Genomic DNA, 57671 nt, shown 5'->3' on the forward strand with positions numbered 1-57671 from the left:
CGCAACCGAGCCTTCCCCGCTGAAGGCAGCTTCCGCGGTCTGCACGAAGAAGGCCTGTTCCGCGCCCTGAAATACTACGGCCATGAAGGCGCCGCCATCGTCGTTTCCAAACGCGGCCACTACTCCCTGCGCAAAGCCGCCGACGTACTCGGTCTTGGCCGGGACGCCCTGGTGCCAGTGGAAACCGACGAATTCAACCGCATCCAGACCGACGCCCTGCGCGACAAATGCCTGGAGCTGCAGAAGCAGAAGATCAAGATCATGGCCATCTGCGGCGTGGCCGGCACCACCGAAACCGGCAACGTCGACCCACTGGACGCCATGGCCGACATCGCCCGGGAATTCGGCGCCCACTTCCACGTCGACGCCGCCTGGGGCGGGCCAACCCTGTTCTCACGCACACACCGGCACCTGCTGCGCGGCATCGAAAAGGCCGACTCGGTCACCTTCGACGCCCACAAACAGCTTTACGTACCCATGGGTGCCGGCCTGGTGGTCTTCAAAGACCCCAGCCTCGCCAGCGCGGTAGAGCACCACGCCCAGTACATCATCCGGAAAGGTTCCCGGGACCTCGGCAGCACCACCCTGGAGGGCTCACGGCCGGGCATGTCCATGCTGATCCACTCAGGCCTGAAAATCCTCGCCAGAGAAGGCTACGAAATTCTCATCGACCAGGGCATCGACAAAGCCAAAACCTTTGCCAACATGATCGATGAACAACCGGATTTCGAACTGGTCACCCGCCCGGAACTGAACATCCTGACCTACCGCTATTGCCCGGAAGATGTACGCCAGGCACTGGCCATGGCCGATGAGCTGCAGGCAGAAAAGATGAATACCTGCCTGAACCGCATCACCAAATTCATCCAGAAAACCCAGCGGGAACGCGGCAAAGCCTTCGTCTCCCGAACCCGGCTGGAGCCGGCCCGTTACTATCACTTCCCGTGCATTGTGTTCCGGGTGGTTCTGGCCAACCCGTTAACAACGCCGGATATTCTGGAAGATATTCTCAGGGAGCAGAGGGAACTGTCGAAGGAAGATGGGATTGCCGATGAAATGGCCATCCTGCACCAGATGGCTGCGGCGGTTTTGAAGCAGAACCAGAAAGAGGCCAGGCAGGCCTAGTGCTTCCGGAATACAGCTCCGCGGCGTGGGGCGGGGCGGGGCTTGTGGGAGCCCCAACCTGCTCCAAAGCCAGAATCAGTAAAGCGCCTCTTCGTCATCCAGCACCTCGTGCAGGATTTCCAGAAACATCTTGTCGGCCTCACTCCAGCTCTCCGGAATCCGGATCGTGGTATTGGCACTGATCTCACGAGCCATCAGCTCATCGGCATTGGCCTCGCCCTTGTACTTGCGGGCAATCTCCATGGATTTCACGGCAATCGTCGGATCGCTCATCACTTTCTTGATGAACACCCGCAACTCTTCAATCATCCGCGCCTGACGGCTCTCGACAGATGAACTCATGTTGTACTCCCCGAATATGGATAGCGACAGGCCACGCCTGCCGGATGCATTACCTATAGTATGGACAAAGCGCGGGGCCATCACCAGCCCCGCACAACGGTCAGACCATCAGGCCACGCAGAGTGAAGAACAGGAACGCCGCCATAATCGCTGACGCCGGCACGGTAATGATCCAGGCCGCGGCAATCTTTACCAGATGGGAGCGCTTGACCATCTCCTCGCGGTAAATCTTCTTCAGGCGCTTGCGCTCCGACTTGGACAAAGGCACCTGCTGCTTTTTCTTCTTCGCCTGCTTCAGCAGCTTCTCCATTTCCTCCACAGAGGCATTACGGAAATCATCCAGGAACGGCTTGAGGCGCTCCTGATCGGTCGGGTCATGCTGTTCGATGATCTTGTGCAACTGGGTCGCGTAGTTGGATTTCAGGTACTCACGCAGGAAGCCGACACCGAAAACGCCGCCAATGGCAATGTGGGTGGAACTGACCGGCAGGCCAAGCTGGGAAGCCAGAATCACCGTCAGTGCCGCAGACAGTGCAATACAGAAAGCCCGGGTCTTATCCAGCTCGGTAATCTCGGAACCCACGGTTTTAATCAGGCGCGGGCCGAACAGCATGAGCCCGACCGCCAGCCCCAATGCGCCTACCAGCATCACCCAAAGCGGGATCTTCGCTGAGGTAACCACACCACCACCGGCCTGAATGGCATCATTGATGGCCGCCAAAGGGCCAATGGCATTGGCCACGTCGTTGGCGCCGTGGGCAAAGCTCAGCAGGGCCGCGGCGAAGATCAACGGCCAGGTGAACAGGGTATTCACCCCCTGCGCACTGTTTTCCATGGTCGAGGCTTTGCGGCCCACCAGGGTCCGCATCACGAAAAACACTACCCCCGCCACAATCAGGCCGATCACCGAGGCTTCCACCATATCCACTTTGACGATCTTCTTGACGCCCTTGATCATCAGATAGGTGGCAAAGGCCCAAGCCATAATCGCCACCAGCCAGGGCACAAAGGTACGGGCAGAAGACACCAGATTCTGGCGGTACAGTACGGTTTTCTTGATTGCGAACAGGAACAACGCCGCCAGGGCACCGCCCAGCACCGGTGAGATCACCCAGCTTGCAGCAATTTTGCCCATCACCGCCCAATCGGCAATGGTCCAGCCACCAGCCGCAATACCGGCCCCCAGGACACCGCCAACGATTGAGTGGGTGGTTGAAACCGGCGCGCCCATCCAGGTGGCCAGGTTCAGCCACAAGGCGCCCGCCAGCAGGGCCGCCGTCATTAGCCAGACAAAAGCGCGCGGATCTTCCAGGCTAGTCGGATCAATAATTCCGCCCTTGATGGTCGACACGACATCGCCACCGGCGATCAACGCGCCGGCCGCCTCGAATACCGCGGCAAGAAGAACGGCTGCCCCCAGTGACAAGGCGCCGGAGCCCACCGCCGGACCGACATTGTTGGCCACATCGTTGGCCCCGATATTGATCGCCATGTAGCCCCCGATAACGGCGGCGGCCATCAATAACATGGCGTTAGGCAAGCCCTGGCTGAAGGAGCCAACCACAAGCCAGACACAAAGAAGGAAAAGTACGCTAAGTCCGACCCTGTACCGTTCCGTGGAGGGGCTGGTGAGAAGGTTATCCAGAAAGCTGCTGGAACGGGCCATACCAATTGATTCTCTTGTCTTGTGGACAGAAGGGGTTTCGGCAGTATTCGCCGGGGGCAAACTATAAATTTTTTGCCATCAAATTGAAACAAATCCCGGTTGATGGCCCCCTTCACAATCCTGATAGTTAATGCTGCAATTCAGATGGTTTTTGACGCATAATTCCGGAAAATATGTCAAAAAGAACAACAGTTAATGACGAATACCAGCCAAATCCAGTCCAGCGAGCATGAAGAGCTGCAGATCTCCCGGCTGCTCAATGGCCTGTCAGCCATGGCGGTCCTGTTCCTGGCCGGGATCGGGGCCAAGGCGTGGTATGCCGAGCATCATCTGCACGCATGGGTGCTCTGGGCATTTGTTGTTCCAATTGTCGCCAATATAGGCTGGTACGCCTGGCGCCGGGATCGAACGGTACAGAAAAGGGGCCTGCTGGTCATTGTCGGCCTGCTGTTTACCTACCTGATTGCCTCCGGCGGCGAGGGCAACACGGGCCCACTCTGGTTCTATGTGTTCCCACCGTTGCTGTTCTACCTGACCAGCCTCAAGGGTGGCACCGCCATCCTGCTGTTCTGCTACCTGCTGGCCGTCCTGGTTTTTCAGTTTCCCGATATGCCCGGCGTCAGTGCCGAATACAGCACTGACTTCAAGATCCGTTTCTTCGCCACACTTACCTTTGAGTCGATCTTCTGTTTCGTGCTGGAGGCCGGACGTTTACGAGCCCGCAACAAACTGGTGGCACTGGCCCAGGCCCACGAACACGCTGCCCGCACCGACGAACTGACCGGGCTGGCCAACCGGCGGGACATGCAGGGCCGGCTAAACACCGAATTCTCGCGGTTCGAGCGCTCCGGCCACCATTTTTCCGTTGTGCTGATCGATCTGGATCTGTTCAAACGCATTAACGATGATTTCGGCCATGATGCCGGCGACGAGGTCTTGCGCCAGTTCGCCGATCTGGTCCGGCAAATGGTCCGCCAGTCGGATGTGGCTGCCCGCTGGGGCGGCGAAGAGTTTCTGCTGCTACTGCCCGACACCACCTTGCTGCAGGCCCTCACACTGGCTGAGCGCCTGCGCGCCGAAGTGGCGGCCACCCGTTTTCACCACCGGGAACAGACCCTGCCGGTCACCATCAGTGCCGGGGTATGCTCGATTTCCAAATCCGGATCGATCAACGAATTACTCAAGCAAGCAGATGTGCAGCTCTACAACGCCAAGGAGAGCGGCCGGAATCGAATTTCACCCCGGGTAAGGAGCCAGGACGCCGGGCCCAGCCCACAGACGCCGGCTTGAGCCGAACCCGCCACGCCATTACTATCTGCTCCCGAATATTCCACCCCACCAACACAGGCAGTGGTCATGGCAGCAATCCGCATTCTAACCGGCAGCGTTTACGGGGGCGCCCTGCTGACAGCGCGCCGTATCAAGCAGGAACTGGAACCCGAAGGGCATACCGTCACGGTTCTGGAGAATCCAACTCTGGCCGATATCAGCGACAACCACGATGCCTTGCTGGTATGCACCTCCACCACCGGCCAGGGAGAAGTCCCTGCCAACCTGTTACCGTTTTATCTGGATTTGCGCGAACAACTCCCCCAACAACCCGGCCGCCCCTTTGGCGTGATCGTGCTGGGCGACAGCTCCTATGGCGATACCTTTTGCGGTGCCGGAGACCTGATGGAGGAAGCGCTTTACGAAACCGGCGCCCGCAAGGTCGGCGACACCCTGCGGATTGATGCGCTGGAAACTCTGGAGCCGGAAGCCGAGGCCCTGCCCTGGGTACGGAACTGGATTAACGGCATTTGACCAATAATTACACAAGTTACCAAAAGTCTGCCGGTTACAGCTTGAGCCGCCCCAGACGACAGGCCATACTCAGGCCATAACGACAAGAACGGTAACCTGTGATTCTGATGCAACTGGCCCGACTCCTGGCAGCCCTGCTGATTCTTCTGGCGCTTTCGCTTCCGGCCATGGCTGCCAGTGATGGCTATATCCCAGTCATTGAGTACCTGAGACTGGCACCGGACGACCAACGCAGCCCGCAACAGGCCCTGGAATCCGGCGACTGGCAGATCTTGAACGAACAAACGCCTAATTTTGGTTACACCCGTGACCAGGTCTGGCTGAAATTCCCCATCACCCGGCCCCAAACCACCAATCTCCTGGAAATCACCTACCCGCACCTCGACCGGATCGATTTCTATCTGTTACGGGACGGCGAAATCCAGCTGAACTACCAGACCGGTGACCGCATGCTGTTCTCGGAGCGCCCGGTGGAGCATCCGCATTTCCTGTTTCCGTTCCAGCTTGAAGCCGGTCACGACTACCGCATCTTGCTGAGAATCGACACCGACGGTGCCATGCAAGTGCCGCTCAGGCTGTGGAACAATCGCAGTTTTTTCGAGAAGACCTCCGTAGAAAGCCAGGTTCACGCTCTGTACTACGGAATCCTGATTACCGCCATCTGCTTCAACCTGTTTGTGTTCCTGGCGCTCCGGGAGTCTATCTACCTCTATTACGTACTCTCGACTCTGGGCTACCTGATCCTGATCGGCACCCTGAACGGTATTACCTACCAGTTTATCTGGCCCGCGCTTCCTGGCCTGCAAAGCAACGCCATGGTCCTGTCCATACCACTGGCCTTGCTTTTCACACTCATGTTCGCCAGATCCTTTCTGAAACTGGAGCAATGCAGCCCCCAACTCGATCGACTCATACTCGGCACTATCCTGCTAAACGGCGCCCTGGCTCTTGCTCTTGCCACAACTGTGATTGACTATGGCACGGGTATCCGACTGGCTGTCGCTCTGGCCATGCCGAGTTGCCTGCTGTTAACGGTTGTCGGACCGATACAGTGGGCCAGAGGCAATCCACAGGCGGTTTACTACACTCTGGCCTGGGGGGCCGTCACTCTGGGCAGTGCCATTACCGCCGCCAATAAGTACGGTCTGATTGCCACCAGCTTCTTCTCTGTGTATGGCATGCAGCTGGGCTCGGCCTTCCAGGCCATACTCCTCAGCCTCGCCCTTGCCATCCGGATATATCACGAACGCCAGGAGAAAGTGCTGGCCCAGGAGGCTGAACTGAAGGCGCTTGAAGCCCGACGCGCGGCCGAACTCCGGCTGATGGACCAGGCCCTGCATCATCCGCTCACCGGCCTGCCTAACCGCAGCAGCTATGAAATGCGCCTGAACGAATTGATCCGGAGCCAGCGCGGCAAACGCTTCGGCGTGGTCATTATCCATCTGGACAACCTGTATGCGGTCACCAAGACCCTGGGCCACCGCAACACCGACCGCATACTGGAGCTGGCCTCCAAACACTACAACGCGGTGATCAAGGATGTACCTGGGGCCATCTCTCTGGAGCAGACCGACAACCGAACCTTCTTCCTGGCCAGCCTCGACCCGCAAACCTTTGCCTTTGTGGTGGATGCTGACCAGGCGCTGTCGGTACCCAGAATCGTGCTGCGCAGCATTGAAGAGATCCGCTACCCGGTAGATTTCCTTGGCATGCAGGTTCCCCTGAACCCACAGCTCGGCGTGGCTTTCTACCCGACTCACGGAAACGATGCCAACACCCTGATTCGCCGGGCGGTGATCGCCGAAGGTTCTGACCGCGCCCGAGACCGCGGAATTGCCTACTACAAATCCTCCCGGGACTCCTACAGCGCCGACCGACTGACTCTGGTCTCCGACCTGCGGCACGCCATTGATCACGACGAACTGACGCTGTTCCTGCAGCCCAAGCTGTGCCTGCGTACCCGCGCTATTACCGGATTTGAGGCACTGATTCGCTGGCCAGGACGGGAACAGCCGGTTCGGCCCGATGAAATCATCGCAGTGGCCGAACAGACCGGCCTAATCAAACCGCTGACACGCTGGGTACTGAAAGAGGCCCTGGAAATGCGCGGGCGGCTGCTGGAGATCGGCTGGGATGCCGGAATCGCCGTCAACATCTCGCCCAACAATCTACGGGAACCGGATTTTGCCGTGTTCGTGCAACGGTTGATGCAAAGCTACCAGATCCACTCCGGGGCCATCACCTTCGAGGTCACGGAGACCTCCATGATGCAGGACCCTACCAATTCCCTGCGGGCGCTGAATGCGCTTGATGCCGCGGGCATTCCGCTCTCCATTGACGACTTCGGTTCCGGCTATTCATCCCTGTCCTACATCAAGCAATTGCCAGCTGGAGAAATCAAGATCGACCGTTCGCTGATTACCGATATCGCGGAACGGGAGCAAGACAGAGTGATCGTGCGCACCACCATCGATATGTGCCACAGCCTCGGCTACACAGTGGTGGCCGAGGGGGTGGAGGATGAGGAAACCCTGTCACTGCTGCACGACATGGGGTGCGATCTGATACAGGGCTACTTCCTAACCCGACCGCTACCCTTTAACGAAATGGTTGACTGGCTCGGCAACTACAATCCTCAGGCCTTACGTTCCCGGATCAGTGCTTCCTGAGTGGTGGAGGCCACCAAAACACCATCCCGGGTAAAGAAATTACCCCGATTGAAGCCCCTGCCCGCCGAGGCACTCGGACTGTCCTTGTCATAAAGCAGCCAGTCATCCATACGGAAATCCCGATGGAACCAGATGGCATGGTCCAGGCTGGCAACCTGCATGTTCTTGCTCATGAAGGTGCGCCCGTGAGGAGTCAGGGACGTTCCCAGAAAGGAGAAGTCAGAGGCATAAGTCAGCAGACACCGATGCAGTACCGGGTCATCCGGTAAAGGTCCGAGGGCCCGAAACCAGTTCTGGCGATGGGGCGGGCGCTTTTCCGGCTTGAATGGATTCATCGGGTCTACCGGACGGATCTCTATGGGCCGGTCACGGGTCAGCATGTCCCGCATTTTCTCCGGCACTTTATCTGCGATCAGCTTGCCCCAGTCCTGCTCCGACTTGAGCGTATCGGGGTCCGGCGCTGCCGGCATGGCAACCTGATGATCCAATCCGTCTTCTGCGACCTGGAACGACATGGAACCGGTCAGGATTTCCTTGCCGTCCTGACGGGCAATCACCCGGCGCACCGAGAACGTGCCGCCATCCCGAACCCGCTGGACTTCATAATCGATCGGCATGCTGTGATTGCCAGGGCGCAGAAAATAGGCGTGCAGGGAATGGCACAGGCGATTTTCGACGGTCCGGCTGGCCGCCATCAGGGCCTGCCCCAGAACCTGCCCCCCGAATACATGCGGAAAGCCCAGATCCTCACTGTCGCCCTGAAAATGATCGTCTCCGATCGGGGAAAGATCCAGCAACTCCACCAGTTTTCGGGTTACATCCAGCATGCGCGCTCCTGTCTTTTGTTAGCTCACGAACGGGTTTTCTACCCCAGACAGGAAAATTTCGCAACGGCTGAAACTGCCAAAGACGGCAATCGGCTACCAGCCAACCTCACTGGTAGCCGCAGGCTTCAGTCCCGGTGAATAGGAGGGACTTCCTTCGCCAGTGTCTGCTTTTCCAGAGCAAACCGGCCGGTCACCGCGAAGCCAAGCGTGTCGCCGTCCGGGCTCCGGAACAGGGCTTTGACGTCAGCCCCGTCCTGTTCCACCTGCCATTCGCCCTCGGCATCCATCGGCGGTGGGCAGACTGCGGTCGGGCAACAGGGTGTTTTTACCATCACCGGCATGGTGCCATAGCTGACTTCCGTGCGCGCACCGGCCAGTGTTTTCGCCAGCGCCCGGGCACAGGCCATCAACGGCAGCACATAAAGCAGAACGCGCCCGTCCACTTCGGCGCAATCACCCAGGGCAAAGACATCCGGTGCGGAGGTTTCCAGAGCCCGGTTCACCTGAATACCCCGGCCGGAACGGATCCCGGCTTCGCGGGCCAGTTCAGTGCGGGGGCGCAGCCCCACTGCAGACACAACAAGGTCGGCCTGGAGTTGCTCACCATTACCGAGCATCAGCTCGACGCCACTGCCCTGCGTCTCTACCCGCTCAACCACCGTCCCCAAATGAAACCGAACCCCAAGCCTCTCCAGCTCGGCCTGCACGGCACCAGCGGCTGCCTCCGGCAGCAGACTGGGCATCAGAGATGAGTCCGGGGCGATAACATCCACTTCGTAGCCACCATTGCGCAGATCATTGGCAAACTCACACCCGATCAGGCCTGCCCCCATAATCGCGACCCGCTTGCCCTCGGCGAGGGCCTTACGGAAGGCACGGTAATCCATCAGGTCGTTAATGGAATGAACCCGGTCCTGCGCGTTACCATCCAGACTCAGGCGGATGACGTCGGCGCCCCAGGCCAGAACCAGCTTGGCATAGCGTATGGACTGGTCGCCCAGCTTGAGCTCATGGGCATCGGTATCAATGCCCGTAACCGTGGACCAGGGGCGAATCTCCACCCCCAGTTGCTCGGCCATAGCCTCAGGGTTGGCCTGGGCCAGACCATCCGCGTCCTTGTCTTTGGTAAAGCCGGTCGACAACATAGGCTTGGAATAGCTGACGCCGTCGTCGGCAGTCACCATAATGACCGGGGTTTCCTTATCCAGTTTGCGAAATTCCCGTACCAGTGAGTAACCCGACAAACCGGTACCAACGATCACAATAGGTGTCTGCTCGGTCATGACTCTGTCCTGCCTTTAGCCGATTTCGATCATTTCAAAATCTTCCTTGCCCACACCGCAGTCCGGGCAAACCCAATCCTCGGGCACATCTTCCCATTTGGTGCCAGGCTCAATACCGTCCTCCGGCCAACCCTCGGCTTCATCGTAAATCAGACCACACACCACACACTGCCACTTCTTCATAACTAACTCCCACCGATTTGTCTGCGAGGATATTATTGTCGAACAATAAAGCAATCAAGCACAAAGATCACAAAATGCGACCGAGTTCCAGCCGACCACCACTCACCCGATTGGCTGCCATCATAACCGCGACACCGGCGTTGACCAATGCCACCACCGACAGCCCGGATCGGGGTTTTCTGCCAATAGCCACAATTACAGACCCGGCAATACCGCCGCGCCCCTCCCTTCGATCGCCCCACTTCGGTATAATCCGCCGTTTTGGACAGGACCCGATCGTTATGACCGATACCGTCGCTGAAATGAACCAGGTCATGGCAGACGCTGACTGCCTGGTTCCCGAAGAGCAGGTGCATGCCGCCATCGACACCATGGCCAGCGCCATCACCGATCGCCTCAAAGACAGCAACCCATTGTTGTTCTGCGTCATGAACGGCGGCCTGATCCTGACCGGTCAGCTCCTGCCACGACTGAAATTTCCGGTTCAGGCGGAGTATCTGCATGCCACCCGCTACCGCCAGGAGACCACCGGCGGCATTCTGGAATGGAAGCTGCAGCCGGAAGCCGACATGAAAGGCCGCACGGTTCTGATCGTCGACGACATCCTTGACGAGGGTACGACGCTGTGCGCCATTGCAGATTACTGCCTGGCTCATGGTGCCAGCGAGGTCCTGACTGCGGTGCTGGTAGACAAGGAGCACGATCGCAAGGCACGCCCCGGCCTGAAGGCAGACTTTACCGGCCTTTACGTTGAGGATCGATTCCTGTTAGGCTATGGCATGGATTATAAAGGCTATTGGCGCAACGCTCCGGGAATCTATGCCGTTAAAGGACTGTGACCAGCCCCCCGAGCTGAGCATACCTCCCACGTTCTGGTACCGGTCGCTGGTGGCGGCCGGCCTTTACTGTCCTGAGGTTCATGGCCCGGCCCGCTACTGGCTAACGGTGGAGGGATCGTTTACCCGGGCCCTGCAGCAAAAATGTCAGGAACGCTTTCACGTTGAGATTCTCAGGGAGGGTTTTTCGACCCCAACCCCTGCAGAGGCAAAGCGCCTGAACCTGGCACCGCGCCAGCTCGCCTGGGTACGGGAAGTTCGCCTTTGCGGTGACGGCCGCCCTTGGGTGCTGGCCCGGACAGTGATCCCACAGACCTGTCTGCATGGCCATGGCCGCCGCCTGCGCAATCTTGGCAACAAGCCCCTGGGTGCCTATCTGTTCAGCAGCCCGGAGTGGCAGCGGGGGCCTCTGGAAACAGGTCTCTGCAAAGCCCGTAGCAACGGTCACCCTCGTCTTGCCCGCAGATCCCTGTTCCACCGGGGTTCCTGCGCTCTTCTGGTGGGGGAATATCTTCTACCCCGGTTATACCAGTCGCCCAACCGGGGTTAACCCTACCGCTACAGCTGGCTATAATCGGATGCACTCTCACGCATCAACACGCGGATACCAGCTCCTATGTTGCAGATCACCCTGCCCACCCACGTTCATGCCCGCCTGGCTGACTACGCACGCCTGCTGCGCATCGACCGCCCGATCGGCACTTTGTTGCTGCTGTGGCCAACCTATTGGGCACTCTGGCTGGCGGCCGAGGGGGTCCCGTCATTTGCCAATCTGGTGATTTTTACCCTCGGCGTGTTCTTCATGCGGGCGGCAGGCTGTGCTATCAACGATTTTGCCGACCGGGACTGGGATCGCCATGTCAAACGCACCAAAGACCGCCCGCTCACCGCCGGCCGGGTCCGTGCCTGGGAAGCCGTCGCCCTGTTTGCCGGGCTATGCCTGGTGTCGTTTCTGATGGTGGTGCTGTTCGCCAACACCCTGACCCTGTATCTGTCATTCGGTGGTGCACTGCTGGCCTTTATCTACCCGTTTATGAAGCGTTACACCCATTTGCCCCAGCTGTTTCTGGGCGCCGCCTTTTCCTGGGCCATTCCCATGGCCTGGGCAGCTGAGGCCAACCAGCTCAGTCAGCTCACCTGGTTGCTGTTTACCGCCAACGTGCTCTGGACGGTCGCCTATGACACCCTCTATGCCATGGTCGACCGGGATGACGACCTGAAGGTCGGCATAAAATCGACAGCCATCCTGTTTGGTGATGCAGATCGGGCGATCATTGCTCTGCTGCAGACCATGGTGGTGGTGATTCTGGTGATGGTGGGCCAGCGGGCGGAACTGGGCTCCTTCTATTATCTCGGCGTTGTGGCCATGGCCACGCTCTTCGTCTACCACCAGTACCTGGCCAGGGAGCGGAACCGGGAAGGATGCTTCAAGGCATTTCTCAATAACAACTGGGCCGGCTTTGCAGTGTTTCTGGGTCTGGCGTTGGATCTGGCGTTCTGACTACCCGCCCATGTCATATACTTGTAACAAAGACGCGTTGTAATGACTCGGCAACATTACAAGGGAGTGTGTTCGCACCTCTGATCAGAGAACTCCCGAGGTCTGACACAGGTTGATGCATATGAGTGGAAAAACTGTCCTGATCGTCGATGACGAAGCGCCTATCCGTGAAATGATTGCGGTCGCGCTCGAAATGGCGGATTACGACTACCTGGAGGCAGCGGATGCCCGTGAAGCCCATGCCCTGATTATCGACAAGCAACCAGACCTGATCCTGCTGGACTGGATGCTGCCGGGAACCAGCGGTGTCGAACTTGCGCGCCGGCTGAAGAAAGAAGAGGCCACCGCCGATATCCCTATCATCATGCTGACCGCCAAGGTGGAAGAGGATAACAAGATTCAGGGCCTGGAAGTCGGTGCCGACGATTACATCACCAAGCCGTTCAGCCCACGTGAGCTGGTAGCCCGCCTGAAAGCGGTTCTGCGTCGTGCCACACCGCCGGGTGTCGACAGCCCCATCGAAGTGGACGGTCTGACCCTGGACCCGATCGGCCATCGTGTGACCACGGTCGACGGTGCCATTAATATGGGCCCGACCGAGTACCGCCTGCTGCAATTCTTTATGACTCACCAGGAACGGGTCTATACTCGGTCTCAACTGCTGGATCAGGTCTGGGGCGGCAACGTGTATGTCGAGGAACGCACCGTCGATGTTCACATCCGCCGCCTGCGCAAGGCGCTGGGAGACAGGTACGATCATCTGATTCAGACCGTGCGGGGAACGGGCTACCGGTTTTCCACCAAAGTGGCCTGATTTACTCCCTGACGACAGCTCCGGACCGCCCCTCATCGTCCGGCGATCACGGCATCAGCGCCGGCAACACGACAAGGCAGTAGTGGATGCAACACAACTGGTCCCGTTACCTGAGACTGATCATCACCGCGCTCGCAGGCACCACACTGGTGGGGTTCTATTTCGGCGAGCCGCTCTACGGGCTGCTGGTGGGACTTGTTGCCTATCTCTGGTGGACCCTGGTCCAGGCCCGGCGCCTTTACCAGTGGCTGGGCAACCCCAGCGCTTCCGACGAAGCGCCCCAGAGCATCGGCTTGTGGGGTGATATCTTCGACAGCCTGCACAAGCTGAACCAGAACCACCTGATGACCCAGGATCGCCTGCGGGCCCGTATCAACCGGGTTCAGGAATCCACCAACGCCATGCGCGACGGCGTTATCATGACCGATGCCCGTGGCGCCATGGAGTGGTGGAACGGCTCGGCCGAATACCTGCTGGGTTTCCGCCGCAGCACCGATCAGGGTCAGTACATCCATAACCTGATCCGCAACCCGGCATTCAAGGCCTATTTCGATACCCGGGATTACCGCGAGCCCCTGGAAATCAACTCGCCGGCCAAGCCCCACATCCATCTGCAGATCCAGATCAGCCTGTTCGGCGACGATGACCGACTGATCGTGGCCAAGGATGTCACCCGGCTGTATCAGCTTGAACAAATGCGGCGGGACTTTGTCGGCAACGTTTCCCATGAAATGCGCACACCGCTGACCGTGATCAGTGGCTACCTTGAAACCCTGGTGGATCATGGTGATGAGCTGCCTGCCAAGTGGCGCCGGGCTATCAATACCATGGCGGCACAGGCCTCACGGATGGAGGCCCTGATCACAGATCTGATTCTCTTGTCCCGTATCGAAACCGGCGAGCATACGGTGGATGACACCCTGACCGATGTCGACGCCCTGCTGAACCAGATCTGTCATGATGCCCGGGCCCTGAGCGGCGACAAGGGCCACCAGATCACGGTTCAGATCAGTGACCACCGACTGCTGCAGGGCGATGAAAGCCAGCTACGCAGTGCGTTTTCCAACCTGGTGTTTAATGCGGTGAAATACACACCGCCCGGCGGAGCCATCACAGTTGCCTGGAGCACCAATCGCGACGGCGCCCACCTGTCGGTGAAGGATACCGGCATCGGTATTGACCCGATCCACATCCCCAGGCTGACCGAACGGTTCTATCGCGCCGACCCCAGTCGCCACAAGGACACCGGCGGAACCGGCCTGGGCCTGGCTATCGTCAAGCATGTACTGATCAATCACGACGGCAACCTGGAAATTCGCAGCAAAGTCGGCGAAGGCAGCGAATTTATCTGCCATTTTCCAAGGGAGCGACTGGTCGAGAGGATTCCCGAACAGGTTCCGGAGGACTGAGGCGCCCTCAGTTAGCGGTTTGAGGCCCGGAACCTGGCCACAAATCGTGACAGATCCTCCAGCTTCTTCGGGTCTTCATCGACAAAACGGATAGTGACACTGACAAAGTCGGTATCCTGGCGCTTGTCCACAGCCTGCAACTGATGCACGTAACCGTTCAGACGCGCCATCTGGCCATCGCCCATGTCGATATCCACCACCGCCTGATCGAGAATCCCCGGGAATTCCTGATCCCGCTTGGCGATCACCCGCACTTCCGTCAGATTGATATCCTTGACCACCGATTTCAGTGTACTGTCGGAAAACCTCACAGATGCCATACTCATGACACCACGAGTCTGAGGCTTGCCGGTCGCCGCTTTTGCACTACCTGCATTCAGCAGCGGGTTATCAGCAACGGGCTCAGGCTTTGAGGCTTCGGGCCTGGATGCCGGCGCCTCCCGCTTCTGGGTGAGCAAGGCGGCGGACTCCTTGAACGCCTCCGCCGGTCCTTCCAGTGATTTGCCGCTGCGATCCATGGCGTCCTTCAGGCGGCGACCCATCACTTTGATGATTTTCTTACTCAGCCCATCCGGACTGAAAGGCTTGCCCAGGTATTCAGAAACCCCTTCCTTGACCGCCTCAATAACATGATCCTTGTCGCCGCGACTGGTAATCATGATGAACGGCACCTTCTGGTACTGCGGTTGCTGGCGCATCCACTGCAGCAGTTCCAGCCCGGACATCTCCGGCATTTCCCAGTCGCACAGCACCAGGTCAAAACTGGTTCTGGACATCAGGGACTGGGCACGCCGGCCATTCTGGGCATCCGTGGTTTCAATGACGGGAAAGCGCTGTCGCACTGTCCGTTTCACCAGATCTCTCACAAAACTGGCGTCGTCGACCACCAGCGCCTTCAGTATTGCCATAGCGACATCTGCTCCGGATTCCACTCATGCTCCAACTATAGAACATCCCGGTCTTGACGTGACCTAAGTGCTACAAAAAGACGACAAAACCGGCGTTCACCGGGACCATTCCCAACCGAAAAAAACACGTGGCACTGTAGGCTATGGCGGTATTTCCCGACACGGAAAACGCGCTAACATGGCAGCCGATGCCCAAACGATTCTATTGCGAGGATTCCCGTGCCTGACCTGATCTCCCGGACTGCCATTCGCCGTACACTGGTGGCGATTTCCCTGAGCACGCTGGCGCTGGTTGCCAGGGCAGAAACCGAAACAACCGCCACACCGGCGTTTGAGCAATGCAAACAGGCGCTCGGAGAGAAAGCCGTCGCCGCCGGTGTGCGTGAATCCACGGTGCAGTCCGTGATGGCCGGCGTGGTGCACCTCGACAGAGTGATTGAGCTGGACCGAAGACAGCCCGAATTTACCACCACCTTTGCCGACTACCTGAACCGACGGGTTAACGACGCCCGGGTCGGCAAAGGCCGGGAATTATTGGCAGAACACCGTAAACTCCTGGACCGCGTGACCGCGGAAACCGGTGTTCCCGCCCCCTATCTGGCCGCATTCTGGGGTCTGGAAACCAACTATGGCAGCTACTTCGGCAAGATGCAGGTGCCCAGTGCCCTCGCCACCCTGGCTTGCGATGCCCGGCGCAGCAGCTTCTTCACAGAGCAATGGATCGCTGCCCTGCGGATTATTGACGAAGGCGCTATTCCCGCTGATCAGATGGAAGGCTCCTGGGCCGGCGCCATGGGCCATGTGCAGTTCATGCCGACGGTATTCCTGAAACACGCGGTCGACGCCGATGGCGATGGGCGCCGGGATCTCTGGAACAGCCTGCCTGACGCCATGATGTCTGCCGGTCGTTTTCTCGAGTCCATGGGCTGGGATGGCGACTATCGATGGGGGCGGGAGGTGCTGTTACCCGACAACTTTGATTTCAGTCTGGCCGATGGCCGTCGCCTGCCCCTGGCTGACTGGCGCAAGATGGGGATCACCGATGCATTTGGTAACCGTCTGGCCAACGAACCCATTGAAGCGGCCCTGATCGTGCCCAGCGGCCATCAGGGCCCGGCCTTTCTGGTATACAGTAATTTCCGGGTGATCATGGGCTGGAACCGATCCGAGTTCTACGCCATTGCCGTTGGCCACCTGGCCGACCGGATTGCCGGCGCCGGAAAGCTTCAGAACCCTCCCCCGGAAGACCAGCCCGCGCTGTCAAGAAATCAGGTGCTGGAGCTCCAACAGGCTCTGAATGACAAAGGCTACCCGAGCGGGGAACCCGACGGCATACTGGGCTCCAATACCCGCAAGGCCATTCGCGCGTACCAGAAGGCGGAGGGCCTGGTGGCTGACGGCTTTCCCTCAGAGCAGGTATTGGTCGCTCTCGGGGTTTACAGCGGCTCCTGAAGGTGTCCATTTTTTTTACAGCCGTCAAAAACAAGCGATCTAACTATCTGTATTTAAAGAATTAAAATATTGGCACGTATTTAGCTACACATCTTCACAGTGCCTGGAAAACTCCCGGCTATCCTAAAACTGTGTGTAGTAAGGTGTGGACAATGCTTAAAATGATGAAAGGAATCGTAGCCGCGGCAACGCTTGGGTTCGCCGCGACTTCTTGGGCCTTCCCGGTGAACCTTGACTCTGTATCAGGCGCCTGGGGGACACCCACTAATGGCAGTAACATTCAAGGCGTTGGTACCGATACGCTGCGATGGGGCACTGGAGAGGTGGCCTGCTCGGGCGCCTGGTGGTGGAAGACGTGCTCCAACGGCCCTCAAAGCGGTTTCACCTTTCAGGGACCCGCCAGCCTGCCACAAACCATCACCTCTGATGCTGAATTTGTGTTGGGAAGCTTTACACACTTTAATAACCGCATCACTGGCGACAGCATCACCGGCGTTGACCTGGATGTATTTGCGACATTTTCTACCAATGCCAGCAACAGCACCGTGACAGGACCCTACACATTCGAGTTTTCGCACATTGAAACGCCGAACGTTCATTGCGGACCACTTTCATTCATCTTTGGCTGCTCACAAAAAGATGTCGACGACGTAGTTCGCCTCGATAACGTCATTGAAAGTTCCGAGTTTCAATTTGGCTCGAGCATTTACTCTCTGTCATTACTGGGTTTTGCAAATGGCGAGAATGTCATCAGAACCGCTGAAGGTAATGCCACGTCAGTGAACCTGCTGGCCAAGCTGAATGTTCGCTCCGTACCGGAACCCGGCACTCTCGCGCTGCTGGGACTCGGTCTGGCTGGTCTGGGCCTGGCGCGCCGCCGCAAGCTCTGAGCAATATCTGCTTCGCCGGCAGTACCTTGTGCTGCCGGCGATTCTGCTACCCTCCCGTGATCTGAATCCCGAATCCGCGCATAATACTGGTATCACCCAGTCACCACGAATCGGGACATTATGGACTCCATCACACAGGCCGCCCTTGGCGCTTCCATTGCGGGCGCGGTTGCCGGCAAAACCCTGGGGCGATCGGCCCTTCTTACCGGTGCGTTGCTCGGCACATTACCCGACCTGGATGTGGTCATCGACTATGGCACAGCGGTTGCCAACTTTACCCAGCACCGGGGGTTCAGCCACTCTCTGTTTATTCTGGCACCACTGTCTCTGCTTATCGCCTGGGGCCTGTGGCGCTGGAAACCGCTCATTTCCTATCAGCGATGGCTGGCTCTGGTTGGTCTGATCCTGATCACGCACCCGTTGCTGGATGCCTTTACCACCTACGGCACCCAGCTGTTCTGGCCCATTGGCCCGCCCGTGGCGATCAACAGTATCTTTATTATTGATCCGCTCTATACCTTGCCACTACTGGCGGGTTGTCTGGCCTTTCTGTATCGCCCACCGGCGTCGAGAACCGTTGCCGCCGGATTACTTGTTTCCAGCCTTTATCTCGGCTGGACCCTGATTGCACAACAGATCATCACCGATCGGGTGCGACCGGCGCTGGCGAACGCCGGTATGGAACAGGCGGCCCTGATGGTTCAACCCATGCCATTCAACACCGTTCTGTGGCGTGCCACAGCGGTCAGTGCCGGGCAAAGAATCGAAGTAGTGACCGGTTTCCTCGATGCCAGCGACGAACTGGTACTGGAACGCTTCCCGCGGCAACCAGAGCTTGCCCGCCTTGTCGCCGAGCTGCCAGAGGCCCGGCGGCTGGAATGGTTTACCGGCGGTTTCCTGGACTACCAGCAGAACGGCACTCAGATAACCGCAACGGATATCCGGCTGGGCATACCCGGCGCTCACCCTTTCACCTTCATCCTGGCTGAAACCGCCGAAGACGGACTGCAGCCACTGGCCAGCGATCGCCTGCCCCGCCCGGCGCTGAACCGGGCCGCCCTGCCCCTGTTGTGGAATCGAATGACCGGCCAGGTACCGGTATTGTGCCTGGCCACGCTGTCTGCTCCCAACCACGGGAGCTCCTGCTGATGCGGCTGGATCAATATCTGAGCAACGGTACAGAGCTTTCCCGCAAAGAGGCGAAAAAGGTCGTGTCAGCGGGACGAGTGAAGGTGGATGGCGAAACCTGCCGGCAGGCCAATCGCCAGGTGGAGGCCGAACAGTCCGTTCATCTTGATGGAAAACCGGTTAACCCACCCGGCGATATCTACCTGATGATGCATAAACCCGCTGGAGTGCTCAGTGCCACCACCGACAGCAGCCAGCCAACGGCACTCGACCTGCTGCCCCGCGGCCTGGCCAGTCGGGTTCATATCGCCGGGCGGCTGGACAAGGACACCACTGGCTTGCTATTGCTGACCAGTGATGGCCAATGGTCCCACGCGGTCACATCCCCCCGCCGGGAATGCCGCAAAAGCTATCGGGTCTGGCTGGCTGAGGCTATCCCGGACGAGGCCCGCCGGGCGCTTGAAAAAGGCGTCATGCTAAACGGTGAAACCACGGCGACCAGACCCGCCGAAGTTCGTGTACACAACAACCAGCTGATCGACCTGACCATCGGCGAGGGCCGTTACCACCAGGTCAAACGGATGCTGGCGGCGGTTGGCAATCGTGTTGAGGCCCTGCACCGTTTCCGTATCGGCAGCATTGAACTGGATGATAAGCTGGCGCCCGGAGAATTCCGGGCTCTGACCTCTCAGGAAATCCGCTCAGTAACAGAGTGAAGGCCTCGGCCTAGGCACGCTCGAACCGCTGGGCTGCCAGATTTTTCCGCACTGAACCTGCTTCAAACACCTCGCCGTTCATGGCGATGTAGACCCCCGCCGGTAACAGCGACACCGCGGCCCAGGCAAAGCCGATGTTGAAGATAGCGTCGGTGCGCCGCATACGCGCGGGCTGCATGGCACCGGTCAACACAATCGTGCGATCGGCTACCGATTTCAGTGCCTCGGCGGTCTGCGCCATGGTATCGGTGCCATGGGTAATCAGGATACGCTGGCAGGCCGAAGCCTTGACCGCTTCCAGAATGGCCTGACGGTCCTCATCGGTCAGTTCCAGGCTGTCCTTCCGCATCAGGGGACGAATCTCGTAGCCGTCGTGGATGTTGGATTCCGTCAACAGTTCCGGTAACAGGCTGTCACCGATTTCAAACTTGCTGTTGGCATCAAAATAGACCTTATCGATGGTGCCACCGGTGGTCAGTATCTCAATCATGGCCTGAACTGTTCCTTTATTGTGAGGACGCTGTGGTGGCCCGAGACTGCTTCGCCTCTGCCGCCATCAGAACTGCATTCTTTTCCTGTGCATAACGCTTCGCGGCCGATGCCACCGAGCCTGGCTGGCCGGTGGCAAGCCAGCGTTTGATTCGGCCGGCATCGCCCATCGGAGAACGGGTACCCAGGGAGTCCAGCAAAACCGTGATTACCGGTGTTCCGTTCATCTCAGAGACCATCACCAGACAACGCCCCGCCTCTGTGAGGTATCCGGTTTTACTCAGGCTCACGCCCCAGCTGTCCCGGTGCACCAACGCATTGGTATTGCCAAACGACAGGCTGTACCGGGGTTTCCGGAATTCGGCCCGGTAGTATCCGGTGGTAGAGGCCTCACGAATCTCAGGATGCTTGAGCGCAGCACGTGCCAGGATCACCAGATCGGCGGCCGTGGACACGTTGTCGGTAGAGAGACCGGTCGGGTCAACAAATCGGGTCTGGAGCATCCCCAGAGCTTTTGCCTTGGCATTCATCGCGGCAACAAAACCGTCGAAGCCACCCGGATAGACACGCGCCAGAGTGTAGGCAGCAAAGTTCTCGGATGACATCAGGGCAATCCGCAGCACATCCCGGCGCCGAAGCTGAGAGCCCACCCGAATGCGGCTCCAGGCGTTCGCGGCAGCCTCGACATGACGCTCCTCGAACGTCAGCCACTCGTCCATATCCTGTCCCGATTCCACCACCACGAGTGCCGTCATCAGCTTGGTGATCGACGCCACCGGTACCGGGCGATCGGCGTGCTTACCGAACAGCAGGCCCTCTTTGCCAACTTCGGCCGCCGCTGCCTGCACCGACGCCAGGTTCGGCGCCCGCTCCGGACTGGCGAGGCTCTGGCCGGACACCGCCAGGAAAAAGACGACAACAGTGACAAACACGGAATAACGCATGGTGAACTACCTGCCTCTCAGGCCTTAACAAGGAATGGGTCAATAGCGCGAACTATATCAGCGCAGACGGGCCGAACGCAGGTCTCATTTTCAATCATGCGTTTTAAACAGCAAATGCAAAAAATCTTAAATTCCTGTAAAATATTAATCAAATCAATTCGTTACATCTCGTTAATCATTGTAACCAGAGTGTAACGGTGCCGCTTTCCAGTTTCAGGATGCGTTCAGGATGGACTCTCCGTCGCTCGGCCAGACTCTCTCCAGGGAAACCCGCTCGGACAGATTACCGGCGTGGCTGCACCAGTCGTTCCCGTTTGTTATCCTTCTCCTGGCCATTACCTATGGACTTGCGACGACCTTCTGGCAGGATCCGCCGACTCTTTCGGTCAATCCTTCGGTGCAGACCGACAGCGCCACAAACGGCCCTCGCATCGCTGGCCAGATCGAATATCTGATCCACCCCCTGGGCAAGGTACTGCAAGACAGACTCTGGCAATCCGAAGTCTGGAGCCGGACGGATACCCGCTATTCCGGAATCGGCTATCCCTACAAACCCGCAACTTTCCGGCTGACACTCGAAAACCCGACGTCAGAACCTGCGAACAGCCAGGTGACAGTACCTGCACCTTACCTGGACCACCTGCAACCTGCCCTGATTCACCCGGACGGAAGCATCGAACACCTACCCGCCATGGGCGACCGATACCCCTTCGATCAACGATTCCTGGCGCTACCGCAGTGGGTCTGGCCGGTCACGCTGCAACCGGGCACCACCACCCTGCTGATGGAAGTGCAGAATCACGGCCCGGTACTGTTGCCGGTCATTCTGTCAGACAGCGCCGAGGCTCTCGGTGCCGGCACCGCCATCACCGCCTGGAAATCCTTTGTCACCGGCCTGCTGGTGTTTGCACTCTTACTCAACCTGAGCATAGTGGCCAAGCTCCGCCGACCGGGCCTGGCCTGGCTGAGCGTGCTGATGATCAGTGTTATCTACAGCCAGCTGGTGATGGACGGCCTGGGCCTGTGGCTGATCTGGCCGGCACTGCCAGAGCTCAATGCCCTGCTCAGCATCAGTCTGCCGCTGTGCCAGATCGCGCTTTGCGAATTCACCCCACACTTCCTCCAACTGACCCGCACTGAAGCCCGGATACTCCGGGCCTTCAGCCTTCTTGCCGGAGCGCACCTGCTGGCAGCGCCTCTTGGGTTTCAACTCCTGGGTCAACATGCCTTCCTGATGAGCAGTGCCGTCGGCGGGCTGTTCATCTTTGCCCTGAGCCTGCGCCAGCTGAACAGCCACGTTTACGCCCGTTACTATGCCCTGTCGGTACTGGCGATCGTGATCGGGGCTGTCACGTCATCACTTCGCACTGTTGGCTGGTTGCCCGTGAATGCGGTGACCGACTCCGCCTTTTTCCTGGGCGCAGCCACCGGCTCCCTGATCCTGACCAGTGGTGTGGGTAAACTGCTGCTGGAAGAACGCAAGAAACGTCTGAGCTCAGACATACGTGTGCAGGAGGAACAGAAACTCCGGGCCAGCATTGAGCGTGATTATGACCGTTTGCTGAAAACCCACAGAGTAACCGGCAAGCCAAACAGGCCCATGCTGGAGGAAACCCTGGGCGCTCTTGACTGCCACAAAACGCCCTACACCCTGTGCATGATTCGCCTGGCCCGGTTCAATGAACTGGAACAGGCCCTGGGCTACCGAGCAGCCGAAGAACTCCTGAAGCAGTACCTGCGGCAACTCAACCGGTATCTCAAGCAAACGGTGGGCGATCAACTGGTGATGATCAACGGTTACAGCGTGGCGACCCTGGACACCGTCAACCATGCCTTTGCCCTGTTGCGCCATCCCGACGAAGCGCTGGAGAGCCAACGCCTGCAGGCCATCAGCCGCTGGTTGTCCGAGAACTTCCGTGAGGGCCGTTTTTCCTTTTCCTGGGCCGCCTCGGTTGGCGTCGCCCACGCCCCGGAACATGCTGCAGAACCGGCCGGCGTACTCGCCTGTGCCGGCTTTGCCTCGCTGGACGAAAGCCTGCCGCTGGTGGTTTATGATCCTGCCATTGCCGAGTGGCAATACCGCCAGCAAATGCTGATGCTGGATGTGGAACAAGCGCTGCGTTCCGGCGAAATGTGGCTGGAGTACCAGCCCAAGATCAACATCCGCGATGGCCGGATTGGCTCACTGGAAGCCCTGATTCGCTGGCAGCACCCGGAATTCGGCAGGATTGCTCCCAGCCAGTGGATTCCCCTGGCCGAAGAAGTGGGGATCATTCACACGGTCACACTCTGGGTTCTGGACCGAGCCTGCAGGGACAGCCATCAGCTTCGTGAACAGTATGGGCGTGATATTACGGTCGCGGTGAACATTTCCGCCAAGGATCTGGCCCACAGTCTGTTCCACGAGGAAGCCGGCGCCATCGTCCGACGACACAAACTGGAGCCGGCCAACGTCAGCCTGGAAATTACCGAAACCGCCATGATGACCGATCCGGAAACGGCCCGCAGCACCATCCGGACCCTGAGCGCGATGGGCTTCCGGATTGCACTGGATGACTTCGGATCCGGCCACTCATCACTTGGCGCCCTGGCACAATTCGAGCTGGATGAGCTGAAAATCGACCGCAGTTTTCTGGAGGGGGTACTGGATTACCCCTCAAGACAGAAAATACTTCGTGCCGCTCTTGAGCTGGGCACAGCCCTGGACCTGGATGTGGTGGTCGAAGGCGTGGAAGACGAAACCATCGCACTCTGGCTGCATCAGTTTCCGGGCTTGCAGGGGCAGGGTTATTACTGGGGCCGCCCGTTCAGCCTGGAACACAAAACCCGTTAGCTGCCGATAATCACCGTTCCACTGCCAACGGTAACGCCCCCGCAGGATACAGCACCGCCGGTAACCGCAGCCGGTTTGCCATTGATCATCACGGTTCCGGAACCGGCCGCAATGGCCCGGGGATGGGGCGGATGCTTGGGCTTTGAATGGGGTTGCAGCGGATCGCCTACCCGGGCAACGGGTTTACCGTCCACGAGAACATCGGGGGAGCCGGCAATCACCGGTGTGGGCGGGAATCCCTGATGGTCCATACCGAGATCGCCCAGCAATACTATCGCCTTACTCATGGATTGATTCCTTTCATCATTGAGTCCTGAGCCACCATCCTATACCGAAATCCGCACGGACCCAAGTCCCGCACCAGCTCAGTGCATGCTAAAAGATGCAGATACGACTGACCTGCATCAAGGGGGCTGACGGCGGTCCGTTTTACACTTCCTTCACACTTATCAGCCATGGAGGCCGTCATGTCATCGCCCACTGAACCCGTTCAGGCGCCCAACGAGGCAACACCAGGCTCAGCCTTCCATTGCTGGCAGCAGGGCTATGGCGTTATCCGGCACTCCGAACAGACCTCCGCCAGAGTCCGGGAACTCGCTGGAAAACTGGTTAGTGCCGGGCACCAACCGGATGAAGATACGGTGTACCGGAAGCTGATCGCCCTGGACCGGCTCACCAGCGCCGGCCTGTGGCTGGTGGTGCACATGACCTATTGCAACCGGGTGGACATTGCCGGCGCCCCCCTGGTCGCCCAGGATTTCAAGGCTTCGCCGGAAGGCCATACCGGAGGCGCCCTGAACATGGTGCCTGCCTACGCGGCCTACCTGGCCCTCAACAACCTGACCGGAAAAACCCGCAGCTGGCTGATGGGACAAGGGCATTGTGTGGCCGCCGTGGATGCACTCAACGTTCTGACCGGCAATCTGCATCCCGAGCAACGCGCCCGTTACCTGGCGCCTGAGGGACTATCTCGACTGGCCTCCGACTTCTACAGCTATCGCCAGAAACCGGATGGCACGATGGCGGCGCCCCTCGGTAGCCACGTGAACCCCCATACCGCCGGGGGCATTATCGAAGGTGGCTACCTTGGGTTTGCCGAGCTGCAATACGCTCATATGCCTCTGCCCGGTGAATCCCTGGTGGCCTTCCTTTCCGACGGAGCCGCTGAAGAACAGCGCGGCAGTGACTGGATACCCCGGTGGTGGCGGGCCGAGGACTGCGGACTGGTCTTGCCGGTGATGATTGCCAATGGCCGTCGCATTGAACAACGAACCGAGCTTGGTACCCGAGAGGGTCTGGAACGGTTTGAGCAGCACCTGCAACACCGGGGCTTTGACCCGGTACGATTTGACGGCCGTGATCCCGCGGCTTTCGTCTGTGCCATGTACGACATGGAGCAGGCACTAGCAGCCCATGGCACTGCTGCGCAACAAGGTGAGATCAGCTACCCGGTTCGCATACCCTACGGTATCGCAGAGACCGTGAAAGGCTATGGTTTCTATGGCGCCGGAGAAAACGCAGCTCACAATCTGCCTCTGCCCGGCAATCCTCGTATGGATGCCATATCCCGGGAGCTGTTCAATGAGTACGCAACACCGCTATGGGTAAAGCCGCAGGAGCTGAACCTGGCGGTATCCGAGCTGAATGAACACAGCCAACAGGGCCGGCCACTGGAGCGGGATCACCCGCTGGCGCTTCGCCGCCCCTCGGAACCTGCCATTCCGGTTTTGCCCTGGGCTCAGAACAAATGCTCACCCATGACTGCCGTTGATGAATTCTTCAAGGCTCTGGTCGCGGACAACCCGGAACTCCGGCCCCGGGTCGGCAACCCGGACGAACTCGCCAGCAATCGACTCAAAGGCGTGCTCGACAGCCTCAAGCACCGCGTGAACGACCCGGAGAACGAGGCCGAGTCAGTACACGGCAAGATCATTACGGCACTGAATGAAGAGGCGGTCGTCTCTGCCTGCCTGGCCAACAAAGCGGGATTGAATCTGGTGGCCAGCTACGAAGCCTTCTGCGTGAAAATGCTCGGCGCTATCCGGCAGGAGTTGATCTTCGCCCGACATCAGAAAGAAGTGGGCCGGCCACCGCAATGGCTGGGACTGCCAGTGATTGCCACCTCGCACACATGGGAAAACGGCAAGAACGAGCAATCCCACCAGGACACCAGCTTCTGTGAGGCTTTACTGGGAGAAATGAGCGATGTCTCCCGGGTGATTTTCCCGGCTGACTACAACAGCGCTCTGGCGATTCTGCCATCGGTTTACCGGGAGCGGGGCCGCATCAGTTGCCTCGTTATCCCGAAACGGGAGCGCCCGTGCGTCTTCAACGGCAGCGAAGCCGAAGCACTGGCAAAACACGGCGCACTGGTGGTGGACGAGGATACCTCGGCTGGCGAAGAACCCCTGCTGCTGATTGCCAATGGCGCCTATCAGCTTTCCGAGGCCATACGGGCTTGCGAGCGTCTGCGCGAGACCGGCACACCGTTCCGGCTGGTCTATCTGCAGGAACCCGGGCGCTTCCGTCAACCCCGGGATCCGATGGAAGCCACCTCCTGCCTGACCGAGTTTGAGCGGGAGCGTCTGTTCCCCCATCGCATGCACCGACGGGTTGCCCTGACTCATATGCGGCCGGAAGTGTTTCGCGGACACCTGCACACGCTGTTCCCGCAGCCCGGCCATTCCCGGGTACTGGGCTACATCAATCGGGGTGGTACCCTGAATGAAGCGGGCATGCTGTTCGCCAACCGTTGCTCATGGGGCCATGCCCTGGCGGCCTGCGCCGAGGTGATGGACAAACCTCCCGGAGAATGGCTCTCCAGCGCCGAACTGGCCGCAGTGGAGGGCCGAGGTGATCCGGGAGTGATTACCCGCGGACTGCCTTGACCCGGTTACGTATCGCAGTTTCCAGTTCCAACACCAGCAGAACCACAACACCAGCCACCACGGAAAACGCCAGTTGCTCCAGGCTCAGGGCCGCAGTGGTAAAGGTGTGCTGGAACCACGGCAGGTAGGTGAACAACAGCTGCAAAACCACGACCGCTGCGATCGCTGCCAGCACAACGGGGGTGCCGAGCACCCCCCGCAGAGTAATCGAGGCACTGTCGAGATAACGCACCGCAAACAGGTAGAAGACCTCCATCGCCACCAGGGTGTTGACCGCCAGAGTGCTGGCCAGCACCGGGTCCTGATGACGATGCATGACCCAGAACCAGGCCGCGAAGATACCCACCAGAAACAGCAGGGATACAAACGCCACCCGCCAGACCACAAATCCCTGCAGCAAGGACTCGTCCCGTGGTCTGGGAGGTTGCCGCATGACTCCGGGCTCGGGCGGCTCAAACGCCAGGGTCATGGCCAGCAGCACCGAGCTGACCATATTCACCCAGAGAATCTGCAAGGCGGAAATGGGCAACGTGAGCCCCAGTAACAAGGCGGTGATCAGACTGACGGATTCCCCCCCGTTAATCGGAAGCATGAAGGCAATGCCCTTACGCAGGTTCGTGTAAACCGTGCGCCCTTCCCTGACAGCCGCAGCAATGCTGGCGAAGTTATCATCCAGCAGCACCACCGATGACGCCTGCCGGGCCGCTTCCGAGCCCTTTACACCCATGGCAATGCCAACATCCGCCCGCTTCAGTGCCGGGGCATCGTTGACGCCATCACCGGTCATGGCCACCACACCATGCAGTGCCTGCAGCGCTTTCACTAACCTGAGTTTGTGCTCGGGGCTGGTGCGGGCAAACACATCCACCTCTCCGGCCAGACTCCGGAGCTGATCTTCATCCAGGTCATCAAGCTCTTTGCCGGTCAGTACCCGGTCGGCATTACGCAGCCCGAGTTTTCGGGCAATGGCACCGGCCGTCAGTGCGTGGTCGCCGGTAATCATCTTCACCCGAATACCGGCATCGTGGCACTCTTTGATAGCGCGGATAGCCTCCTGCCGGGGCGGATCCAGCAAGCCCACCACCCCCAGCAATTCAGCGCCCTGTTCCAGCTCTTCCAGCACCAGTTCCCGGCTGCCTTTCGCCATTGGCCTGCGCGCCAGTGCCAGCACCCTCAGGCCTTCGGAAGCCATTTCCGTGATGATCCGTTCCCAGTGCTCGGTGCTCAGCGGCTCCGTTCCACCGTCGGTGGATACCTGGTGCGCACACATGGCCAGAATCCGTTCCGGAGCGCCTTTGAGATAGGCGATACCGTGACCGTGGTGGTCGTGATGCAATGTGGCCATGAACCGTATGCGGGTATCGAAGGGAACCTCATCAACCCGCGGCCAGGCGGAGGCACTGTTCACATGATCAAATTCCGCCTTGCCGGCAAACACTTTCAGCGCGGCTTCCATGGGGTCCCCATGAATAGAAGGCTGCCCGTCTTTGCCAATAATGCTGGCGTCGTTACACAGTGCCGCCGCCCGGGCAAGCTCAGCCAGCACCCCATCGCCGGTGACCGGCCGACCCTCCCGGCAGACCATACCATCGCTACCATAACCTTCGCCGGTAATCTCATAGCGCTCACCGGAGGTCACAGCGGTAGTCACCATCATTTCGTTACGGGTGAGCGTGCCGGTTTTGTCAGAGCAAATGACTGAAACCGCGCCCAGGGTTTCGATCACCGGCATCCGGCGTACCACCGCCTTGCGACGCGCCATCTGGCGCACACCAATGGCAAGGGTAATGGTGAGAATGGCAGGCAAGCCTTCAGGAATGGCTGCCACCGTCAGGCCCACCACCGCCATGAACAACTCCCGGAATTCCAGGCCACTGAACACCAGACCGCCAAAGAAGATGAGAATGCCGGTCGCGATGACAATCAGAGAAAGCCCCCGCGCAAACCGGTCCATCTGTTCCAGCAGCGGAGTTTTAAGACTGGTGGTATCAGCCAGCAGGCCGGAAATGCGGCCGATTTCGGTATGCATACCGGTACGTACGACAACGCCCCGGGCGGTGCCCGTGGCCACCATGGTGCCGGAGAACGCCATGCCAGTCTGGTCGCCGAGGGCCGACTGCTCGTCCACCGGATCGGGGAACTTGTCCACCGCCTCGGATTCGCCCGTCAGGATAGCTTCCTCAATCTTGAGGTTGTTGGTTTTTTCCAGGCGAAGATCGGCGGGCACACGGTCACCAGCCTCCAACAGCACGGTATCACCAGGTACCAGCTCGCCGGCATCCACCTGATGCTGGCCGCCGGCCCTGACAATGCGGGCGCGGGGAGCCAGCATATGACGGATAGCGGACAATGCCTGCTCGGCCCGACCTTCCTGGATGAAGCCGACCAGGGTCTGGACAATCACCACCGCCAGAATCACCCCGGCGTCGACCCAGTGTCCGAGAGCACCGGTGATGGCCGCTGCGGTCAGCAGTACATAAATCAGGAAATTACGTAACTGGCGACCGAGCCGGGCCAGGGGGCCGGACGTCCTACCCTCTGGCAACTGGTTGGGACCAAACCTCTCATACCTGGCCCGCGCACTTTCGTCGGTCAAAGGCTCCGGCGCTTCCAGAAGAACCCGCGACTGTTCTGCGGCCAGGGCATGCCAGGCCTGAGACTGTGCGCCCCCGGCCACTGTCCGCTTTGAACCTGGCGTGCTGACTTCTGACATATCCCTGCTCCCTGCCTAAGGTCTGGGTCAACTACACAGGATTCTGCCGATACCGCCAATGCGCCAGGTCAAACCGAAGGCTGGTATAGCCGCGCCCGGTTGGCTATACCGGATCGACCGTTCGGTTCCCGGCACCCGGCAAGGTCTTCCGCGCCGCAGACCGACTGTTATCAACCGTATATTCCCGGCTCTTGACGGTATCCACGAAATACCAGTTAGCCAGGGCTTCGTCCTGAGTGAAAGTAACCACCATATAACCACGTTGATTGATGTTCAGGTAGTCCAGGCCATCCACCAGCAGGCCAATGCCCTGCTCCGCATCGGCAATTAGGGCATCAGGCAGTCCCAGATAGTCCTCCAGTCCGGGAGAAGACACCGAGGCGGTGGCAAATTCCACACCCACCTGGTTGCCATTCATATCCTTCAGATTATTGGCCCAGGCGTTATGGGTATCTCCGGCCAGCACCACCAGGTTTTTGTCCAATTGCCGCGCCATGCCAAGAACAACTTCTCTTTCTGCCTGATAGCCGTCCCAGGCATCGAGATTGTAGGGCGCGGCCGTGCTGATTCGGCTCAGTTCCTGCTCGGTGAGTGTGGGGTCGCCCTGCAGGGCTCGGAATTTGATAGTCGCGAGTTCCGCCAGGGCTTGCGGCAGTTCCGAAACGTTCCCCGTGGCAATACCCAGCAACAATTCCGCAGGCAAATCCATACGCCCCATCAACACCTGCTGCCCCAGCACCTGCCATCGCCCGGACGACGTGGCCAGCTTGTTCTGCAACCATAAACGCTGTTCAGCACCCAGCAGTGTCCGGTTTGGATCAGTCACATCGGCCATGAATTGCTGTGCATTCAGCCCGCTTTCACTCAGATAATTCAGGTAATCCAGCTGCTGATCGCGCCCGATAATGCGCGTATCCAGCATATGCAGATCCACCAGATCGCCAAAACGGAAGCTGCGATAGATGGCCTCGTCATTACCTTCGATCACCGGTCGGATCGGCATCCACTCGAAGAAGGCCTGCAGCGCCGACAGCTTGCGCTGATTAAAGTCGCCTTCAGAGTCATCGTGATTCTCAGCACCGTTACGCCAGGTATCGTTAGCCACTTCATGGTCGTCCCACACCACAATGAACGGCAACCGCTGATGGGCCAGCTGCAGATCCGGATCCTGCCGGTAAATAGCATACCGGCGGCGATAATCGGCCAGTGTCAGCAACTCCCGGTTATTGTTTTCCGGGAAGGTCCGGCCCAAAGCCCGGGCATCTTCCGAGGCATAGCTGTCCGGGTCACTGCTGTACTCATAGATATAGTCGCCCAGATGAATCACAGCATCCAGGTCCGCCTGTTTTGCCACTTCCCGGTATACGTGAAAGTAACCGGCCGGGTAGTTGGAGCAGGAAACCACAGCCAGTCGCACCTGCTCTACCGATCCTTCCGGCAAGGTAGTCGCGGCACCTACGGGAGAAGTGGCACCCGAGGAGCGGAAACGGTAATAGTAACGCTGGCCCGGCATCAGCCCCTGGGCATCCACCTTGATGGTGAAATCATGGGCTTCGGTGGTTTCGGCGGTTCCTGAGCGCACCACCGAGGCAAACTCCGCATCGGTGGCGATTTCCCAACCGACTTTCACCTTGCTGCCACGCTCGGGCACGGCCCGGGTCCAGAGGATAACGCTGTCCTGTAGCGGATCACCACTGGCCACACCATGGGTAAAATCAACCCGCCGTTTGTCGTCGCTATCCAGCACACACCCCGCCAGGCCGGTGGAAATCGCCACCGCCCCCATACCCAGTGCCGATGCTTTCAGAAAATCCCGTCTCGTCAGTCTAGCCATTGTCCACCCCTGTCATGTTCGTCATATGCTTTTTATCGTGCCCGGAAACCAAAACCGGTTGGCCTGAAAAGCTAGACCAGAGATATGAAGAACGCGTTGCCGGATTGCGACAAGGCTGTGGCAAATTCCGACAGGTGCATCGCAAGCAGACGGCAGTCACAAAAAACGGGAGCCGAAGCTCCCGTTTTGACCGAGTGAATAACGTGTCTGGCTAGCCGCTGACGAACACCGGCCCGAGCCCCAGATTCCAGAGAATGACCGAACCGACACGGGTGGATACCAGGATCACCAGTGCCACCGTGAGCAGTGCCCCTCCGTACATGACTGCCCGCTCCTTTTCGATGCCCATGACGATCGGTAAGCCGTCGTACATCAGCCAGGCGCCGTAACAGGCCGCCGCCAGGAACACCACAGCATTGAACCAAGGCACCGGGTACAGCAGCGCGAAACCGGCCAGGAACAGTGGCGTGCAGGAATAGGCTGCCAGGGCAATACCGTTAGACGGCACGTGCTCTTCCTTGGCGCCATAGGTTTTCGCCATCCAGTTAATGGCGTACCCGAGGGCGAAGACCCCCACCAGCATGGCGAGGTAGGTCAGAACGCTCATCTGGAGCGCACTGATTTCGGTGAGCTTGATCAGCCTTTCGCTACCGATAGACCAACCAAAATGGGCCGTCGAGATGTAGGCGCAGATTGGCGCTATGGCCGCCAGAATGACGACGTACGCCACATAAAGACGAGTTGGATGTTCGTGTTCTTTCTTAATGGATACCCACTCGTCGTCCGGGTGGGTGAAGAGACCAAACGCATGGGACAGAAGCATAAACCACCCCCTTTATTGCTGTTGTTGGTATGGGTGGATACGGTGCCCGAACCATTTCGGACTTAAAACCGTTCCTGTTCTTAACTATAGTCAAGAATCAGATTCGGGAAAGCCGGCATTGATTCTCTTTACTTATCAGATCTGGCCTATAAGACCGTTTTGTTCTGAGAACAGGGCGCGCCAGTGAGTCTGGATCGATTTTCTGGCTGCCAACGTAATCATGGAAGTGTCACCAACCCTGGCAAGGAGTAACAAACGCGATGATCCGTATCAGAACCGCAGTACCCACAGCAATCCTCTCCCTTTTTATGACCAGCACACAGGCGCTTGCAGAAATGCAGACCGAAACCATTGAATACACCGTAGACGGCCAAACCTTCACCGGCTACCTGGCCTGGGACGACGAGTTCGACCAGAAACGCCCCGGCGTGCTGGTGGTACACGAATGGTGGGGCCACAATGACTTTGCCCGGGAGCAGGCGGAAAAGTTGGCAGCCTCCGGCTATACCGCCTTCGCACTGGATATGTATGGCTCCGGCAAACAGGCCGATCATCCGGATACCGCCCAGAAGTTCATGCAAGAAGCCACAAGCAACATGGAGCAGGTTAAAACCCGCTTCCTGAAAGCCAAGGAACTTCTGCAGAACCATGACAGCGTTGATCCAGACCGTATTGCTGCCCAGGGGTATTGCTTCGGTGGTGCCGTTGTCCTGAACATGGCTCGTATGGGCGTGGATCTGGATGGCGTAGTCAGCTACCACGGTGCCTTGGGCAGCCCGCTGCAGGCCGAAGCTGGCACGGTGAAAGCAAGAGTGCAGGTTTACACAGGCGGCGCAGATGACATGGTTCCCTCGGAACAGGTAGCCGGGCTGGTTCGGGAAATGCAGAATGCCGAAGTGGATCTGACGCTAGTCAGCTTCCCTGGCGTGAAGCATTCCTTTACCAATCCCAATGCCGATAAGGTGGCGGCAGAGTTCGACATGCCAATCGCCTATGATGAAGCGGCTGCGCGGCGCTCATGGCAGGGCACCATGCGCTTTTATGAGGAAATCTTCGGGGAATAAACAGGCAACAAAAAAGGCAGCCTCGGCTGCCTTTTTGGGGTTATTGCTGAATCCTCAGGGGATTACAGAGCAACAACGTTCTCCGCCTGAGGACCTTTCTGGCCCTGAGTTACGGTGAACTCGACCTGCTGGCCTTCGGCCAGGGTCTTGAAACCAGAGCCCTGAATGGCGCTGTAGTGAACGAATACGTCCGGGCCGCCTTCACGAGTGATAAAGCCAAAGCCTTTTGCTTCGTTGAAGAACTTAACAGTACCGGTAGTAGTAGACATACTTAAACTTCCTGAAATCAATCATATTATCTGCTGCCACACACTCATATGGTGCTGGTCAGCGTGTTACGGAAAAACAGAACTCGCGGGATCAAAAACAGGACGGTCACTACTAACTGCGGAGGTACGTCTTATTCATGAACTGCTTTACTGATTCTTTCCTACGAACCCACTCTACTCTGGAATTTCGGGCTTGCCAAGCGTAATTTCAATAATTTGTGTAGGTAGTGATACCCACAGATTCTGACTGGCCCGCAGGCTTACCCACGCACCAGGGAAAAAGTCAGAAATCCGAGTGCTGTCATCAGGATAGAGCCAGCAACATGGGCCAGAATTCCGACCAGGGCCATGCCCCACTTGCCTTCCTGAAGCGCGGCGAACATCTCCAGCGAGAAGGTCGAGAAGGTCGTCAGGGCGCCACACAAACCAGTCACCGCAAACAGACGCCATTCCGGCGAAAGCACGCTGCTCTGGCTGAAAAAAGCCATCAACAGGCCAATCAGCCAGCCACCACTAAGGTTGGCAACCAGTGTGCCCCAGGGAACGGCGTGATAACTGGCGTTAAGCCAGAGCCCAAGCCCCCAGCGCAGGTTGGCGCCTATAACGGCACCAACGCTGACTGCAAGAACCGACCACCACATGCTACCCGGCCACCTCAGGCCGGGTTGTGGTCGATCAGGGTTTCCCGGTTACGGGCAAACTCGTCAAACGGGAAATCATCCACGGTGAGCATTTCCAGCACCACCTCTTCATACTGGCGCATGAAGTCGGCTTCTTCCTTGCTGAATACACCGGCCTCCAGGGCGGCCTCGAAACGCTCCTCGGGATGCAGTGCGGTCATCGGCAGTTCGCCCTTGGCGTAAGCCTTGGTGGCCTTCCGATACAGCTGCTCGGCCTTGTCGTAGTCTTTCAACAAACCGTTATAGCGGGCGACCGGATTCTCCACCGTGCCTTCGCCGTCTGTAGTCCAGGCACCAGCCATCAGCTTGTTGCGAACCGGAGTATCGGTGGTGATGGAACGGGCCAGCTTGCGCGCCAGATCATCATGGGGCGCATCCCAACGGCATCCCAGCGGCAGGGTAATAGCTCGCAGAGCCAGTGCCACCGGTCGGTTCGGCAGGTTCTGGAGGAACTCGTCCAGCGCCAGCTCGGTACGATGCAGCAGATAGGCCAGGCTGTACTGCATCAGTTCTTTCTCACCATCCACCGGCTGGGTTTCGTGCCAGTTCTTCAGCACCATGGAAGCCAGGTACAGATTCGCCAGCATGTCACCCAGGCGTGCCGAAATCAGCTCGCGCATTTTCAGCTCGCCGCCCAGGGTTGTCATGGCCGCATCGGCACACAGGCCGAAGGCAGAGCTGAACCGCGCCAGGGCCTGGGCATACTTGCGGGAGGCACTGTCGAATGGCACATCAGCCTTGCCCAGGCCCAGCGCCTGCGTAAAGGCGCGGGCGGCATTGCCAAAGATTAGCCCGGCATGACCAAAGAACGCCTCATCAAACGCCTTGATATCGTCATTGTCCTTCGCGGCAAGCTCTTTCAGCACATACGGATGACAACGGATGGCACCCTGACCGAAGATCATCAGGCTGCGGGTCATGATATTGGCGCCTTCAACGGTGATCGACACCGCCGCACCGCTATAGCCAATGCCCAGGTAGTTGCGGGGTCCAAGGGTTACAGTTTTACCACCGTGCACATCCATGGCATCGGTGAGGATTTCACGCTGAAATTCGGTCAGGTGATACTTGAGGATAGCGGACGGCACCGCCGGCTTCTCGCCCCGGTCGATCATGTTAGCGGTGTGATTAACAGCCGCCTGGGCAATGTAGGTTTTAGCCGCAATGCGGGCCAGCGGGGCTTGTACCCCCTCCATCTCCGCCACCGGCGTATTGAACTGGCGGCGAATTCGGGTAAAGCCACCGGCCGTGCCCACAGCATAGGCAGCGGCACCGGCAGCACCGGACGGCAGGGTGATACAGCGACCCACCGACAGACATTCAACCAGCATACGCCAGCCCTGGCCCGCCATTTCCTGGCCACCAATAATATAGTCCAGCGGAATGAACACATCCTTGCCCTTGATCGGGCCGTTCATGAACGGGGACCCGATGGGGCAATGGCGCCGGCCGATTTCCATGCCCTCGGTATCCCGGGGGATCAGCGCACAAGTAATGCCGTAGTCTTTGGTGTCGCCCAGCAGACCATCGGGGTCAAACATCCGGAACGCCAGCCCGACCACGGTGGCCACTGGCGCCAGCGTAATCCAGCGCTTTTCAAAGTTCAGGCGGATACCCACCACTTCTTTACCATCCACTTCCTGCTTGCAGACGATGCCGGTGTCTGGCAGCGAAGTGGCATCAGAGCCTGCGCGAGGCCCGGTCAGGCCGAAACAGGGCACTTCCCGGCCATCCGCCAGTCTCGGCAGATAATAGTCTTTCTGCTCTTCGGTACCGTACTTCACCAGCAGCTCGCCCGGGCCGAGGGAGTTGGGCACGCCGACCGTGACCATCAGCATTTCGTTGGCGGCCAGCTTCTGCAGCACTGCAGTCTGAGCCTTGGCGGAAAACCCGAGGCCACCGTATTCCTTCGGAATGATCATGCCGAAGAACTTCTCTTTCTTCAGGAAATCCCAGAGTTCCTTGGGCAGATCGGCACGCTCAACCGCCAGATCCCAGGCGTTACACATGGAAATGGCCTGGGTGCACTGGTCGTCGACGAAGGCCTGCTCTTCCTCACTCAGACCGGTGTGGCGGTTAATCAGCAGGTTGTGCCAATCCGGGCGACCGGTGAACAGTTCGCCATCCCAACCAACGGTACCCGCTTCCAGAGCCACTTTCTCAGTGTCTGACACCTTGGGCGCCACCTTCTTGAACATGGCAAACACCCGGGGGGTGAGCCAGCTCTGCCGGAACTGGGGCAAACCCGCAACAGCGGTAACGGCCGCGCCCGCCAGAAGGACAAAAGCAAGCCAGCCAGAGGCCAGAAACAGGGACAGCACACCTACCACAGCCATCACGCCAATGGCGGGTTTGGCACCGGATTCCCGGCGCATCACGTACAGCAGGCCGGCCAGAGCCACCAGAAAAAGAATCAAAGTCATCTCAGGATCTCTCTGTCTTCCATGGATTGGAGTCTCCGGCCAGTGCCGGAGCCCTTTGACTACACTTCGTTACGTTCAACTTACCCTAACAGATGTCTGTTCGCCAGATAATGACCAGTGTTCAGTCGGTTAGCACCATTACGATGTGACAATCACACGGATACCTTCCAGGGCCAGGGACGCATGCTCTACAGCACTGCGGGCGGCATCCAGCTGGGTGCGCAGGAAATCGATTTCTTCGTTGCGGATGGCCGGGTTCACTTTCTGCAGCGCTTCCAGACGCCGAATCTCCGGCATGAAGCTGTCTTCTACCCTCGCCAGCGCCTGTTCGCGAAGCGGTGACAGATGCGGCTCCGCCAGTGTCTCGACGTGGTCGACCATGGTTTCCACCTCGGCCCGGATTTTCGGCACGATGGCCTGGGCCGTGCGTCGACGGATATTGGAACAAAGCTCATTCAGCCTTTCATGGGGCAGAGCCTTGGACAGATCCCGGCCATTCACATCCACCACCAGGCGCAGGGGCGAAACGGGCAGATACCGAGTCAACTGCAGCGATTCGGGCGCCGGACAATGCACCGCGAATACGGCTTCCAGCAGGAGCGTCCCCGGGGGCAGAGCCTTGACCGAGAGATTGGCCAGGGCAGCCTTGCCCAGACCGGAACTATTCACCGAATCCATCACCCCGGTAACCATCGGGTGCTCCCAGCTCATGAACGCCATATCTTCGCGCTGCAACGCCTGCTGACGATCCCAGGTAACGGTCAGCCCGTCTTCCGGAAGCTCCGCCACCAGGCCGGCCTGGAACTGCTCGCCCGGCTTCAGGATATCCGCATGCTCACTGTGGTCTTCCAGGTCAACGCCGAGGATATCGAAAGCCTGAATCATGTAGTCACGGACTTCAGCGGCATTCTCCTCTTCCTCGATCCCGGCGATCAAAGCCTCAGCCTCATCAACACGACAGGAGTTCAGTTCAATCAGCGCATCCCGGCCATTGTGCAATATGTCTTTCAGACGCGCCGTCTCAGACGCACTGGCCGCCACCAGTGGCTCCAACTGGCTTTCGTCTCCGTCCAGGGCCTGCTGCCACTGGTCCTGAACATGTTCCTGAACAGCAACACCGACGGCGCAGCTCTCGGCAAACGTATTCAGCCCTTCCTGGAACCAGCGGTACTGTACCTCCTGACTGGTGCCCTGAAGATAGGGGATGTGAATACGGATCGCTTCGGTCTGGCCGATCCGGTCCAGGCGACCAATGCGCTGTTCCAGCAGATCCGGATTGGCCGGCAGATCAAACAGCACCAGATGGTGGGCAAACTGGAAGTTGCGCCCCTCGCTGCCGATTTCCGAACAGATCAGCGCCTGTGCCCCCTGCTCCGTATCAGCAAAATAGGCCGCGGCCCGGTCGCGCTCAATCAGACTAAGGTGTTCGTGGAAGGCTGCACTGCGAATACCGGCCCGTAACTGCAGATAATGCTCAAGCGCCATGGCCGTGCTGGCTTTGGCACAGATCACCACCACCTTGGCCGGGCGCAGGCTGGCCAGTTTCTTCTCCAGCCAGCTCACCCGGGGATCCTGAGCCAGCCAGTCTTCTTCATCCACTGACTGCTCGGGCGCCAGCCCGGTGACACCGTATTGATGGTGTTCATAAAGGTCCGGGCACGGCAGGGGTTCCGGTAACGGCTGTCGCTCCGGGAAGCCCTGAATGGCGGCCCGGGTATTCCGGAACAACACTCGCCCGGTGCCGTGACGATCCAGCAACGCATCGATCACCGCCTGGTGGGCATCATCCCGGGCCAGCAATTCGTCCAGCTCATCTCCCAGCCAACCGGCCAAGGCCTGCCGATCGTCTTTTGAGATAGTATCCGGCGCCTGCTGCAGGCGCCGGACCACCTGATTGATCACTTCATAGTGCTGTTCGTCTTCCCGGAAGGTCTCCAGATTGTGGAACCGGGCCGGGTCGAGCAAGCGCAGGCGGGCAAAGTGGCTGGCCACGCCGATCTGTTCCGGTGTTGCGGTCAACAGCAGCAGGCCCTGGCTGGCACCGGACAACTGCTCAACCACATCGTATTCCGGGCTTGACTGTTCAGGCGACCAGGCCAGGTGATGAGCTTCGTCCACCACCATCAGATCCCAGCCCGCCGCCACCGCGTCTTTGCGGGCCTTCTCGCTGCGCACCAGGAAGTCGAGGCTACACAGCACTAATTGGTCAGATTCAAACGGGTTAACCGCATCGTCATCACCAAAAATATGGTTAACCAAAGCGTCGACATCATCTTCTTCGGCCTTGAGGTCGTCGTACCGGGCCTGATCAATAATGGAAAAGCGCAGATTGAAACGCCGAAGCATTTCCACCAGCCACTGGTGGATTAGAGAATCGGGCACCACAATCAGCGCCCGGCGGGCTCGACCGGTCTGCAGCTGATAATGAAGAATCAGACCTGCCTCAATGGTTTTACCCAGACCAACCTCATCGGCCAGCAGAACCCGGGGAGCATGCCGGCGGGCCACTTCGTGGGCAATATAAAGCTGGTGTGGCAGGTGCTGGGTGCGTGCCCCAATCAGCCCCTGTGCCGGCGACGCCCGCAGACGGTCCATGTGCTGCAGGGTGGCGACGCGAAGCCGGAAGGCACCGTTGCGATCAAACTGGCCGGCAAAGAGGCGCTGATGAGGGGCGGAAAAATTCACAGAGCCCGCCAGCTTAACCTCGGAAATCGGCTGAATATTCTCACCGTCATCGGCGTGGTACACCAGAACGCCATCGAGATCTTCCACTGCGCGCACGGTATAGCGCTCACCGTCAAAGGTCTCTATTTCCTCGCCCTGTTGATACACGATCCGTGACAAGGGCGCATTATCGATGGCATAGGTGCGCTCTTCATCGGCAGCGGGGAACCCCAGGGTGACTCTGCGCCCCGAGATGTCCGTTACGATACCCAGACCCAGGGCAGTATCGCTGTGGCTGACCCAACGCTGGCCGATGACAAATTCCGATGTTTCCAAGAAACCTCCGATGACTGATTACTGAGTGTTTGAACCGTTTTCCCGAACCCAATAGGCCGTTGCACCACACACCGCCGCTGGCACCACGAACAGGTTGAGCACCGGCACCATCGCCGCCAGGGCGACCGGCAGGCCGAACCCGAGAGCCGACAGCCGGGTGTCTCCCAACAGCTTGCGCAGAGCCGGAAAACTGACCTTATGGTTGTCGGCCGGGTAATCCACATATTGCAGCGCCATCATCCAGCTGTTGAACAGAAACCAGAGCACAGCGGCCACCAGGTTGACCACGGGAATCAGGCCAATAATGAATAAGCCCAGAGCCCTGGGCAGGTAATAGGCAATCTTCTGAACCTCCCGCCAGAGCGCGCGGGGAATGTCCTTTATAATGGCGGACCAGCTATCGTCAGTAGATACCTCCTGGCCGGTCAGGTGTTTCTCGGTGAGTTCCGCCAGGTAACCATAGAAGGGAGAGCCGATCAGGTTGGCCACGATCACGAAGCCATAGGCCAGCATCAGCAGGATCACCACGCCGTACAGCAGCCAGAAAAGCCAATCGAGTGCCTGCAACCAGGCCCAGTCCGGCAACCAGGCCATGGCCGCAGCGATCATGGCGGTGAACAGTTCGGCCAGAAAATAGAACAGCAGACCGAAAAGCAGGATGTTGATGATCAGCGGGATGACAACAAACAACCGGAGGCCCGGCTGGCGAATCAGCCCGAAGCCTTCCCCCAGATAGCCCAGTCCACGAAAAAAGTTACCCTTGAGCATTACTGGTGTTCCTCCGCTGCCATGACAATAACGGGGCGCAAAGCATATCATGTCGGAATCATTCCCACAGCCCGCGAGGACTCTCGGATTCCACTATGCCCCGCATCCGTTCCATTATCGTCTCCATTCTGGCCATGCGACGGCTATGGCAGGCAGCGCTGTTTGTTTCCATTGCAGCGATCCTTTACCTGGCAACCACCAGTAACAGTTACCCCATCCCTGCGGCGCCCAATGACAAGATCAATCATCTGATTGCCTTTCTGGAGCTCACCCTGGTGACCCGCCTGGCATGGCCACGGCTTTCTGTGGTTTGGTATGCCCCCGCCTTGCTGGTTTTCGGCCTGATACTGGAGGTGGTGCAAGCCAACCTGCCGTACCGGGATTTCTCCCTCGCAGATCTGACAGCGGATGCCGTTGGCATCGGGCTTGGCCTGCTGCCTTGGCCGGGACTTCGACTGGCTCAAGAAACGGATTTGCGAAAATCGCCCGAATCCTTGTGAGACATTTCCTACATACCTGTAGGAACTCCCTGTGACATCTCGTACGCAGTCTGTAATTCCAGTTACAAACCATAGTCTACATGAATGATTTGTAACAACTTTCCCATATTTGACGAGTTCGGCAACGCGTTCTGCGTGCATAGTTCACACGTTTGTAAAGCTGGCATTGGTAATATGAACACCGTCAAGGATGACAGGGAAAGGACGACGCACTGGATGCACCCCGGCACGGACTGCGGGGAGAAGCAGGGACACAGGGACGCTTCGCTTAAGGGATAACGAATCGGATCGCCGGCTCGGATGCTGGCACCAGGGAACGGCAGCAAGGAATGGCAACACGGCAGTTGCCCATCGCGCACGGAGGCGCCAACCTGTTCCGAATCTGAACTGCCCCGGACGGCGGTTCAGTACCTGTTCAAGGGCAGCTTGATGGCTGCCCTTTGTTTTTTCTGGTCAGAAAAATTCAGTCACCGCCGGCCAGATAGATCCTCACCTTGTTGAATTCCTCAAACTCATTCAGATCCGGCCAGGTTCTGGCTTCGATCACAGCCTGCTGCACATAACCGGAATGACCAAGATCCTTCACTCGCGAATCCGCCAGCAGCACTTGGGGCGCGGCTGCTTCGAAGGCCGCCAGTAACGGGCGATTTTCAGGGTCGTACAGAACATCCGCAGCGGTAATCAGATCGACGCTCCCGGGCCGGTTTGCCCAGTCGTCACACAGATCAATCTCCACATTGTTCAGGCGGGCATTGGCGGCCGCGGCATCCCGCGCTGCCGCGTCGATGTCGCAGGCTATGGACCGGGCAGCACCGGCCAGTGCGGAGGCGACAGCCACGACCCCTGAACCGGAGCCAAAATCCAGCACGGTCTTACCAGCCACCACGTCCGGATGCTGCAGAATCCACCGGGCCAGCACCTGCCCGCTGGCCCAGCAGAACGACCAGTACGCCGGCTCGGCCACCACAGCCTGGGCTTCATCATGGCTCAACGGTCCATCCAGCACCCCCGGGTCAAACAGATACAGCTGGATATCCGGGCAGCCCGCAGGCGCCGAAACCGCCACCCGACCTCGACTCAGTGTTTTCTGAAGATGCCAATTGAGAACATCCGGGCTCATAATTTTCCCTCGCCAGTGCTGAAAGGACGTGGGATTGTACCCTTGTCCGGGATGCCGGGATATCGCCGGTTCGGTATACTGCCGCCTCACCCTGAATCACAGTGATCCGTTGATATGGCCAGCAGACCCGATACCGACGACTACCTCAACCTGTTCCTGAACGATGTGCCGCTGATGGACGTCCGGGCGCCGGTGGAATTTGCCAAAGGTAGCTTCCCGTCTGCAGAAAACGCCCCGCTGATGAACGACGAAGAACGGCACCGGGTGGGCATCTGTTATAAGGAAAAGGGCCAGGACAAGGCCATTGAACTGGGGCACCAGTTGGTCTCCGGCGACATCAAGGCCCAGCGAATTGAAGCCTGGAAGCGCTTTGTGGCACAACACCCGGAGGGGTATCTGTTCTGTTTCCGGGGCGGATTGCGCTCGCGCCTGACCCAGCAGTGGATCAGGGACTCCGGCATCGACTACCCGCTGGTGAAAGGCGGCTACAAGGCCCTGCGTCGCTTCCTCATTGACAGCCTGGAAGCACAGATCGAATCAGGTCAGTTCCGGATTCTCAGCGGCCGCACCGGTACTGGCAAGACCCGGGTACTGATGCAACTGCCCAATCCGGTCGATCTGGAGGGCCTGGCGAATCACCGGGGCTCCAGCTTTGGCCGGCAGGTAACTCCCCAACCCTCCCAGATCGACTTCGAGAACCGACTGGCGGTGGCCATGCTCAAGGCCAGGCACCAGGTGGGAGGGCCAATCTACCTTGAAGACGAAAGCCGCCTGATTGGCCGCTGCGCCCTGCCGGAAACCCTCCGGGCCCGGATGTCTGAATCACCCCTGCTGATTCTGGAACAGGCCATGGAAGAGCGTATTGCCATCATCCGGGCCGACTACGTTGAAGGCATGCTGGCCAGTTACCGGGCCAGGGACGGTGAAGACGCCGGCTGGCTGAATTTCCGGGACTACCTGTTGAGCGCCATCGACCGCATTCGCAAACGCCTGGGCGGCGAGCGTTACCAGAAACTCCGTAACCTGATGCTGCAGGCTCTGGATCAACAGGAAGCCAATGGCTCCCTGGAAGGGCATCATGGCTGGATTGAGGCCCTGCTGACCGACTACTACGACCCCATGTACGACTACCAGCTTACCCAGAAACAGGGCGAAATACTGGTACGGGGCGGCCCCGAAGTCATCACCGAGTGGGCCAGATCCCGCACCAGCACGTAATCCTGGGCGTTGGCAGTAATGCCGTGTACAGCTTTCTCTGCTATATAGTTGGTTCAGACAAATCCCGCTGAACCACGTCATTTGTCGATAAGAACTCACTCAGAAAATATTAACGATCAAGGAGTTTTTCCCTATGGAAGAGTTATTCGGTGCTAACGGGCAGGCCTCTGAATGGGCGGATCAGGCCATTGCCCTGATCATGGCTTATGCCCCAAAGGTTCTGCTGGCGATTGTTACGCTGATTATCGGCCTCTGGCTGATCAACCGGTTCGTCAGGGTGCTGGACAACCGCCTTGGCAAAAAAGATCCGACCCTGAACAAGTTTCTCTGTGGCCTGATCAGCGCCATTCTGAAGATTCTGCTGCTGATCTCCGTCGCCTCCATGGTGGGCATCGCTACCACTTCGTTTGTCGCCATCATCGGTGCCGCCGGCCTGGCGGTGGGCCTGGCCTTGCAGGGCAGCCTGGCCAACTTTGCCGGTGGCGTGCTGATCCTTATCTTTAAACCCTTCAAGGTCGGCGATGTTATTGATGCCCAGGGCTTTCTGGGCTCGGTGCGGGAAATCACCATCCTCTACACCATTGTCGACACCTTCGACAATCGCCGGATCGTGATCCCCAACGGCCAGCTTTCCAACGCCAGCCTGACCAACCTGAGCGCCTACGAAACCCGCCGCTGCGACATGAGCTTCGGCATTGGCTATGGCGATGACATCGACAAGGCCAAGGCCATCTGCAAACGCCTGATCGAAGAGGATGAGCGCGCCCTGAAAGACCCGGCGCCGCTGATCGTTGTTGGCGCCCTCGGCGAAAGCTCGGTAGACCTGACGGTGCGCGCCTGGACCAAGGGCGCCGATCTGTGGCCGTTCTACTGGGATATGCAGGAGCGGGTGAAAAAGGCCTTCGACGCCGAGGGCATTTCGATTCCTTTCCCGCAACGGGACGTGCACATGTACAAGGCTGATTAAACGGAACCATTTCACATGGAAACATCCGGTAACTCGCAAAGTGCGTATCCTGAACTAAGCTGACGACAAGGCGGGGTAAAAACCCCGCCTGCCATCGGGGCCCGGCCCGGGAAAGGCGGATGGCTCCACAACACTGTCGATGCTGTCAGGAGGTTGTGAACATGCCGGCAAAGCAGCTGAAAACATTTCTGGATGAGGCAGGTGTGGACTACATGTGCCTCTCTCACCCCCCAGCCTTTACCGCCCAGGAACTTGCCCATCACGTCAAGATCGCCGGAGATCGGGTAGTCAAAACCGTCATTATCGAACTCGATGGCAAAATGGCCATGCTGGTCATGCCGGCCACCTGGCGTATTCGCTGGGACAGACTGAGCAAGATTCTGGACACCGATTTTGTCGACCTGGCCGACGAACAGGCCTTTCAGGATCGCTTCCCCGATTGCGAAGTGGGCGCCATGCCGCCGTTTGGCAATCTCTTTGGCATGAGCGTTTACTGTGCCGAGGCTCTGACCGAACAACCGGAACTGGCCTTTGCCGCCGGCAGCCACAGCGAATCCATTCACATGAACACCCGGGACTTCCTGAGTCTGGTTCAACCCATGGTCATCAACCAGGGCTTCACCCGGCCGGGCGCCCGCAAACCGGCCTGGCTGGTCCGCAACCCCCGCCGCTCCGGCAACCGGGAGGAGACGGCGGCCACCTCCATGGCAGGCTACTGATCCACCCGGGATTGACCCCGGTCGCTTGTCTGCAGCACGGCATCGCGTAAACTGAGGCCAGCAGACAGGAACCGGATATGACACAGAACTTTGACACCATCATCGTAGGCGCCGGCATGGTCGGCGCCGCACTTGCCACCGGGCTGGGCCAGCAGGGCATCCGCGTGGCCCTGATCGACCAGGCTTCCCCCGCCCCCTATCAGCCAGACAGCCACCCGGATATCCGGGTATCTGCCCTCAGCGCCGGCAGCGAACGCTATCTGGCCAGCCTGGGTGCCTGGCCGCGAATACTGGCCATGCGCGCTACCCCATATTGCCGCCTGGCGGTCTGGGACGAGACACCAAATCCGCTCAAACGACTGGTGCCCCGAAGCCTGACCGAGGTGGAATTCGACGCCAACAGCCTGGGTGCGCCACATCTTGGCCATATCGTTGAAAACAGCATTACCCAACTGGCCCTGTGGCAAACTGCCGAAACGGAACCTGACGTCACCCTGATCACAGGCCACAGCGTTCGGGATCTGGTCCAGAGCGCAGAGTACGCCACGGTGACCCTGGATGATGGCCGCCAGTTGCAGGCCCAGCTGGTGGTCGGCGCCGATGGCGCTATGTCCCGGGTGCGGGAATTGGCAGGTATCGGCGTTACCCGGGATCAGTATGAGCAGCAGGCCATGGTGATTTCGGTGCGCTATCGGGGCGGCGTGGAAGACATTACCTGGCAGGGCTTTTACCCCAGCGGCCCCAGGGCCTTCCTGCCCCTGCACAGCACCGGCGAGCAACACCCCGGAGAGAGCTGGGGCTCCCTCGTGTGGTACGACCACCCGGCCCGACTGGACGAACTCAAGGCCATGGACGAACAGCAACTGATGGCTGATATCCAGCAGCATTTCCCCGAACGACTACCGGAACTGACCCACATTGACGCCAGGGCCAGCTTTCCCATCGCCCGCCAGCATGCCAAGCACTATTACCAGAACCGGGTGGTGCTGGCAGGCGACGCCGCCCACACCATCAATCCGCTGGCGGGCCAGGGCGTCAATCTGGGCTTCCAGGACGCCCAGTGCCTGCAGGGCGTGCTGAAAGAAGCCCGGCGCGGGGGCGAAGACCTGGCCAGTGCGCACTGGCTCAAACTCTATGAACATCGCCGCCGGCCCGCCAACCAGCGGATGATGCTGACCATGGATCTGTTCTACCACCTGTTCAGCAATGCCATTCCGCCGGTGCACCTAGCCCGCAATCTCGGGCTTGGCGCGGCCCGGGTACTGCCGTTCGCACGCAATCGCGTCGCTCGCTACGCCATGGGCCTGGATGAACAGTTGCCCGCGCCGATTCAACAAATCGTTAATCGCCTGCCCGGCCTGGGTGGCCTATAGTGGCGTACGCGCATTTACTCGACACAAGGAGCCGTTATGTCTGAAACCATCTTCACCAAGATCATCAACCGGGAAATTCCCGCCGACATCGTGTACGAAGACGACATCAGCCTGGCCTTCAAGGACATCAATCCACAGGCCCCGGTGCATCTGCTGATCATTCCGAAGAAAGCCATTGCCACCATCAATGACATTGAGGAAGACGACCGTGAGCTGGTCGGCCATCTTTACTGGGTGGCGGCAAAGCTGGCCAAAGACATGGGCTTTGCCGACGATGGCTACCGGGTAGTGATGAACTGCGGTGAGAATTCCGGCCAGACCGTGTTCCACATTCACCTGCATCTGCTCGCCGGCAAGCCCCTGGGCTGGCCGCCATACACCGACAAGATGAAACAGGCCTGAGCATCCTTCTCACAGACTTGTCTCACAGAATGACAAAGGGCAGCACCGAGGCTGCCCTTTTTGGTTACTGTACGGCCGACCGCTTCAATCGTCGGCTCCAACGCTGTTTGGCATAGCGGCGCAGGTTGGAGACATTATCGGTCTCATCCATGATCTCCGTACCCAGCAGGGTTTCCAGAATATCCTCCAGAGTCACCACCCCAAGCCAGGTCCCCAGTTCGTCGTACACCACCGCAATGTGCTGGCGCTCCCGCAGCATTTCCGAAAACAGAAATTCGATGTTGGTGTTGGCTTTTACCTGCTTGATCTGGCGCAGCCGGCTTTGCAGGTCGTCATCGTCGCTCATGCTGATCAGGTCTGCCCGATGCACGTACCCCAGAGTCTCCCCGTCTTCATCAATCATCGGGTAGCGTGAAAACGGCGACTTCATCACTTTATCCCGGAATTCCGGCACGGTGGTGTCCGGATCAATAAATTTGCACACCGTGCGGGGGGTCATGATGGAACTGACCTTAATCTCGTGGAAACGAAGTACGTTGTGGATAATCCGGCGCTCTTCCTCATCCAGAGCCTGCTGATCACGGCCGATCTCTACCAGCGCACTGATTTCCGCCCGGATGTCGGTATCGCCGTCACCCGGGGCAATCCTGCGCGTAACCTGCTTCGACAGCCAGACAAACGGCAGCAGGGCTTTCATCATGAATCCCAGCACAGCCGGCAGCGAAGGGGCGATCACACGCCAGTACTTGGCGCCGATGGTTTTCGGGATGATTTCCGAAAAGATCAGGATCGCCAGGGTCATCGCCGCTGACGCCGCACCCAGCCAGACCTCACCGAAGACAACCGCCACCTGGGCTCCAACGCCGGTAGCGCCGGCCGTATGGGCAATGGTATTGAGGGTCAGGATCGCGGAAAGCGGATCGTCGATTTCATCCTTGAGCCGGCGCAAGCGTGCAAACAGTTGCGGCCGATCATTTTTCAGGGACGCGATGTAACTGGGCGTGATAGACAGCAGGGCTGCTTCGAGAATAGAACAGAGAAATGAAAAGCCGATGGAGATAATCGCGAATGCGACAAGGAGAATCATAGGGCCTCAGAAATGGATTTGTCCCCGCCATGATAGCGCAACTGCGGGCAGGGACAAGAGCGGAAACGGCCACCGGAAGCAGCCGTCCCCAGCCACCTGGGATTAGCGGCCAACCACCCGTTCCGCTTCCTCCATCGGGGTATGGCGAACGTCTTCGCCCTTGACCATGAAGATCACGTTCTCGGCAATGTTGCAGGCATGATCCCCCACCCTTTCCAGGGCACGAAGCACCCACATCACTGACATGCAGCGGGAAATATTGCGGGTATCTTCCATCATGAAGGTCAGCAGGGTACGGGCGGCAGCCTGGTACTCTTCATCCACCCGCTTGTCCTCTTTCATGATCCGCAGTGCCTGCTCGGAATCCAGCCGGGCAAAGGCATCCAGTGCATCATGCAGCATGGTCAGCACATGGTTGCCAATGTGACGGATTTCGACGTAACCGCGGGGCGCCTGACCTTCCTCCACCAGCTTGATGGCCATTTTGGCAATCTTCTTGGCTTCATCACCGACCCGTTCCAGGTCTGCCACCATCTTGATCACCGAAATCACCAGGCGCAAATCCCGCGCGGTGGGCTGACGACGGGCGATGATCAGGGTGGCCTCTTCGTCCAGGTCCACTTCCATTTTGTCGACTTTCTTGTCGTTGGCGCGCACTTCCTCCGCCAGGTGGCTATCGCCATCGACCAGGGCCTGCACTGCCCTTTCAACCTGGGTTTCCACCATTCCACCCATCTTGAGGAACTGGGTCTTCAGCTCCATCAGTTCATCATTGAACTTGTGGGAAATATGATCCCCGTAAACATCATCCTTTTTATTAGGCATAGTGTCTGTCTCCGTTATCCCCGAACATGCATCAGCCGAAACGGCCGGTAATGTATGACTCCGTCAGCTCATGTTCCGGAGAGGTGAATACTTTGTCGGTTTCGTTCACTTCCACCAGGTGGCCGAGGTGGAAGTAGGCGGTGCGATGGGACACCCGGGCCGCCTGCTGCATGGAGTGGGTCACAATGACAATGGTATAGCTCTCGGACAGCTCCGCAATCAGCTCCTCAACCTTAGCCGTGGCAATCGGGTCGAGTGCGGAACAGGGTTCGTCCATCAACACCACCTCCGGGCTCACGGCAATCGCGCGGGCAATACACAGCCGCTGCTGCTGGCCACCGGACATCCCGGTGGCGGTGGCATCCAGACGATCCTTCACTTCGTTCCAGAGCCCCGCCTTGCGCAGGCTGTTCTCCACAATGTCATCCAGATCGGACTTGCGATTGGCCAGGCCATGGATGCGTGGGCCATACGCCACGTTATCGTAGATCGACTTGGGAAACGGGTTCGGCTTCTGGAACACCATACCCACTCGGGCACGCAACTCCACCACATCCCGCTTGGAATCGTAGATATTTTGATCATCCAGCTGCAGCGAGCCCTTGACCCGACAGATGTCGATGCTGTCGTTCATGCGGTTCAGGCAACGCAGGAAGGTGGACTTGCCACAGCCCGACGGCCCGATAAACGCAATCACCTCGTTACGGGCAATATCCAGGCTGATGTTCTTGATGGCCCGGTCTTCACCGTAGAAGACCTCGACGTTGCGCAACTTGAACTTGGGATCGTCGGCAAACGGCGTTCCGACCGTTTTACCCTCTTCAATCACTGTCTCTGCCGGTCGTTCATCCTGCACCGGAATGGCCTTCTCTTCAGGCACATCAGCCTCACTGGTTACCGTTGTATTCAGGGTATTCATAAAACTCCTCCTCACCACCGGCGCTCAAGACGCTTACGAAGCCAGATGGCCAATGCATTCATTCCAATCAGGAAAGTCAGCAGCACCATGATGGCTGCTGACGCTCGTTCGATAAAGGCAAGCTCCGGGCTGCCGGCCCACAGGAACACCTGTACAGGCAATACCGTGGCGGAATCGAAGAAACCATCGGGCACATCCACGATAAAGGCCACCATGCCAATCAACAGCAAGGGTGCAGTTTCTCCCAGCGCCTGGGCCATGCCGATGATGGAACCGGTCAGCATGCCAGGCATGGCCAGCGGCAGCACATGGTGCAACACCACCTGCATTTTGGAGGCACCGATGCCCTCGGCCGCCTCACGGATGGAAGGCGGCACACTCTTGATCGCCGCACGGCTGGAAATAATGATAGTGGGCAGGGTCATCAGGGTCAGTACCAGACCACCCACCACCGGCACCGAACGCGGCATGCCGAACAGGTTGATGAACACCGCCAGACCCAGCAGACCGAAGATGATCGAGGGTACCGCCGCCAGGTTGTTGATGTTGACCTCAATGAAGTCCGTCAGTTTGTTCTGGGGCGCGAACTCCTCCAGATAGATGGCCGCAGCCACCCCGATCGGGAACGACAGCGCCAGAGTCACAACCATGGTCAGCAAAGAGCCAACAATCGCCCCGAGAATGCCGGCACGGGACGGATCCCGGGAATCGCCCCGGCTGAAAAACACGTCATTGAAACCGGTATCCACCACGCCGCGCTCGTACAATGCATCTACCCACGCCTGCTGCTTCTCGTTCAGCTTGATGGAGTAGTTCTCATCCCCGGCATGTTTGACGTACACATCCACATCGGTATGAGACAGGAAGGTCATGGTCTGGGTGGTATTAAGTAACTCCGGGTTTTCCCGAAGTGCATCCCGCAGCTGATTGGAGGCATAGGGGTTGATCAGATCTCGGACATCGTCCCTGTCCGACTCCCCGGCTTCCGGGATTTCTTTCATCAAGGCGCGGATCAAGGGCTCGACAAAGTCGGCCATTTTCATCTGGCGTTCGTCGGACGCGTCGTCCAGATACATGGCCTCACCGTCGATATCCACCTCCAGGGTAACGGTGGTTTTGATAAAGGCGGTATGGCCCTTGCCAATAATATCGGCAAACAGGATCACCAGAGCCGACAGGGCAATGGCGATGGCAGCGATACCATAGGCACGGAAGCGGCGTTCCTTGCGGTAACGGCGCTTGAGTGACTGGCGGACAAGTTCCGCCTGTGAACGTTGATCAGTCATACTGTTCCCGATATTTGCGGACAATTTTCAGAGCAATAACGTTAAGCAGGAGCGTGGCCAGGAACAGCATCGCACCCAGGGCGAAGGCGGCCAGTGTTTTGGCACTGTCAAACTCCTGGTCACCGGTCAGCAGGGTGACAATCTGCACGGTTACGGTGGTCACCGATTCCAGCGGGTTAGCGGTCAGATTCGCCGCCAGGCCTGCAGCCATCACCACAATCATCGTTTCACCAATGGCCCGGGATACCGCCAGCAGTATCCCGCCCATGATCCCGGGCAACGCCGCAGGAAAGATAACCTTTTTCATGGTCTCGGACTGGGTGGCGCCGAGTGCCAGCGAACCATCCCGGAGTGTTTGCGGCACGGCGTTGATAACGTCGTCGGAAAGAGAGGAAACGAAAGGAATAATCATGATGCCCATCACCCCACCGGCTGCCAGGGCACTTTGGGAAGACGCATTGATACCCAGGGAAGCGGCAAAATCACTGATAAACGGCGCCACCGTCAGGGCGGCAAAGAAGCCGTAAACCACAGTCGGAATACCCGCCAGCATTTCCAGCAGCGGCTTGAAAATACCCCGTACCCGCTTGTTGGCATACTCAGACAGATAGATGGCCGATAAAAGCCCTACCGGTACCGCAACCACCATGGCAATGGCAGAGATCAGGAGCGTGCCTGTAAACAGGGGCACCATCCCGAAGGCGCCCTCGGCTGCCACCTGATCGGCGCGCAACGCCGTCTGGGGGCTCCATTGGGTGCCGAAGAAAAACTCAAAGAAGGAAATCTTCTGGAAGAAACGGAAGGTCTCAAAGGCAACCGAAAAGACAATGCCAACCGTGGTGAGGATCGCCAGCGCAGCGCACGCGAAAAAGATCCATTTCAGGGTGGTTTCAACCTGGCTCCGGGCATTCAGCTTCGGGCTGATCCGGATCCAGCCCAGAAAGCCGGCCAGCACCGCAACGGCAACAACCAGAACCGACATGTAGAGCCGACTTTGAGCACGCAACGCCTGCAACCGCTCGGCTGCCTCGGCAATCGGAGCCTCGACAAAGCCCGGAGGCAGGGCGCCACTGGCCACGTTGCTGATTTTGCTGAGCAGCAGACTGGCTTGCCCTGCCCCTTCCGGCACCAGGTCTGGTGGCAGGGAGCCGATCACCAGCAACTGAATGACTTTACCCTGAAATGCCGCCCACAGTGCCAGCACAATCAATGCCGGAATGCCGCACCAGAGCGCAGCACGGGCACCGTAATAGAACGGCAGGGATTTGAGATGCCGGATACCACCCATCGGCATGGCCAATGAGCGGGAGCGGGCATATCCAAGACCATAAGCCACCACCACGAAGGCAATGACCAATAGCATGAGGTTAGCCGGTTGCATGAAAATTCCTGTTTGACACGTTTAGCAGGTCACAAGTGTAAAGCGTAAAAAACCAATTCGCACTTTCAACTATTTTACGTGCGAAAGGGTGCGGCCCTTCAGAGCCGCACCCTTTCGCTCACTACTCGCGGTAGTCCGCGCTTACATCAGCTCGTCTTTGGTCAGGTTAGGCATCTTTTCAGCCTTCTCCTGCAGATCCATCAGCGCATCGCGCGGCGGAACGATCAGACCAACGCTTTTCAGGTAGCCATTCGGGCCCATGGCGCCCATGCCGGTAAACTCCTGAGCGTACTCCTGGATGCCAGGAACAACACCAACGTGGGCTTTTTTCACGTAGAAGAACAGTGAACGGGCAACCGGGTACTCATCGGCAGCGATACCTTCGGCAGTTGGCACCTTCCCGTTCAGGGTAGCAGCCTGCAGACGATCAGCATTCTCTTCCAGGAAGCTGTAACCGAAGACGCCGTACATGCCGGTATCACCAATCAGCTTCTGGACGATCAGGTTGTCATTCTCACCCGCTTCGATGAAAGCGCCGTCTTCGCGAATGCTCTGACACACACCTTCCATGTCATCTTCACTCATGTTGGCAACCGCAGGCAGGTCTTCACAGCCGCCCTGCAGAGCCAGCTCGTTGAAGGAGTCACGGGTACCGGAAGTCGGAGGCGGCCCCATCACACGGATCGGCTTGTTCGGCAGACTGGAATCGATGTCGCTCCAGTTCTTGTACGGGTTGGCGATCAGCTCATTCTCGTTTTTCGGGTTGGGTACTTCTTTACCCAGCGCCAGGAACAGCTGCTCCAGAGTTACTTCAAGATTTTCGGCTTCTTTGGAGCTGGCGATCACGATGCCGTCAGAACCAATGCGGAACTCGGTGATGTCCTTCACGCCATTGCTCTGGCACAGATCAAACTCGGACGGCTTCATACGACGAGAAGCGTTGGTGATGTCCGGGTGCTGGGTGCCTACGCCCTGACAGAACAGCTTCAGGCCGCCACCGGAACCAGTGGATTCCAGCTTGGGTGTCGGGAAATCGGTGTTGGCACCAAAACGCTCGGCTACCACAGTAGCGAACGGATACACGGTGGAAGAGCCCACGATGCTGATGGTGTCACGGGCCATGGCCGGTGCAGACAGGGCGGCAACAGAGCCGGCCAGCGCAACGGTTGCAAGTGCTTTGTTCAGTTTCATCACGTCGAGTCTCCATTATTTACTTTGGACGTTGTGTCGGATCTGCTTTACCGATGAATGCATCCTAGGGGCACTCTGTGACAACTTTGTTACAGCTTTTGAAATATAGCTGTCATTGTTCAAATTTTCTTGCAGCCCCGCGCCAGCCCGTTACCATGCACAGAAAACAACTCACAAGCTGTACAGGCGATCCTGATGACTGCGTACGATGATGACAAACCGGCCCCCCGGGGCGAGATGATGCTGCAGGTGGTGCCACTGCCGTCAGACACCAATGCCAACGGCGATGTCTTCGCCGGCTGGCTGGTCAAACAGATGGATATTGCGGCAGCGACCATGGCTGGTCGCATTTCCCAGGGCCGTAATGCCACCGTCGCGATGGACAGAATGGAGTTTCTGTCACCCTTGCGTGTGGGCTCCCAGGTGGGCTGCTACTGTGAATTGGTGGACATCGGCCGCAGCTCCATGAAAATCAACGTGGAAGTCTGGACACTGGACCGCGCCTCCAAGACACCCCGCAAGGTGACTGAAGGGCTGTTTGTGTACGTGGCGATTGATGAGCATGGGCGCATCCGGGAAGTCCCGGAGCAGAACCACTAAGCCCGCGCCATCAACTGCTGAACCAGCGCCTGGTACTTAGGGGCCAGTTCTGACGCCCGCCAGCCTTGTGGCGGGTTCGGCTCGGGAGGTTGCTTTAACAGCCGTGCCAGCTGTTCAGCCGCCGCCAGGGCTTCGCCGCCGGGGTCAGAGTCCAGGCTCCGGTATCGGCAGTCTGCCGGCACATATTCCCGGTAGGCCAGCCGGTCCGGTGCCAGCGGCAAGCACCCGGATGCCATCGCCTCCAGCATCGCCAGGCCCTGGAAATCGTGCAGTGCCGTCGACACCACAATATCGGCACTGCGCAACAGCCGATCGTAATCTTGCCGGTGTTCCAGAAAGCCCCAGTGTTCAATGCGGCGGGCAAATTGCTGGTAAATCCGGTCAAAGGCTTGCGGGCGGCTGCGAAAGCCTTCACCCACCACACTGATGCGATAGTCCAGCTTGCGCTGCTCCAGCTGTTCCAGCAGGCCGAACAACCGGTCGGGCCCCTTGTCGTATTCCCAGCGATGATTCCATAACAGATGCGGCCGTTCCCGGTTCACGGACCGTGGCTGCTCGATAAACAAGCGGTCTTCAATCGGCACCGGCAGCACCGAAGACCTTTCCCTGAGCGTTTCTATCACCCCGCAAGGCACCGCATCCGGCATCTTGTTGAGAAAGCCCTCGACGCCCTGCAGAAAGCTGTCCCGGTTCCAGGCACTGTTAAAGACCACCGCATCGGCGGCCAGAGCGCTGTAGAGATTGACCATCTGCGGCTCCACCCGGCTCCGCTGCTGATCGCTGACCGGAAAGGCAAACTGGTTCTCATGCATATAAAGCAGACAGGGGGTGTTCGCGATTCGAGGGTGCAGCCCGCGCAAGGTGGCCAGATCAACCATGGAAGTGGCAATGACCAGGTCCCAGGATTCTTCAAGGCCGGGCTGATCCAGCCAGCTCACCGGATTACCTCGAATCCGCCACTGGAAGAACCTGGGCGGAAGCGCCAGCGTCTGCCAATGATAATCGGGCAGCATGGCGACCAGTTGCTCGCGCCAGCGCTGATGACTGGCAGCATCATAAGCGGACAATAACAGAATGCGTTGGGTCATGACGGTCCAAAGCAGGAGGTCGAAGTAATCGGCAAGTATATCAGGCCTCGGACTTCCCCCGGCTCAGGGACCACAGGCCGAACACCGGTCCCGGCAAAAGCAGCAACGCTACCCACCCCCCCCAGGCATTCCAGAGCCCACTGGTGAGCCAGATGGCCGGCAGGGTCAGGCCAAAGCCGACCGCGTTCATGACCGCCAGAGATGAGCCAACGGTTTCTTTCGGGGCCGTGACTGCAGCCAGCGCGGAGAATTGCGGGGAATCGGCCACCACAGCGACGCCCCAAACCAGTAGAACCGCCAGCAACAACTCCGGTGGCAGCCCGTTCATCCAGGGATAGAGCAGGCACAATGCCCCGGACACCATCAACGCCCGCCGGGCAACCCACTCACTGCCCCGAGTCCGACTGATCCGGCCGCCGCCAATACATCCAGCCGCACCCATACCGATCACCGCAAACGACAACCAGGGGATCAAGGCATCACCCTGTCCCAGCCGCTGCAGTTCTCGCCCGATCAACAGCGGCACCAGCGTCCAGAAGGCGTAAAGCTCCCACATGTGGCCAAAATAACCGCCCGCCACGGCCCGGAACCGGGGCAGGCGTAAAGCCGACAAGCCCTGTCTCAGGGGAAGCCGCCCGCTGGCTTTGGGCAGGTGCGGCCCGTCACCCAGCAGAAACACCAACAGCCCGCCCATTAGCGCCAGACAGGACGATGCAAACAGTGGCCACTCCCAGGGCATACCTGCTGTTGCCCCTCGCATCAGATGTGGCAAAGCGGTGCCCAGGGTCAGCATACCCACCAGCCAGGCCAGGGCGGCGCCGGCATATTTGGGTGTCCAGGCAATCACCAGTTTCATACCCAGGGGGTAGATTCCGGCCAGACACAGGCCGGTAGCGAACCGGAACAGGCTGTCCAGCGGAAACACCCCGGCCACAACTACAAAGCCGGCGTTCGCCAGTGCGCCCATCAGGCTCGAAATAAGGAAGATGCGGCTGGCGCCGAAGCGATCCGCCAGGCCGGTCACCGCCAGAGCAAGCGTACCGGCAATAAAACCCGCCTGAACCGACAGCGTAAGCCGGCCCAGATCCGATTCCGCTAACCCGAGTTCGGCGGACAGGGATAGCCAGACCCCGTTGATACTGAACCAGAGGGAGGTGCCGAACAATTGTGCGAGCACAATGACTGGCAAAGGATAACGTTGCAGTAGGCTGGTCATATTATTGTCTTTGTGGTTACCGGAAAGCCAAGCCTAGCTCGAAACCCGACTGAGACCCCATGCGACTTTGGTGCCCGGTCACGGTTTGGTTAAACGATCCAGCCGCAGGCGCTCCCGGTCATCGAACAGACGCCGGCCGCCCCAGCTGACTGCCATGACCGCGCCAAAACCGGTACCGACGGTAATGATCAGCATCACCAGAATCTGGTATTTGACCGCCACCCCGGGCGGGCTGCCCGCCAGTATCTGGCCGGTCATCATGCCGGGCAGGCTGACAATGCCGGCTGCTGCCATGGCGTTAATGGAGGGCATCATGCCACTGCGCATGGCTTCCCGACGGATGTCTTCCAGTGCCTGTTGCCAGGTCTGGCCCAGCATCAGCCGGTTCTCGATTACCGCCCGCTGGCGCCAGACCGAATCATTCAGACGATCCAGAGCCAGGCTGACCCCGGTCATGGTGTTGCCCAGCATCATACCCAGCAAAGGAATCGCATACTGAGGGGTATACCAGGGCTCCGGACCAATCACCACCGCCAGTGCCAGCACGGTCACGGTAAATGACGACACGAACATCGCGCCGGTGCCGATCCCGAACGCCCACCCGCCTTTCAGGCGTCGGCCCTGGCGCGCCACCACTTCCCGGCCAGCCACCAGCAACATGACCGCCGCCAGCAGCGCAATCCAGTAGAAGGCGGAAGAGGCAAACAGGGCTTCCAATACCAGGCCAATCAAAGCCAGCTGAATAACCGTTCGTATGGCCGCCACCAACAGGCTACGGGTAATGCCCAGACGCCCCAAATAGGCTGTCGCTGCCAAAGCCAGTACCAGCAAGGCCGCCAGGCCCAGCTTCCACCAGGCCAGGTCAATCACTTCCATGGACAGGCTCCAGTGCGGATCCACGAATCCGGTAGTGAACGTTGGCTACCCGATGAATCTGGGCGGAATCATGGGCGACCCACAGAGTGGCGATCTGCCGCTGTTCAATCTCCTGCAACAGCCAGCGTTCGATCGCCTCTGTCGATTCGTTATCCAGATTGGCGGTCGGTTCATCCAGCAGCAGCGCGTCTGGTTCCTGAACCAGGGCCCGCCACAACGCGAGTCTTTGTCGCTCACCGGAGGACAACCGGCTGACCGACCAGTCCATCACCTCGGCAGGGAAACCCAGAGCGGCAGGCAAACGCTCACCAGCCCCCTCGGGAAAGTGGGCGCTTACATCATCAAACCACCACTGGCTTTCCGCCGGCACCATCACCACCTGGCGCCTCCACTGATGTGCCGGTACGCTCTGTTGATTGAGGTTATCCAGAGAAATCTGACCGCCGTGGGGCTCCAGATCGGCCACCGCGCGCAGTAACCGGCTCTTGCCACTGCCAGAGGCACCGGACAGGCACACTACCTGTCCGCCGGGAACGGTCAGCGTTACTTCACTCAGCGCGCCAACGCTGACCCCTTGCAACAACAGCCCGGTCAAAGCCAAGTCACCAGGGCAGTTCCTCACC

At 58.9% G+C, this 57671-nt stretch carries 52 protein-coding genes (2 of these 52 only partly in view); 23 read left to right on the forward strand and 29 right to left on the reverse strand.

Going from position 1 to position 57671, the window contains the following annotated elements; all coding sequences use genetic code 11:
- Nucleotides 1-1125 carry the 3' portion of a pyridoxal-dependent aspartate 1-decarboxylase PanP gene (gene panP / locus ACSSVV_RS09060; protein ID WP_031211796.1) on the forward strand. The gene continues 552 nt to the left of window position 1, outside the view, so only the last 1125 of its 1677 coding nucleotides appear in the window; its start codon lies beyond the left edge, outside the window; it ends in the stop codon at nt 1123-1125.
- Nucleotides 1126-1200: 75 nt separating this feature from the next.
- Here the strand turns inward: panP and ACSSVV_RS09065 are convergent, their stop codons facing one another.
- Together ACSSVV_RS09065 and ACSSVV_RS09070 are read right to left on the reverse strand one after the other, a co-directional pair.
- On the reverse strand, nt 1201-1467 hold the full coding sequence (locus tag ACSSVV_RS09065; protein WP_031210303.1) for a hypothetical protein: 267 nt from the start codon (nt 1465-1467) through the stop codon (nt 1201-1203).
- Nucleotides 1468-1567: 100 nt separating this feature from the next.
- Nucleotides 1568-3133 carry an inorganic phosphate transporter gene (locus ACSSVV_RS09070; protein ID WP_199452930.1) on the reverse strand — a complete coding sequence of 522 codons (1566 nt, stop codon included), beginning with the start codon at nt 3131-3133 and terminating at the stop codon, nt 1568-1570.
- 195 nt (nt 3134-3328) lie between these two features.
- Here ACSSVV_RS09070 and ACSSVV_RS09075 point away from each other — a divergent pair, with 195 nt between their 5' ends.
- From ACSSVV_RS09075 to ACSSVV_RS09085, 3 genes are all read left to right on the forward strand, one after another.
- Nucleotides 3329-4423 carry a GGDEF domain-containing protein gene (locus ACSSVV_RS09075; protein WP_288035779.1) on the forward strand — a complete coding sequence of 365 codons (1095 nt, stop codon included), beginning with the start codon at nt 3329-3331 and terminating at the stop codon, nt 4421-4423.
- A gap of 66 nt (nt 4424-4489) precedes the next feature.
- Nucleotides 4490-4936, forward strand: a complete 447-nt coding sequence (locus tag ACSSVV_RS09080) for a flavodoxin (protein WP_011786997.1) — start codon at nt 4490-4492, stop codon at nt 4934-4936.
- A 107-nt stretch (nt 4937-5043) separates the two neighbouring features.
- A complete protein-coding gene (locus ACSSVV_RS09085) occupies nt 5044-7605 on the forward strand; it encodes an EAL domain-containing protein (protein ID WP_454106153.1) in 2562 nt (853 codons plus the stop codon).
- Here ACSSVV_RS09085 and tesB read toward each other — a convergent pair.
- The 3 genes from tesB to ACSSVV_RS09100 all read right to left on the reverse strand — a co-directional run bounded on the left by tesB (nt 7572) and on the right by ACSSVV_RS09100 (nt 9898).
- Nucleotides 7572-8432: an acyl-CoA thioesterase II gene (gene tesB / locus ACSSVV_RS09090; RefSeq protein WP_011786999.1), complete on the reverse strand. Its 861-nt coding sequence runs from the start codon at nt 8430-8432 to the stop codon at nt 7572-7574. The two genes, ACSSVV_RS09085 and tesB, sit on opposite strands and share 34 nt — an antisense overlap.
- Before the next feature lie 125 nt (nt 8433-8557).
- Complete coding sequence (locus ACSSVV_RS09095; protein WP_023012065.1) at nt 8558-9715, reverse strand: NAD(P)/FAD-dependent oxidoreductase; 1158 nt, start codon at nt 9713-9715, stop codon at nt 8558-8560.
- A 15-nt stretch (nt 9716-9730) separates the two neighbouring features.
- On the reverse strand, nt 9731-9898 hold the full coding sequence (locus ACSSVV_RS09100; RefSeq protein ID WP_008173532.1) for a rubredoxin: 168 nt from the start codon (nt 9896-9898) through the stop codon (nt 9731-9733).
- Nucleotides 9899-10179: 281 nt separating this feature from the next.
- Between ACSSVV_RS09100 and ACSSVV_RS09105 the strand changes: the two genes are divergently transcribed.
- The 5 genes from ACSSVV_RS09105 (at nt 10180) to phoR (ending at nt 14458) form a co-directional block, all read left to right on the forward strand.
- Nucleotides 10180-10737: a hypoxanthine-guanine phosphoribosyltransferase gene (locus tag ACSSVV_RS09105; RefSeq protein ID WP_023012066.1), complete on the forward strand. Its 558-nt coding sequence runs from the start codon at nt 10180-10182 to the stop codon at nt 10735-10737.
- Nucleotides 10718-11284 (forward strand): chorismate--pyruvate lyase family protein, encoded by a 567-nt coding sequence (locus tag ACSSVV_RS09110; protein ID WP_445481612.1) that lies wholly within the window; start codon nt 10718-10720, stop codon nt 11282-11284. The genes ACSSVV_RS09105 and ACSSVV_RS09110 overlap by 20 nt, the downstream gene beginning before the upstream one ends.
- Nucleotides 11285-11350: 66 nt before the next feature.
- Nucleotides 11351-12235: a 4-hydroxybenzoate octaprenyltransferase gene (gene ubiA, locus ACSSVV_RS09115; protein WP_454106127.1), complete on the forward strand. Its 885-nt coding sequence runs from the start codon at nt 11351-11353 to the stop codon at nt 12233-12235.
- A gap of 121 nt (nt 12236-12356) precedes the next feature.
- Nucleotides 12357-13049 carry a phosphate regulon transcriptional regulator PhoB gene (phoB, locus tag ACSSVV_RS09120; RefSeq protein ID WP_011787004.1) on the forward strand — a complete coding sequence of 231 codons (693 nt, stop codon included), beginning with the start codon at nt 12357-12359 and terminating at the stop codon, nt 13047-13049.
- An 86-nt stretch (nt 13050-13135) separates the two neighbouring features.
- Entirely contained in the window at nt 13136-14458 is a 1323-nt protein-coding gene (gene phoR, locus ACSSVV_RS09125) for a phosphate regulon sensor histidine kinase PhoR (protein WP_113879137.1), read from the forward strand.
- A gap of 11 nt (nt 14459-14469) precedes the next feature.
- On the opposite strand, the gene ACSSVV_RS09130 is transcribed toward phoR, so the two are convergent.
- Nucleotides 14470-15366: a response regulator gene (locus ACSSVV_RS09130; protein WP_011787006.1), complete on the reverse strand. Its 897-nt coding sequence runs from the start codon at nt 15364-15366 to the stop codon at nt 14470-14472.
- 219 nt (nt 15367-15585) lie between these two features.
- On the opposite strand from ACSSVV_RS09130, the gene ACSSVV_RS09135 reads away from it, so the two are divergent.
- The 4 genes from ACSSVV_RS09135 (at nt 15586) to ACSSVV_RS09150 (ending at nt 19552) form a co-directional block, all read left to right on the forward strand.
- Nucleotides 15586-16818 (forward strand): lytic murein transglycosylase, encoded by a 1233-nt coding sequence (locus tag ACSSVV_RS09135; RefSeq protein ID WP_454106128.1) that lies wholly within the window; start codon nt 15586-15588, stop codon nt 16816-16818.
- A 152-nt stretch (nt 16819-16970) separates the two neighbouring features.
- Entirely contained in the window at nt 16971-17708 is a 738-nt protein-coding gene (locus tag ACSSVV_RS09140; RefSeq protein ID WP_222534051.1) for a THxN family PEP-CTERM protein, read from the forward strand.
- Nucleotides 17709-17828: 120 nt separating this feature from the next.
- Nucleotides 17829-18857 carry a metal-dependent hydrolase gene (locus ACSSVV_RS09145; protein WP_014422870.1) on the forward strand — a complete coding sequence of 343 codons (1029 nt, stop codon included), beginning with the start codon at nt 17829-17831 and terminating at the stop codon, nt 18855-18857.
- Nucleotides 18857-19552, forward strand: coding sequence for a pseudouridine synthase (locus ACSSVV_RS09150; RefSeq protein WP_454106129.1), 696 nt, complete (start codon nt 18857-18859; stop codon nt 19550-19552). The genes ACSSVV_RS09145 and ACSSVV_RS09150 overlap by 1 nt, the downstream gene beginning before the upstream one ends.
- Before the next feature lie 10 nt (nt 19553-19562).
- On the opposite strand, the gene ACSSVV_RS09155 is transcribed toward ACSSVV_RS09150, so the two are convergent.
- On the reverse strand, nt 19563-20042 hold the full coding sequence (locus ACSSVV_RS09155) for an asparaginase domain-containing protein (RefSeq protein WP_011787011.1): 480 nt from the start codon (nt 20040-20042) through the stop codon (nt 19563-19565).
- Between the two features lie 16 nt (nt 20043-20058).
- Nucleotides 20059-20985 (reverse strand): D-alanyl-D-alanine endopeptidase, encoded by a 927-nt coding sequence (gene pbpG / locus ACSSVV_RS09160; RefSeq protein WP_011787012.1) that lies wholly within the window; start codon nt 20983-20985, stop codon nt 20059-20061.
- A 229-nt stretch (nt 20986-21214) separates the two neighbouring features.
- On the opposite strand from pbpG, the gene ACSSVV_RS09165 reads away from it, so the two are divergent.
- Nucleotides 21215-23818: an EAL domain-containing protein gene (locus ACSSVV_RS09165; protein WP_023009482.1), complete on the forward strand. Its 2604-nt coding sequence runs from the start codon at nt 21215-21217 to the stop codon at nt 23816-23818.
- Here ACSSVV_RS09165 and ACSSVV_RS09170 read toward each other — a convergent pair.
- Nucleotides 23815-24105, reverse strand: a complete 291-nt coding sequence (locus tag ACSSVV_RS09170) for a type VI secretion system PAAR protein (RefSeq protein ID WP_011787014.1) — start codon at nt 24103-24105, stop codon at nt 23815-23817. The two genes, ACSSVV_RS09165 and ACSSVV_RS09170, sit on opposite strands and share 4 nt — an antisense overlap.
- A 180-nt stretch (nt 24106-24285) precedes the next feature.
- Here ACSSVV_RS09170 and ACSSVV_RS09175 point away from each other — a divergent pair, with 180 nt between their 5' ends.
- Entirely contained in the window at nt 24286-26706 is a 2421-nt protein-coding gene (locus tag ACSSVV_RS09175) for a phosphoketolase family protein (protein ID WP_023009481.1), read from the forward strand.
- On the opposite strand, the gene ACSSVV_RS09180 is transcribed toward ACSSVV_RS09175, so the two are convergent.
- The 3 genes from ACSSVV_RS09180 to ACSSVV_RS09190 all read right to left on the reverse strand — a co-directional run bounded on the left by ACSSVV_RS09180 (nt 26687) and on the right by ACSSVV_RS09190 (nt 32076).
- Entirely contained in the window at nt 26687-29419 is a 2733-nt protein-coding gene (locus ACSSVV_RS09180) for a cation-translocating P-type ATPase (RefSeq protein WP_023009480.1), read from the reverse strand. The genes ACSSVV_RS09175 and ACSSVV_RS09180 overlap by 20 nt on opposite strands.
- A 103-nt stretch (nt 29420-29522) precedes the next feature.
- On the reverse strand, nt 29523-31253 hold the full coding sequence (locus ACSSVV_RS09185) for an alkaline phosphatase D family protein (RefSeq protein WP_023009479.1): 1731 nt from the start codon (nt 31251-31253) through the stop codon (nt 29523-29525).
- A gap of 211 nt (nt 31254-31464) precedes the next feature.
- The gene (locus ACSSVV_RS09190; protein WP_023009478.1) at nt 31465-32076 is read right to left on the reverse strand and encodes a Yip1 family protein; all 612 of its coding nucleotides are present in this window, start codon (nt 32074-32076) and stop codon (nt 31465-31467) included.
- Between the two features lie 260 nt (nt 32077-32336).
- Between ACSSVV_RS09190 and ACSSVV_RS09195 the strand changes: the two genes are divergently transcribed.
- Nucleotides 32337-33140, forward strand: a complete 804-nt coding sequence (locus ACSSVV_RS09195; RefSeq protein WP_454106130.1) for a dienelactone hydrolase family protein — start codon at nt 32337-32339, stop codon at nt 33138-33140.
- A 62-nt stretch (nt 33141-33202) separates the two neighbouring features.
- Here the strand turns inward: ACSSVV_RS09195 and ACSSVV_RS09200 are convergent, their stop codons facing one another.
- The 5 genes from ACSSVV_RS09200 to cysZ form a co-directional block, all read right to left on the reverse strand.
- The gene (locus ACSSVV_RS09200; protein ID WP_008172950.1) at nt 33203-33409 is read right to left on the reverse strand and encodes a cold-shock protein; all 207 of its coding nucleotides are present in this window, start codon (nt 33407-33409) and stop codon (nt 33203-33205) included.
- A gap of 260 nt (nt 33410-33669) precedes the next feature.
- On the reverse strand, nt 33670-34050 hold the full coding sequence (gene crcB / locus ACSSVV_RS09205; protein ID WP_121207831.1) for a fluoride efflux transporter CrcB: 381 nt from the start codon (nt 34048-34050) through the stop codon (nt 33670-33672).
- Nucleotides 34051-34064: 14 nt separating this feature from the next.
- Nucleotides 34065-36512 carry an acyl-CoA dehydrogenase gene (locus ACSSVV_RS09210; protein WP_023009476.1) on the reverse strand — a complete coding sequence of 816 codons (2448 nt, stop codon included), beginning with the start codon at nt 36510-36512 and terminating at the stop codon, nt 34065-34067.
- Between the two features lie 138 nt (nt 36513-36650).
- Entirely contained in the window at nt 36651-39512 is a 2862-nt protein-coding gene (rapA, locus tag ACSSVV_RS09215) for an RNA polymerase-associated protein RapA (protein WP_454106131.1), read from the reverse strand.
- Between the two features lie 18 nt (nt 39513-39530).
- Nucleotides 39531-40280, reverse strand: a complete 750-nt coding sequence (cysZ, locus tag ACSSVV_RS09220) for a sulfate transporter CysZ (protein ID WP_141067371.1) — start codon at nt 40278-40280, stop codon at nt 39531-39533.
- Nucleotides 40281-40375: 95 nt separating this feature from the next.
- On the opposite strand from cysZ, the gene ACSSVV_RS09225 reads away from it, so the two are divergent.
- Nucleotides 40376-40780, forward strand: coding sequence for a VanZ family protein (locus ACSSVV_RS09225; RefSeq protein ID WP_141067370.1), 405 nt, complete (start codon nt 40376-40378; stop codon nt 40778-40780).
- Between the two features lie 463 nt (nt 40781-41243).
- Here ACSSVV_RS09225 and ACSSVV_RS09230 read toward each other — a convergent pair whose 3' ends face one another.
- Nucleotides 41244-41900: a 50S ribosomal protein L11 methyltransferase gene (locus tag ACSSVV_RS09230; protein WP_183577490.1), complete on the reverse strand. Its 657-nt coding sequence runs from the start codon at nt 41898-41900 to the stop codon at nt 41244-41246.
- 114 nt (nt 41901-42014) lie between these two features.
- Here ACSSVV_RS09230 and mnmH point away from each other — a divergent pair, with 114 nt between their 5' ends.
- From mnmH to ACSSVV_RS09255, 5 genes are all read left to right on the forward strand, one after another.
- Nucleotides 42015-43118, forward strand: a complete 1104-nt coding sequence (gene mnmH / locus ACSSVV_RS09235) for a tRNA 2-selenouridine(34) synthase MnmH (RefSeq protein ID WP_183577493.1) — start codon at nt 42015-42017, stop codon at nt 43116-43118.
- 133 nt (nt 43119-43251) lie between these two features.
- Nucleotides 43252-44085 (forward strand): mechanosensitive ion channel family protein, encoded by an 834-nt coding sequence (locus tag ACSSVV_RS09240; RefSeq protein ID WP_011787027.1) that lies wholly within the window; start codon nt 43252-43254, stop codon nt 44083-44085.
- 161 nt (nt 44086-44246) lie between these two features.
- Entirely contained in the window at nt 44247-44804 is a 558-nt protein-coding gene (locus ACSSVV_RS09245) for an aminoacyl-tRNA deacylase (protein ID WP_114433679.1), read from the forward strand.
- A 77-nt stretch (nt 44805-44881) separates the two neighbouring features.
- Nucleotides 44882-46177, forward strand: a complete 1296-nt coding sequence (locus ACSSVV_RS09250; RefSeq protein WP_454106132.1) for an FAD-dependent monooxygenase — start codon at nt 44882-44884, stop codon at nt 46175-46177.
- Nucleotides 46178-46213: 36 nt separating this feature from the next.
- On the forward strand, nt 46214-46579 hold the full coding sequence (locus ACSSVV_RS09255) for a histidine triad nucleotide-binding protein (protein ID WP_113879123.1): 366 nt from the start codon (nt 46214-46216) through the stop codon (nt 46577-46579).
- A gap of 64 nt (nt 46580-46643) precedes the next feature.
- On the opposite strand, the gene ACSSVV_RS09260 is transcribed toward ACSSVV_RS09255, so the two are convergent.
- The 6 genes from ACSSVV_RS09260 to ACSSVV_RS09285 all read right to left on the reverse strand — a co-directional run bounded on the left by ACSSVV_RS09260 (nt 46644) and on the right by ACSSVV_RS09285 (nt 53271).
- Entirely contained in the window at nt 46644-47666 is a 1023-nt protein-coding gene (locus ACSSVV_RS09260; RefSeq protein WP_113879122.1) for a CNNM domain-containing protein, read from the reverse strand.
- A 102-nt stretch (nt 47667-47768) separates the two neighbouring features.
- Complete coding sequence (gene phoU, locus ACSSVV_RS09265; protein ID WP_011787032.1) at nt 47769-48491, reverse strand: phosphate signaling complex protein PhoU; 723 nt, start codon at nt 48489-48491, stop codon at nt 47769-47771.
- Nucleotides 48492-48522: 31 nt separating this feature from the next.
- Nucleotides 48523-49410, reverse strand: a complete 888-nt coding sequence (gene pstB, locus ACSSVV_RS09270; protein ID WP_113879121.1) for a phosphate ABC transporter ATP-binding protein PstB — start codon at nt 49408-49410, stop codon at nt 48523-48525.
- A gap of 11 nt (nt 49411-49421) precedes the next feature.
- Nucleotides 49422-50696: a phosphate ABC transporter permease PstA gene (gene pstA / locus ACSSVV_RS09275; protein WP_113879120.1), complete on the reverse strand. Its 1275-nt coding sequence runs from the start codon at nt 50694-50696 to the stop codon at nt 49422-49424.
- Entirely contained in the window at nt 50689-52077 is a 1389-nt protein-coding gene (pstC, locus tag ACSSVV_RS09280; RefSeq protein ID WP_011787035.1) for a phosphate ABC transporter permease subunit PstC, read from the reverse strand. The genes pstA and pstC overlap by 8 nt, the downstream gene beginning before the upstream one ends.
- A 141-nt stretch (nt 52078-52218) precedes the next feature.
- Nucleotides 52219-53271 carry a substrate-binding domain-containing protein gene (locus ACSSVV_RS09285; protein ID WP_036149910.1) on the reverse strand — a complete coding sequence of 351 codons (1053 nt, stop codon included), beginning with the start codon at nt 53269-53271 and terminating at the stop codon, nt 52219-52221.
- 192 nt (nt 53272-53463) lie between these two features.
- Between ACSSVV_RS09285 and ACSSVV_RS09290 the strand changes: the two genes are divergently transcribed.
- Nucleotides 53464-53868: an acyl-CoA thioesterase gene (locus ACSSVV_RS09290; RefSeq protein ID WP_011787037.1), complete on the forward strand. Its 405-nt coding sequence runs from the start codon at nt 53464-53466 to the stop codon at nt 53866-53868.
- Here ACSSVV_RS09290 and ACSSVV_RS09295 read toward each other — a convergent pair.
- The 5 genes from ACSSVV_RS09295 to ACSSVV_RS09315 form a co-directional block, all read right to left on the reverse strand.
- Nucleotides 53865-54956, reverse strand: a complete 1092-nt coding sequence (locus ACSSVV_RS09295) for a tRNA-queuosine alpha-mannosyltransferase domain-containing protein (protein ID WP_023012083.1) — start codon at nt 54954-54956, stop codon at nt 53865-53867. The two genes, ACSSVV_RS09290 and ACSSVV_RS09295, sit on opposite strands and share 4 nt — an antisense overlap.
- A 40-nt stretch (nt 54957-54996) precedes the next feature.
- Nucleotides 54997-56172, reverse strand: coding sequence for an MFS transporter (locus ACSSVV_RS09300; RefSeq protein ID WP_023012084.1), 1176 nt, complete (start codon nt 56170-56172; stop codon nt 54997-54999).
- A 78-nt stretch (nt 56173-56250) separates the two neighbouring features.
- A complete protein-coding gene (locus ACSSVV_RS09305; RefSeq protein ID WP_023012085.1) occupies nt 56251-57048 on the reverse strand; it encodes an ABC transporter permease in 798 nt (265 codons plus the stop codon).
- Nucleotides 57035-57643, reverse strand: coding sequence for an ABC transporter ATP-binding protein (locus ACSSVV_RS09310; protein WP_454106154.1), 609 nt, complete (start codon nt 57641-57643; stop codon nt 57035-57037). The genes ACSSVV_RS09305 and ACSSVV_RS09310 overlap by 14 nt, the downstream gene beginning before the upstream one ends.
- Before the next feature lie 7 nt (nt 57644-57650).
- On the reverse strand, nt 57651-57671 hold the 3' end of the coding sequence (locus ACSSVV_RS09315; RefSeq protein WP_023009468.1) for an SDR family oxidoreductase. The gene runs 651 nt beyond the window's last position; 21 of the gene's 672 nt are visible here — the last part of the coding sequence; the start codon falls outside the window, past its right edge; it ends in the stop codon at nt 57651-57653.

The organism is Marinobacter sp. MBR-105, assembly GCF_053628895.1.

Coding starts and splice junctions, on each gene's coding strand:
- ACSSVV_RS09065 (WP_031210303.1), bottom strand. CDS start 1,467: ATGAGTTCATCTGTCGAGAGCCGTCAGGCGCGGATGATTGAAGAGTTG.
- ACSSVV_RS09070 (WP_199452930.1), bottom strand. CDS start 3,133: ATGGCCCGTTCCAGCAGCTTTCTGGATAACCTTCTCACCAGCCCCTCC.
- ACSSVV_RS09075 (WP_288035779.1), top strand. CDS start 3,329: ATGACGAATACCAGCCAAATCCAGTCCAGCGAGCATGAAGAGCTGCAG.
- ACSSVV_RS09080 (WP_011786997.1), top strand. CDS start 4,490: ATGGCAGCAATCCGCATTCTAACCGGCAGCGTTTACGGGGGCGCCCTG.
- ACSSVV_RS09085 (WP_454106153.1), top strand. CDS start 5,044: ATGCAACTGGCCCGACTCCTGGCAGCCCTGCTGATTCTTCTGGCGCTT.
- tesB (WP_011786999.1), bottom strand. CDS start 8,432: ATGCTGGATGTAACCCGAAAACTGGTGGAGTTGCTGGATCTTTCCCCG.
- ACSSVV_RS09095 (WP_023012065.1), bottom strand. CDS start 9,715: ATGACCGAGCAGACACCTATTGTGATCGTTGGTACCGGTTTGTCGGGT.
- ACSSVV_RS09100 (WP_008173532.1), bottom strand. CDS start 9,898: ATGAAGAAGTGGCAGTGTGTGGTGTGTGGTCTGATTTACGATGAAGCC.
- ACSSVV_RS09105 (WP_023012066.1), top strand. CDS start 10,180: ATGACCGATACCGTCGCTGAAATGAACCAGGTCATGGCAGACGCTGAC.
- ACSSVV_RS09110 (WP_445481612.1), top strand. CDS start 10,718: ATGCCGTTAAAGGACTGTGACCAGCCCCCCGAGCTGAGCATACCTCCC.
- ubiA (WP_454106127.1), top strand. CDS start 11,351: ATGTTGCAGATCACCCTGCCCACCCACGTTCATGCCCGCCTGGCTGAC.
- phoB (WP_011787004.1), top strand. CDS start 12,357: ATGAGTGGAAAAACTGTCCTGATCGTCGATGACGAAGCGCCTATCCGT.
- phoR (WP_113879137.1), top strand. CDS start 13,136: ATGCAACACAACTGGTCCCGTTACCTGAGACTGATCATCACCGCGCTC.
- ACSSVV_RS09130 (WP_011787006.1), bottom strand. CDS start 15,366: ATGGCAATACTGAAGGCGCTGGTGGTCGACGACGCCAGTTTTGTGAGA.
- ACSSVV_RS09140 (WP_222534051.1), top strand. CDS start 16,971: ATGCTTAAAATGATGAAAGGAATCGTAGCCGCGGCAACGCTTGGGTTC.
- ACSSVV_RS09145 (WP_014422870.1), top strand. CDS start 17,829: ATGGACTCCATCACACAGGCCGCCCTTGGCGCTTCCATTGCGGGCGCG.
- ACSSVV_RS09150 (WP_454106129.1), top strand. CDS start 18,857: ATGCGGCTGGATCAATATCTGAGCAACGGTACAGAGCTTTCCCGCAAA.
- ACSSVV_RS09155 (WP_011787011.1), bottom strand. CDS start 20,042: ATGATTGAGATACTGACCACCGGTGGCACCATCGATAAGGTCTATTTT.
- pbpG (WP_011787012.1), bottom strand. CDS start 20,985: ATGCGTTATTCCGTGTTTGTCACTGTTGTCGTCTTTTTCCTGGCGGTG.
- ACSSVV_RS09165 (WP_023009482.1), top strand. CDS start 21,215: ATGGACTCTCCGTCGCTCGGCCAGACTCTCTCCAGGGAAACCCGCTCG.
- ACSSVV_RS09170 (WP_011787014.1), bottom strand. CDS start 24,105: ATGAGTAAGGCGATAGTATTGCTGGGCGATCTCGGTATGGACCATCAG.
- ACSSVV_RS09175 (WP_023009481.1), top strand. CDS start 24,286: ATGTCATCGCCCACTGAACCCGTTCAGGCGCCCAACGAGGCAACACCA.
- ACSSVV_RS09180 (WP_023009480.1), bottom strand. CDS start 29,419: ATGTCAGAAGTCAGCACGCCAGGTTCAAAGCGGACAGTGGCCGGGGGC.
- ACSSVV_RS09185 (WP_023009479.1), bottom strand. CDS start 31,253: ATGGCTAGACTGACGAGACGGGATTTTCTGAAAGCATCGGCACTGGGT.
- ACSSVV_RS09190 (WP_023009478.1), bottom strand. CDS start 32,076: ATGCTTCTGTCCCATGCGTTTGGTCTCTTCACCCACCCGGACGACGAG.
- ACSSVV_RS09195 (WP_454106130.1), top strand. CDS start 32,337: ATGATCCGTATCAGAACCGCAGTACCCACAGCAATCCTCTCCCTTTTT.
- ACSSVV_RS09200 (WP_008172950.1), bottom strand. CDS start 33,409: ATGTCTACTACTACCGGTACTGTTAAGTTCTTCAACGAAGCAAAAGGC.
- crcB (WP_121207831.1), bottom strand. CDS start 34,050: ATGTGGTGGTCGGTTCTTGCAGTCAGCGTTGGTGCCGTTATAGGCGCC.
- ACSSVV_RS09210 (WP_023009476.1), bottom strand. CDS start 36,512: ATGACTTTGATTCTTTTTCTGGTGGCTCTGGCCGGCCTGCTGTACGTG.
- cysZ (WP_141067371.1), bottom strand. CDS start 40,280: ATGCTCAAGGGTAACTTTTTTCGTGGACTGGGCTATCTGGGGGAAGGC.
- ACSSVV_RS09225 (WP_141067370.1), top strand. CDS start 40,376: ATGCCCCGCATCCGTTCCATTATCGTCTCCATTCTGGCCATGCGACGG.
- ACSSVV_RS09230 (WP_183577490.1), bottom strand. CDS start 41,900: ATGAGCCCGGATGTTCTCAATTGGCATCTTCAGAAAACACTGAGTCGA.
- mnmH (WP_183577493.1), top strand. CDS start 42,015: ATGGCCAGCAGACCCGATACCGACGACTACCTCAACCTGTTCCTGAAC.
- ACSSVV_RS09240 (WP_011787027.1), top strand. CDS start 43,252: ATGGAAGAGTTATTCGGTGCTAACGGGCAGGCCTCTGAATGGGCGGAT.
- ACSSVV_RS09245 (WP_114433679.1), top strand. CDS start 44,247: ATGCCGGCAAAGCAGCTGAAAACATTTCTGGATGAGGCAGGTGTGGAC.
- ACSSVV_RS09250 (WP_454106132.1), top strand. CDS start 44,882: ATGACACAGAACTTTGACACCATCATCGTAGGCGCCGGCATGGTCGGC.
- ACSSVV_RS09255 (WP_113879123.1), top strand. CDS start 46,214: ATGTCTGAAACCATCTTCACCAAGATCATCAACCGGGAAATTCCCGCC.
- ACSSVV_RS09260 (WP_113879122.1), bottom strand. CDS start 47,666: ATGATTCTCCTTGTCGCATTCGCGATTATCTCCATCGGCTTTTCATTT.
- phoU (WP_011787032.1), bottom strand. CDS start 48,491: ATGCCTAATAAAAAGGATGATGTTTACGGGGATCATATTTCCCACAAG.
- pstB (WP_113879121.1), bottom strand. CDS start 49,410: ATGAATACCCTGAATACAACGGTAACCAGTGAGGCTGATGTGCCTGAA.
- pstA (WP_113879120.1), bottom strand. CDS start 50,696: ATGACTGATCAACGTTCACAGGCGGAACTTGTCCGCCAGTCACTCAAG.
- pstC (WP_011787035.1), bottom strand. CDS start 52,077: ATGCAACCGGCTAACCTCATGCTATTGGTCATTGCCTTCGTGGTGGTG.
- ACSSVV_RS09290 (WP_011787037.1), top strand. CDS start 53,464: ATGACTGCGTACGATGATGACAAACCGGCCCCCCGGGGCGAGATGATG.
- ACSSVV_RS09295 (WP_023012083.1), bottom strand. CDS start 54,956: ATGACCCAACGCATTCTGTTATTGTCCGCTTATGATGCTGCCAGTCAT.
- ACSSVV_RS09300 (WP_023012084.1), bottom strand. CDS start 56,172: ATGACCAGCCTACTGCAACGTTATCCTTTGCCAGTCATTGTGCTCGCA.
- ACSSVV_RS09305 (WP_023012085.1), bottom strand. CDS start 57,048: ATGGAAGTGATTGACCTGGCCTGGTGGAAGCTGGGCCTGGCGGCCTTG.